55 protein-coding genes (1 of these 55 running past the window's edge) are annotated in these 55,907 nt (G+C 60.8%); 23 read left to right on the forward strand and 32 right to left on the reverse strand.

The genetic code is table 11. From position 1 onward, the window contains the following. The 7 genes from GM79_RS24155 to GM79_RS05070 all read left to right on the forward strand — a co-directional run. The coding region (locus GM79_RS24155) for an FtsK/SpoIIIE family DNA translocase (RefSeq protein ID WP_081867563.1) at positions 1 to 2,760 on the forward strand (2,760 nt) is incomplete at its 5' end. A 200-nt stretch (positions 2,761 to 2,960) separates the two neighbouring features. After that, positions 2,961 to 3,605, forward strand: a complete 645-nt coding sequence (locus GM79_RS05045; protein WP_035560248.1) for a LolA family protein — start codon at positions 2,961 to 2,963, stop codon at positions 3,603 to 3,605. Between the two features lie 147 nt (positions 3,606 to 3,752). Beyond that, a complete protein-coding gene (locus GM79_RS05050) occupies positions 3,753 to 5,051 on the forward strand; it encodes a DUF2851 family protein (RefSeq protein WP_035560251.1) in 1,299 nt (432 codons plus the stop codon). A gap of 29 nt (positions 5,052 to 5,080) precedes the next feature. Further along, the gene (locus GM79_RS05055) at positions 5,081 to 6,391 is read left to right on the forward strand and encodes a hypothetical protein (protein WP_035560254.1); all 1,311 of its coding nucleotides are present in this window, start codon (positions 5,081 to 5,083) and stop codon (positions 6,389 to 6,391) included. Between the two features lie 96 nt (positions 6,392 to 6,487). Continuing rightward, a complete protein-coding gene (locus GM79_RS05060; protein ID WP_035560257.1) occupies positions 6,488 to 7,120 on the forward strand; it encodes a NeuD/PglB/VioB family sugar acetyltransferase in 633 nt (210 codons plus the stop codon). 104 nt (positions 7,121 to 7,224) lie between these two features. After that, the gene (locus GM79_RS05065) at positions 7,225 to 8,181 is read left to right on the forward strand and encodes a rhodanese-related sulfurtransferase (RefSeq protein WP_035560260.1); all 957 of its coding nucleotides are present in this window, start codon (positions 7,225 to 7,227) and stop codon (positions 8,179 to 8,181) included. A gap of 102 nt (positions 8,182 to 8,283) precedes the next feature. Then, complete coding sequence (locus GM79_RS05070) at positions 8,284 to 9,156, forward strand: nucleoside phosphorylase (protein WP_035560263.1); 873 nt, start codon at positions 8,284 to 8,286, stop codon at positions 9,154 to 9,156. A gap of 146 nt (positions 9,157 to 9,302) precedes the next feature. Here GM79_RS05070 and GM79_RS05075 read toward each other — a convergent pair whose 3' ends face one another. The 3 genes from GM79_RS05075 to GM79_RS05085 form a co-directional block, all read right to left on the reverse strand. Further along, positions 9,303 to 9,521 carry a hypothetical protein gene (locus tag GM79_RS05075; RefSeq protein WP_035560266.1) on the reverse strand — a complete coding sequence of 73 codons (219 nt, stop codon included), beginning with the start codon at positions 9,519 to 9,521 and terminating at the stop codon, positions 9,303 to 9,305. Between the two features lie 38 nt (positions 9,522 to 9,559). Further along, a complete protein-coding gene (locus GM79_RS05080; protein ID WP_035560269.1) occupies positions 9,560 to 9,865 on the reverse strand; it encodes a hypothetical protein in 306 nt (101 codons plus the stop codon). Between the two features lie 104 nt (positions 9,866 to 9,969). Then, positions 9,970 to 10,983: an acyl-CoA reductase gene (locus GM79_RS05085; RefSeq protein ID WP_035560272.1), complete on the reverse strand. Its 1,014-nt coding sequence runs from the start codon at positions 10,981 to 10,983 to the stop codon at positions 9,970 to 9,972. Between the two features lie 194 nt (positions 10,984 to 11,177). Here GM79_RS05085 and GM79_RS05090 point away from each other — a divergent pair, with 194 nt between their 5' ends. Next, complete coding sequence (locus GM79_RS05090) at positions 11,178 to 11,528, forward strand: 4Fe-4S dicluster domain-containing protein (protein WP_035560273.1); 351 nt, start codon at positions 11,178 to 11,180, stop codon at positions 11,526 to 11,528. Positions 11,529 to 11,892: 364 nt separating this feature from the next. Next, positions 11,893 to 14,559: a valine--tRNA ligase gene (locus tag GM79_RS05095; RefSeq protein ID WP_035560276.1), complete on the forward strand. Its 2,667-nt coding sequence runs from the start codon at positions 11,893 to 11,895 to the stop codon at positions 14,557 to 14,559. Between the two features lie 82 nt (positions 14,560 to 14,641). On the opposite strand, the gene GM79_RS05100 is transcribed toward GM79_RS05095, so the two are convergent. The 13 genes from GM79_RS05100 to GM79_RS05160 form a co-directional block, all read right to left on the reverse strand. Beyond that, positions 14,642 to 14,839, reverse strand: a complete 198-nt coding sequence (locus tag GM79_RS05100) for a hypothetical protein (protein WP_035560278.1) — start codon at positions 14,837 to 14,839, stop codon at positions 14,642 to 14,644. A gap of 129 nt (positions 14,840 to 14,968) precedes the next feature. Continuing rightward, a complete protein-coding gene (locus GM79_RS05105; protein ID WP_035560281.1) occupies positions 14,969 to 16,336 on the reverse strand; it encodes a dihydrolipoamide acetyltransferase family protein in 1,368 nt (455 codons plus the stop codon). A 103-nt stretch (positions 16,337 to 16,439) separates the two neighbouring features. Further along, on the reverse strand, positions 16,440 to 16,853 hold the full coding sequence (locus GM79_RS05110; RefSeq protein ID WP_152559847.1) for a hypothetical protein: 414 nt from the start codon (positions 16,851 to 16,853) through the stop codon (positions 16,440 to 16,442). 158 nt (positions 16,854 to 17,011) lie between these two features. Further along, positions 17,012 to 17,368, reverse strand: coding sequence for a hypothetical protein (locus tag GM79_RS05115; protein WP_035560287.1), 357 nt, complete (start codon positions 17,366 to 17,368; stop codon positions 17,012 to 17,014). A gap of 75 nt (positions 17,369 to 17,443) precedes the next feature. Beyond that, positions 17,444 to 18,790, reverse strand: a complete 1,347-nt coding sequence (gene accC, locus GM79_RS05120) for an acetyl-CoA carboxylase biotin carboxylase subunit (RefSeq protein WP_035560291.1) — start codon at positions 18,788 to 18,790, stop codon at positions 17,444 to 17,446. A gap of 127 nt (positions 18,791 to 18,917) precedes the next feature. Continuing rightward, a complete protein-coding gene (gene accB / locus GM79_RS05125; protein ID WP_035560456.1) occupies positions 18,918 to 19,382 on the reverse strand; it encodes an acetyl-CoA carboxylase biotin carboxyl carrier protein in 465 nt (154 codons plus the stop codon). 116 nt (positions 19,383 to 19,498) lie between these two features. Continuing rightward, entirely contained in the window at positions 19,499 to 20,062 is a 564-nt protein-coding gene (gene efp / locus GM79_RS05130; RefSeq protein ID WP_035560295.1) for an elongation factor P, read from the reverse strand. Positions 20,063 to 20,188: 126 nt separating this feature from the next. Then, positions 20,189 to 21,193, reverse strand: a complete 1,005-nt coding sequence (locus GM79_RS05135; protein WP_035560298.1) for a beta-ketoacyl-ACP synthase III — start codon at positions 21,191 to 21,193, stop codon at positions 20,189 to 20,191. Between the two features lie 150 nt (positions 21,194 to 21,343). Further along, positions 21,344 to 22,285 carry a phosphate acyltransferase PlsX gene (gene plsX / locus GM79_RS05140; protein ID WP_035560300.1) on the reverse strand — a complete coding sequence of 314 codons (942 nt, stop codon included), beginning with the start codon at positions 22,283 to 22,285 and terminating at the stop codon, positions 21,344 to 21,346. A gap of 114 nt (positions 22,286 to 22,399) precedes the next feature. Further along, positions 22,400 to 22,630 (reverse strand): 50S ribosomal protein L32, encoded by a 231-nt coding sequence (gene rpmF, locus GM79_RS05145; protein ID WP_035560302.1) that lies wholly within the window; start codon positions 22,628 to 22,630, stop codon positions 22,400 to 22,402. Between the two features lie 68 nt (positions 22,631 to 22,698). After that, a complete protein-coding gene (locus GM79_RS05150) occupies positions 22,699 to 23,232 on the reverse strand; it encodes a YceD family protein (RefSeq protein WP_035560459.1) in 534 nt (177 codons plus the stop codon). 191 nt (positions 23,233 to 23,423) lie between these two features. Continuing rightward, the gene (gene pdxA / locus GM79_RS05155; RefSeq protein ID WP_035560305.1) at positions 23,424 to 24,455 is read right to left on the reverse strand and encodes a 4-hydroxythreonine-4-phosphate dehydrogenase PdxA; all 1,032 of its coding nucleotides are present in this window, start codon (positions 24,453 to 24,455) and stop codon (positions 23,424 to 23,426) included. A gap of 82 nt (positions 24,456 to 24,537) precedes the next feature. After that, positions 24,538 to 25,995 (reverse strand): leucyl aminopeptidase family protein, encoded by a 1,458-nt coding sequence (locus GM79_RS05160; protein ID WP_035560308.1) that lies wholly within the window; start codon positions 25,993 to 25,995, stop codon positions 24,538 to 24,540. Between the two features lie 198 nt (positions 25,996 to 26,193). On the opposite strand from GM79_RS05160, the gene rsmA reads away from it, so the two are divergent. From rsmA to GM79_RS05185, 5 genes are all read left to right on the forward strand, one after another. Then, positions 26,194 to 27,021, forward strand: a complete 828-nt coding sequence (gene rsmA / locus GM79_RS05165) for a 16S rRNA (adenine(1518)-N(6)/adenine(1519)-N(6))-dimethyltransferase RsmA (protein WP_051718538.1) — start codon at positions 26,194 to 26,196, stop codon at positions 27,019 to 27,021. A 33-nt stretch (positions 27,022 to 27,054) separates the two neighbouring features. Further along, a complete protein-coding gene (locus tag GM79_RS05170; protein ID WP_051718549.1) occupies positions 27,055 to 28,062 on the forward strand; it encodes an NAD(P)-dependent oxidoreductase in 1,008 nt (335 codons plus the stop codon). Positions 28,063 to 28,162: 100 nt separating this feature from the next. Beyond that, on the forward strand, positions 28,163 to 28,639 hold the full coding sequence (gene greA / locus GM79_RS05175) for a transcription elongation factor GreA (RefSeq protein ID WP_035560311.1): 477 nt from the start codon (positions 28,163 to 28,165) through the stop codon (positions 28,637 to 28,639). A gap of 172 nt (positions 28,640 to 28,811) precedes the next feature. Beyond that, positions 28,812 to 29,645, forward strand: a complete 834-nt coding sequence (locus GM79_RS26310; RefSeq protein ID WP_072008542.1) for a nuclease A inhibitor family protein — start codon at positions 28,812 to 28,814, stop codon at positions 29,643 to 29,645. Between the two features lie 98 nt (positions 29,646 to 29,743). After that, positions 29,744 to 30,574 carry an alpha/beta hydrolase family protein gene (locus GM79_RS05185; RefSeq protein WP_035560314.1) on the forward strand — a complete coding sequence of 277 codons (831 nt, stop codon included), beginning with the start codon at positions 29,744 to 29,746 and terminating at the stop codon, positions 30,572 to 30,574. Between the two features lie 17 nt (positions 30,575 to 30,591). On the opposite strand, the gene GM79_RS05190 is transcribed toward GM79_RS05185, so the two are convergent. The 8 genes from GM79_RS05190 to aspA form a co-directional block, all read right to left on the reverse strand. Continuing rightward, the gene (locus GM79_RS05190; protein ID WP_035560318.1) at positions 30,592 to 30,987 is read right to left on the reverse strand and encodes a hypothetical protein; all 396 of its coding nucleotides are present in this window, start codon (positions 30,985 to 30,987) and stop codon (positions 30,592 to 30,594) included. Continuing rightward, entirely contained in the window at positions 30,971 to 31,735 is a 765-nt protein-coding gene (locus GM79_RS05195; RefSeq protein ID WP_035560320.1) for a class I SAM-dependent methyltransferase, read from the reverse strand. Before GM79_RS05195 ends, GM79_RS05190 begins: the two co-directional genes overlap by 17 nt. Beyond that, positions 31,723 to 32,463 (reverse strand): DUF2071 domain-containing protein, encoded by a 741-nt coding sequence (locus tag GM79_RS05200; RefSeq protein ID WP_035560324.1) that lies wholly within the window; start codon positions 32,461 to 32,463, stop codon positions 31,723 to 31,725. The genes GM79_RS05195 and GM79_RS05200 overlap by 13 nt, the downstream gene beginning before the upstream one ends. Positions 32,464 to 32,471: 8 nt before the next feature. Next, the gene (locus GM79_RS05205) at positions 32,472 to 32,858 is read right to left on the reverse strand and encodes a DoxX-like family protein (RefSeq protein ID WP_035560327.1); all 387 of its coding nucleotides are present in this window, start codon (positions 32,856 to 32,858) and stop codon (positions 32,472 to 32,474) included. Positions 32,859 to 32,950: 92 nt separating this feature from the next. Continuing rightward, the gene (locus tag GM79_RS05210) at positions 32,951 to 34,420 is read right to left on the reverse strand and encodes a DNA/RNA non-specific endonuclease (RefSeq protein ID WP_235183922.1); all 1,470 of its coding nucleotides are present in this window, start codon (positions 34,418 to 34,420) and stop codon (positions 32,951 to 32,953) included. Between the two features lie 187 nt (positions 34,421 to 34,607). Then, the gene (locus tag GM79_RS05215) at positions 34,608 to 36,206 is read right to left on the reverse strand and encodes a protein adenylyltransferase SelO (protein WP_035560330.1); all 1,599 of its coding nucleotides are present in this window, start codon (positions 36,204 to 36,206) and stop codon (positions 34,608 to 34,610) included. Between the two features lie 158 nt (positions 36,207 to 36,364). Further along, positions 36,365 to 37,234, reverse strand: coding sequence for an alpha/beta hydrolase (locus tag GM79_RS05220; RefSeq protein WP_035560332.1), 870 nt, complete (start codon positions 37,232 to 37,234; stop codon positions 36,365 to 36,367). 32 nt (positions 37,235 to 37,266) lie between these two features. After that, the gene (gene aspA, locus GM79_RS05225; RefSeq protein ID WP_035560335.1) at positions 37,267 to 38,673 is read right to left on the reverse strand and encodes an aspartate ammonia-lyase; all 1,407 of its coding nucleotides are present in this window, start codon (positions 38,671 to 38,673) and stop codon (positions 37,267 to 37,269) included. Positions 38,674 to 38,980: 307 nt separating this feature from the next. On the opposite strand from aspA, the gene GM79_RS05230 reads away from it, so the two are divergent. Both GM79_RS05230 and GM79_RS05235 read left to right on the forward strand, forming a co-directional pair. Continuing rightward, positions 38,981 to 40,738 carry a DUF885 domain-containing protein gene (locus GM79_RS05230; RefSeq protein WP_035560338.1) on the forward strand — a complete coding sequence of 586 codons (1,758 nt, stop codon included), beginning with the start codon at positions 38,981 to 38,983 and terminating at the stop codon, positions 40,736 to 40,738. Positions 40,739 to 40,971: 233 nt separating this feature from the next. Beyond that, positions 40,972 to 41,739 (forward strand): YdcF family protein, encoded by a 768-nt coding sequence (locus GM79_RS05235; RefSeq protein ID WP_035560341.1) that lies wholly within the window; start codon positions 40,972 to 40,974, stop codon positions 41,737 to 41,739. A gap of 11 nt (positions 41,740 to 41,750) precedes the next feature. On the opposite strand, the gene GM79_RS05240 is transcribed toward GM79_RS05235, so the two are convergent. Continuing rightward, positions 41,751 to 43,145, reverse strand: a complete 1,395-nt coding sequence (locus GM79_RS05240; protein WP_081867565.1) for an NAD-dependent succinate-semialdehyde dehydrogenase — start codon at positions 43,143 to 43,145, stop codon at positions 41,751 to 41,753. 240 nt (positions 43,146 to 43,385) lie between these two features. Between GM79_RS05240 and GM79_RS05245 the strand changes: the two genes are divergently transcribed. The 4 genes from GM79_RS05245 to GM79_RS05260 all read left to right on the forward strand — a co-directional run bounded on the left by GM79_RS05245 (position 43,386) and on the right by GM79_RS05260 (position 46,235). Then, entirely contained in the window at positions 43,386 to 43,946 is a 561-nt protein-coding gene (locus GM79_RS05245) for an RNA polymerase sigma factor (protein ID WP_072008543.1), read from the forward strand. Between the two features lie 7 nt (positions 43,947 to 43,953). After that, the gene (locus GM79_RS05250) at positions 43,954 to 44,856 is read left to right on the forward strand and encodes an anti-sigma factor domain-containing protein (protein ID WP_035560342.1); all 903 of its coding nucleotides are present in this window, start codon (positions 43,954 to 43,956) and stop codon (positions 44,854 to 44,856) included. Between the two features lie 232 nt (positions 44,857 to 45,088). Further along, positions 45,089 to 45,610: a rhodanese-like domain-containing protein gene (locus tag GM79_RS05255; protein WP_035560345.1), complete on the forward strand. Its 522-nt coding sequence runs from the start codon at positions 45,089 to 45,091 to the stop codon at positions 45,608 to 45,610. Then, on the forward strand, positions 45,603 to 46,235 hold the full coding sequence (locus tag GM79_RS05260; RefSeq protein WP_035560348.1) for a TIGR04282 family arsenosugar biosynthesis glycosyltransferase: 633 nt from the start codon (positions 45,603 to 45,605) through the stop codon (positions 46,233 to 46,235). Before GM79_RS05255 ends, GM79_RS05260 begins: the two co-directional genes overlap by 8 nt. 70 nt (positions 46,236 to 46,305) lie before the next feature. Here the strand turns inward: GM79_RS05260 and GM79_RS05265 are convergent, their stop codons facing one another. From GM79_RS05265 to GM79_RS05275, 3 genes are all read right to left on the reverse strand, one after another. Then, on the reverse strand, positions 46,306 to 47,688 hold the full coding sequence (locus tag GM79_RS05265; protein WP_152559848.1) for a hypothetical protein: 1,383 nt from the start codon (positions 47,686 to 47,688) through the stop codon (positions 46,306 to 46,308). Between the two features lie 24 nt (positions 47,689 to 47,712). Further along, on the reverse strand, positions 47,713 to 49,167 hold the full coding sequence (locus tag GM79_RS05270; protein ID WP_035560355.1) for a cellulose synthase family protein: 1,455 nt from the start codon (positions 49,165 to 49,167) through the stop codon (positions 47,713 to 47,715). A 248-nt stretch (positions 49,168 to 49,415) separates the two neighbouring features. Further along, positions 49,416 to 50,114 carry a glycosyltransferase family 2 protein gene (locus GM79_RS05275; RefSeq protein ID WP_035560357.1) on the reverse strand — a complete coding sequence of 233 codons (699 nt, stop codon included), beginning with the start codon at positions 50,112 to 50,114 and terminating at the stop codon, positions 49,416 to 49,418. A 137-nt stretch (positions 50,115 to 50,251) separates the two neighbouring features. Between GM79_RS05275 and GM79_RS05280 the strand changes: the two genes are divergently transcribed. Together GM79_RS05280 and GM79_RS05285 are read left to right on the forward strand one after the other, a co-directional pair. Further along, on the forward strand, positions 50,252 to 50,707 hold the full coding sequence (locus tag GM79_RS05280; protein WP_200875582.1) for a peroxiredoxin: 456 nt from the start codon (positions 50,252 to 50,254) through the stop codon (positions 50,705 to 50,707). A 77-nt stretch (positions 50,708 to 50,784) separates the two neighbouring features. After that, positions 50,785 to 51,363, forward strand: coding sequence for a hypothetical protein (locus tag GM79_RS05285; protein ID WP_035560364.1), 579 nt, complete (start codon positions 50,785 to 50,787; stop codon positions 51,361 to 51,363). 256 nt (positions 51,364 to 51,619) lie between these two features. Here GM79_RS05285 and GM79_RS05290 read toward each other — a convergent pair whose 3' ends face one another. From GM79_RS05290 to GM79_RS05305, 4 genes are all read right to left on the reverse strand, one after another. Continuing rightward, the gene (locus GM79_RS05290) at positions 51,620 to 52,138 is read right to left on the reverse strand and encodes a hypothetical protein (RefSeq protein ID WP_152559849.1); all 519 of its coding nucleotides are present in this window, start codon (positions 52,136 to 52,138) and stop codon (positions 51,620 to 51,622) included. Between the two features lie 5 nt (positions 52,139 to 52,143). Further along, entirely contained in the window at positions 52,144 to 53,505 is a 1,362-nt protein-coding gene (locus tag GM79_RS05295) for a 4Fe-4S binding protein (protein ID WP_035560370.1), read from the reverse strand. Positions 53,506 to 53,663: 158 nt separating this feature from the next. After that, on the reverse strand, positions 53,664 to 53,894 hold the full coding sequence (locus GM79_RS05300) for a hypothetical protein (RefSeq protein WP_035560373.1): 231 nt from the start codon (positions 53,892 to 53,894) through the stop codon (positions 53,664 to 53,666). 200 nt (positions 53,895 to 54,094) lie between these two features. Next, positions 54,095 to 55,429: an NAD(P)/FAD-dependent oxidoreductase gene (locus GM79_RS05305; protein WP_035560376.1), complete on the reverse strand. Its 1,335-nt coding sequence runs from the start codon at positions 55,427 to 55,429 to the stop codon at positions 54,095 to 54,097. Positions 55,430 to 55,601: 172 nt separating this feature from the next. Between GM79_RS05305 and GM79_RS22770 the strand changes: the two genes are divergently transcribed. Then, positions 55,602 to 55,907 carry the 5' portion of a hypothetical protein gene (locus GM79_RS22770; protein WP_051718541.1) on the forward strand. 126 nt of this gene lie beyond the right edge of the window, so only the first 306 of its 432 coding nucleotides appear in the window; its start codon is at positions 55,602 to 55,604; the stop codon falls past the right edge of the window.

Consider the following 55,907-nt stretch of genomic DNA (forward strand, 5'->3'; position numbering starts at 1 on the left):
AAAGCCGCGCGGGTGGCCGCCGCCGCCCGGCCGCCCCGCGCGCCCCGTGGCCCGATGCCCGGCCTGAGCAACCTGCTGGTCATTCTGCGCGACCGGCGCTTTCACCTGTTCGTCGGGTTTGGCCTGCTGCTCGCCAGCCTCTACCTCACCATCGCCTTCACGTCATTCCTGTTCACCGGCCACGCCGACCAGAGCATTGTGGCCGGTTTGGGCAGCACGCCGCTCCGGGAAGCCGGCCAGGAATCGGGCAACTGGCTGGGCCTACTGGGCGCCTGGGCGGCCGAACTCTTTATCTACAAGCTGTTTGGCATCGCCGCGTTTGCGCTGATTCCGGTGGTTTTTTTCCTGGGTTATAAGATTGTGTTCCGCACCGCGACGGGTTCGGTGAGCTACGTGCTGGCGCTCGGGCTGTTTGCTATGGCCTGGCTGAGCGTGCTGATGGGCTACGTGGTGGTGACGCTGGCCACGCCCGGTGCCGACCCCGCCCTGGCGCACCGACTCGACTTTTTGTGCGGCGGGGTAGGTTTTGAAGCCGCTTCCTGGCTCGATAGCCTCATTGGCTGGGGCACGGTGCTGCTGCTGGCTTTCGTGCTGATTTCGTTCGTGGTATTCTTCTTTAATGTCACCAGCATCAACCTGGGCCATTTCCGCCGCTTGGGCGTGGAAGACGATGCCGAGGAAGACGCCGAAATCGAAGCCGAGCTGGCGGCTGAACAAGCCGCCGCCGTGGCGCCGGTAGTGGCTGCCCCGCCGGTGAGAGCCAGGCCGGCCGCGCCGGTACCCGTAGCGGCTCCGGTGGCCATCAGCCCGGCTGCCGACGAGAAGGACGGCCGGGCCGCGCTCCAACTGGATGAGGAGGAACCCGCCGCGCCCGCCATGGAGTTTGAGCCAGCCCCGCGCCTGGGTGCCGGCGTGGCGCTTTCGGTTGCGGCTTCGGAGGTTGCCGCCGTGGCCGCAACTGCGGCAGCCGTGGTGCCGCTCGTGGCGGCCGGGCCGGCTTTTTCCATCGAAATGCCCACGGCCGACGTGGCCCCGAGTGTGCCCGCGTCGACCATTCCCACGCCGCTTTCCCTGGCCGATTTGGCCGACAGCGACCTGTCCGCACCTGCTCCAAAGGTTGAGCTGCCGGCCCCTCGCTCGCTGGAAATCACCACGCCCGGCCGCGACGACCTGGACCCCAACGCCGGGGCCGCCATTGCCGCCGTGGCCGACGAGGACGAGGACGCCGACGCCATGCCCAACGTCAACTACGACCCCACGCTGGACCTCTCGCGCTTCCAGTTCCCCACCCTGGAGCTGCTCAACGACTACGGCACGCCCAAGGCCCAGGTCACCAAGGAAGAGCTGGAAGCCAACAAGGACCGCATTGTAGAGACGCTGGGCCACTACGGCATCAGCATCGCCAGCATCAAGGCCACCATCGGGCCCACGGTCACGCTCTACGAAATCGTGCCCGAGGCCGGCGTACGCATCTCCAAAATCAAGGCTCTGGAGGATGACATTGCTTTGAGTCTGGCCGCCCTGGGCATCCGCATCATCGCGCCCATTCCGGGCAAGGGCACCATCGGTATTGAGGTTCCGAATGCTAAGAAGGAGATGGTGAGCATCCGCTCGGTGCTGGGCTCGGAGAAGTTTGCTCGCTCGGAAATGGACCTGCCCATCGCCTTTGGGCGCACCATTACCAACGAGGTGTTCGTGGCCGATTTGGCCAAGATGCCCCACTTGCTCATGGCCGGTGCCACGGGCCAGGGTAAGTCGGTAGGCCTGAATGTGATTCTGGCCTCGCTGCTCTACAAGCGTCACCCCGCACAGCTCAAATTCGTGCTCGTGGACCCTAAAAAGGTGGAATTGAGCATCTTCAACAAGATTGAGCGCCATTACCTGGCCAAGCTGCCCGACACCGACGAGGCCATCATCACCGACACGAAGAAGGTGGTGAACACGCTCAATTCGCTGTGCATGGAGATGGACCGGCGCTACGACCTGCTGAAAGAAGCCGGCTGTCGCAACCTGAAGGAGTACAACCACAAGTTCATCGAGCGCCGCCTCAACCCCAAGAAAGGCCACCGATTCCTACCCTTCATCGTGCTGGTAATCGATGAGTTGGCCGACCTGATGATGACGGCCGGCAAAGAGGTGGAAACGCCCATTGCCCGCCTGGCCCAGCTGGCCCGCGCCATCGGCATTCACCTCATCGTAGCCACCCAGCGCCCTTCGGTGAACGTGATTACGGGTATTATCAAAGCCAACTTCCCCTGCCGGATTTCCTTCAAGGTGACCAGCAAGATTGACTCGCGGACCATTCTGGATACCGGCGGCGCCGACCAGCTCATTGGGCAGGGCGATATGCTGTTCTCGGCCGGCTCGGACCTGATTCGGGTGCAGTGCGCCTTCATCGACACGCCGGAGGTGGACCGCGTGTGCGACTTCATTGGCGAGCAGCAGGGCTATTCCGATGCCTACCTGCTGCCCGAAGTGGCCGGCGCCGACGGCGACGCGGGCAGCGGCAACGAGGAAATGGACCCCTCCGAGCGCGACTCCATGTTTGAGGACGCGGCCCGCTGCATCGTGCTGCACCAGCAGGGCAGCACCAGCCTGCTTCAGCGCAAGCTCAAGCTGGGCTACAACCGCGCCGGGCGGCTCATCGACCAGCTCCAGCACGCGGGCATTGTAGGGCCGTTCGAGGGCAGCAAGGCCCGCGACGTCCTCATTCCCGATGAATATCAGTTGGAACAGCTACTTAACAGCCTGAGCAAATAGCCGTTATCGTTGGCTGCCTTAGCTAATCACAGTAGGTTAGATGCCTCCTATGCTGGGCCTTACTGCTGCTAAAAACCGGAAGGCTAATTATTTTTCTTCTAATTGGCCCTCTGGTAGCACTTTGGCCGGTCGTTTGTTAACCCAAAACCGTATTAGGCCATCAGAGCTCTTTTCGGGGCTCTCCGCTCTTCCCTCTTAAAATGAAAAAATCACTTTCCCTGCTGTTCCTCGCGGCCACGCTGGCATTGCCCGCCGCCGCCCAGCAAGACCCCAAAGCTGGCAAAATACTTGACCAGATGAGCGATAAGTACCAGTCGTTGAAGGCGTTCCAAGCTAATTTTACGCAGACGCTGGAGAACCCTTCGGCTAAGGTGAAGCAGAATATCAGCGGTGATATTTTGGTGAGTGGCCAGAAATTCCGGCTGAAAATCAGCGGCCAGGAAGTCATCAACGATGGCAAAACCACCTGGACCTATCTCAAGAATGAGAACGAAGTAAACATCTCCGATTCGGACCCGGAATCGCAGGAAATGTCTCCTTCCCAGATTTATACCATGTACAAAAAGGGGTACAAGTACACCTACGTGCAGCAGGTGCAGGAAGCTGGCGAAGCCATCGACATCATTGAGCTGTCGCCCGAAAACCGTCAGAATGACGTGTTTAAAGTGCGGTTGAAGGTGCGCAAAAAGGATGCTTCGGTGAAAAGCTGGCAGATGTTCAAAAAGAACGGCAACCAGTACACCTTTGCTATCAAGAAATTCCAGCCCAACCCGCCCGTTGATGCCAGTACGTTTGCCTTCGACAAGGCCAAGTACAAAGGCGTGAAAGTGGTGGACCTGCGGTAATCAATTAGTTATAAGTTTGTAGTTATCGGTTGTTAGGCCGATTGATACTGCGGTCCGCTTCGACAGAGGCGGACCGTTTTTATTTGCGCGGTAGCCAGTTTTACCGCCGACAACGGACAACCAACAACTAACAACTAATTTGCAGCCATGCGCGAGGACTTCTACCACTACGTCTGGCAGCACCAGTACTTCGACAAAACCGACCTGCGCACCGCTGCCGGCGAGGAAATCCAGGTATTGCGCCCCGGCCACCGCAACGCTGATGCCGGGCCCGACTTCCTGAATGCCCGCCTGCGCGTGGGCGAAGTGGAGTGGAACGGCGCCGTGGAAATCCATTTGCGCGCGTCCGACTGGGCCCGGCACCAGCACCAAACCGACCCCAAGTACGACCAGGTAATCCTGCACGTAGTGGGCCAGCACGATGCCGACGTGGCCCGCACCAACGGTAGCCTGATTCCGGCGCTGGCCTTGCAGCCGCGCCTGCTGCCCGAGCTGCTGGCCCGCTACGAGGCTTTGGTAGAGGCGCCGGCCGCCGCCCCGCTGCCCTGCGCCCCGCTCCTGAATCGGGTGCCCGAAATCACGAAGACCATGATGACCGAGCGCGCCCTACTGGAGCGGGTAGAGCGCAAGGCCGACGCGGTGATGGCACTGCACCAGCACCTCGGGCAAGACTGGGAAGCTACGGCCTACCACGCCCTGATGGCGGCCTTTGGCTTTCAAAAGAACAGCGAGCCCCTGGCCCGCCTGGCCAAAGCCGTGCCGCTGGCCGTGCTGCGTCGCCATCGGCACGACCAGCGCCAGCTGGAAGCGTTACTCTTCGGGCAGGCCGGATTTTTGGTTGATAATGAGGAAACCAGCGGCGATGACTACATCCAGGACTTGAAGCGCGAGCATGCGTTTCTGAGCCACAAATACAACTTGGAGGCCACGGCGTTGCGGGTGCACGAGTGGAACTACCTGCGGCTGCGGCCGGCTAATTTTCCGCCGGTGCGACTGGGGCAGCTGGCGGGCTTGTTGCACGCACGGCCGGCGCTGTTCGACGCCCTGCTCACGGCGCAGCATGTGGGCGCACTCACGGAGTTTTTTCGGGCGCCGGTGCCGCCTTACTGGCGCACGCACTACCGGCCCGGCCGGCCAGGCAAGGTCCCGGCGCTCGGCAAAAGCAGTACCGACCTTCTCATCACTAACGTGGTGGTGCCTTTGCGTGTGGCCTATGCACGCCACGTGGGCCAACCAGAGCTGGTGGAAAGCAGCGTGGCCCTGCTCACCGAGTTGCCGGCCGAACATAACCAGTTTACAGACGTGTACGAGGCCCTGGGCTTTACTCACCGCTCAGCGGCCGACTCGCAGGGCTTGCTGGCCCTGCACAAGAATTACTGCGCGCCCCGCCGCTGCCTGCATTGCGTCATCGGCAGCCGCCTGGTGCAGCATCCACGAGCAGTTTAATGAGAATATTACTAGCGATTTTGCTTAATATGGGGCTGTTGGCCGTGCTGTTGCCGTGGCTACGGCGGCAGTGGTGTTGGGCAGACCAGCGGTGGTGGCGACTCGCGTTGGTGGGCGGCCTGGGCCTGCGCCTGGGGCTCGGGGTAGCCCGCAGCTGGACGCCCCAGCTGGATTCTGCCTTCATGAGCAACCTGAGCAAGCAGATAACGGCCCAGCTGTGGGCCGCGCCCGCCAACGCGTTCAACACCCTCACCCAGGCCGTCACCGTCATTCGCATCCAGAACGAAGCCGGGGCCGACTACCAGGCCGTGTATCAGGGCCTGTCCAATACCTGGTTTCTGGTGAAGCTGCTGGCACTGCTGAATTTTGGGTCCTTGGGCATCGGCGCTATCAATGGTTTCTACCTCAGCTTGTTCGCCTTTGTGGGGTGCTGGCAGCTGGTGCGCCGGTTGGCGGAGGTGTTTCCCGGTACGCCGGCGGGCGCGGGCGTGGTGGCTTTCCTGCTGTGGCCTTCGGTTTGGTACTGGTCCACTGGCATCAGCAAAGAAGCCATGTTGCTGGGCAGTGGCGCCTGGCTCACGGCCCAGGTTGTGGGTAAGCTGTACGGAAAAGGCCGTTCTGGCACAATGCCTTTGGGCCAGCAGCTGCGTTGGTTGCTGGGCAGCAGCGCACTAGCGTTTTTGCACTTCAAGATGCGGTATTTCTTTGCCATGCCGCTCCTCGGGGTGCTCGTGGCGGTGGCGCTGCTGGCTGGCTTGAAACAGATAAAGGTGGTACGGGCGCGCTGGGCGCAGGTGGCCGTGCTGGCGGTGCTGCTGGCTGGTGGCGTCTGGCTTGCCCCAATGCTTAGTCGCGGTTTCACGGCCAATAAGTTTACCAGTCAGGTTATTAAGGTGTACACCTTCGAAGCCTACCATTCGGCCGGGAAACCTCACTTTGAGTACCCGGCCCTGCGGCCAACTATCGAGAGCTTCGCCGCGCACGCGCCCCTGGCGGTAGCCAACGCGCTGACCCGGCCCTGGCTGGGCGAATCGCGCTTGCCCATGTACATCGTCGCGGGCCTCGAAAACGCGTTTATGCTGGGGCTAGTGGTTCTGGCCGCTGTTGCCGTGGGGCGGGGGCGGGCCGGCCACCTGCCGTTTGAGCTGGGCCTGGGTTTGGCTATTTTCTGCATGACGCTTGCCTTTTTGATAGGGCTCACCACTCCTAACCTGGGTTCGTTGAACCGTTATCGAAGCGAGCTGATGCCTTTTCTGGTGCTGCTGCTGCTCCAGAATGACTATGCCGCCGCCTTGCTGCGCCGCGTGGGTTTGGGCGCCCCGGTTAAAGACGAATTGTAAGCCTTGCGCTGCCAGTGGCGTAACTTTGCCGTCCGTTCCACCGCCGTTGGGGCCATTATGCCCCGAGCGCGAACGCTCAACTGAATACCGCCTTTTATGGAAAATCCCGTTATTATTCTTGGTGCCCAAACCGTTGGTACGGCCGTGCTCGATGCTTTTTTGTCCAACGAAATAGTCGTGTATTGCCTGCTCGACGATGACAAGGCCCTGCAAGGGACGGAGTTGCTCGACGTGCCCGTGATGGGCAACACCGACGACGGCGAGATGCTGAAACTGCTCGGAAAGAAATGCGAGGTATTTGTGGCCACCGAAGACACCGCCAGCCGCCGCAGCCTCACCCAAATGCTGCGCACCGAATACGAAGCCGTGCCCGTCAATGCCATTCATCAGCGCGCCAGCGTGGCGCCGCACGCTACCTTGGGCCACGGCAACTACGTGGGGCCCAATGCGGTAGTGGCCGCCACTGCCACGCTAGGCGATGGCTGCATGATAGGTGCCAATGCCGTGGTAGAAGCCCGGACGAGCGTCGGTAACTTCGCGCAGCTGGGCAGTGGTGCTTTGCTCGGGGCCGATGTGCAGGTAGGCGAGCTGGCCTTTATCGGCGCGGGCGCGGTGGTGGTGGCCGGCGTGAAAATCGGCGACAAAGCCCGGGTTGGTGCGGGCTCGGTGGTAGTGGCCGACGTGCCCAACGGCCAGACTGTATTTGGCAATCCGGCCGTGAAAGTATGATTTTTAGCTGTTAGCTCAAAGCTGTTAGCTGTTAGCTTTTGTTCAATGGGAACAAGGTCCAGCATCAGCTAATAGCTAACGGCTAGTAGCTAACAGCTGAAAAAATGTATCAGGTTCTGCTTTATTACTGCTACGCGCCCATCGAAAACCCGGAGCAATTCCGGGACGCGCACCACCGCTTGTGCCTGGAGCTGGAGTTGCGCGGGCGCATCATCGTGGCTGCCGAGGGGCTGAACGGCACCGTGTCGGGCACCGTCGAAAACTGCGCCCGCTACATGGCCGCCGTGCAGGCCGACCCGCGTTTTGCCGCCCTGGAATTTAAGGTTGACAACGTGCCGGCGCACACCTTCCAGAAGCTTCACGTGCGGGTGAAGCCCGAAATTGTGCACAGCAGCCTGCGTCACGTGCGCCCGCACGAGAAAACCGGGCAGCACCTGTCGCCCCAGGAGTTCAAGGCTCTGAAAGACCGCGACGATGTGGTGGTGGTGGACGTGCGCTCGGATTACGAGTACAACCTCGGCCGCTTCAAAAACGCGGTTACGCTGGACATGGAGAACTTCCGGGACTTTCCCGAGCGGCTGGAGCGGCTGAAGGAGTTCAAGGACAAGAAAATTCTGACCTACTGCACCGGTGGGGTGAAGTGTGAAAAGGCCAGCGCCTTCCTATTAGAGCAGGGTTTCGAGAACGTCTACCAGCTGCACGGCGGCATCATTAAATACGGCATCGAGGCCGGGGGCGAGGACTTTGATGGCCAGTGCTACGTTTTCGACAACCGCGTGGCCGTGGACGTGAACTCCGTGAACCCCACGGTGATTTCGCGCTGCCAGCACTGCCAGCAGCCCAGCAATCGGCTCGTGAACTGCGCCAATCCGCATTGCAACGCCCACCTGCCGCTCTGCGAAGCCTGCGGCGAACAGTTGGAGGGCGCCTGCTCGACGGCCTGCGCCGCCCACCCCGACAAGCGCGCCTACGACGGTACCGGCGCGTACCCCAAACTCAGCAACCATTACAATCCCGCGCAGGGACTGGCCTCTTACGGGCAATTAAAAATTAAAAGTTGAGAATTAAAAATGGGTTGGCCGACAAAGCTTTATCCATTTTTCATATGTTCCGGCTTTTCGCTGAATTTTTAATTTTTAATTCATGATTTTTAATTCAACCACATGTCGATACCTTCCTCCGAGCTCATTCTGAATCCCGACGGCACCATTTACCACCTCAACCTGCTGCCCGACCATATTTCCGATACCATTCTTACCGTGGGCGACCCCGCGCGGGTGGCGCAGGTAAGCCGGCATTTCGATTCGGTAGAGTTCGAAACCACGCACCGTGAGTTCGTGACGCACGTGGGGTATTTCCGCGGCAAGCGCCTCACGGTGCTGAGTACCGGCATGGGCACCGACAACATCGACATTGTGATGAACGAGCTCGACGCGCTGGTCAACATCGATTTCATGTCGCGCACGGTGCGTCCGGTGGAGGAGCGGCTGAATTTGCGCATCATTCGGCTGGGTACCAGCGGCAGCCTGCAGCCCGACGTGCCCATTGGCGCCATGCTGGCTACCGAGCACGCCGTGGGTCTGGATAGCCTCATGCAGTTCTACCCGCTGGTGGAAACCGGCCTCGAAACCGAAATTGCCATCGGGCTGCAACAAGCGCTCGGGCTCAATTTTGTGCCTTACGTGGTGCGGGGCTCCGATTTGCTGCGCGAACAGCTGGGCGCCGGCCTGGTGATGGGCAACACGCTCACCTGCCCCGGTTTTTACGGGCCGCAGGGCCGCGTTTTGCGCCTCGACTTGCGGCAGCCGGCCTACATTTCTCAGCTGCAAAAATTCCGGCACACCAGCGCCGAGGGAGAATTCCGTCTGGACAACTTCGAAATGGAAACGGCGGGCTACTATTCGCTGGGCCGTTTGTTGGGGCACGAAATGCTTTCGCTGAATGCCATCGTGGCCAACCGGGCTACGGGCGAATTCGCGGAAAATGCCGCCGCCGTGGTCGATGCCATGATTGAGCGCACGCTTTTGCTGCTTTAGGAAGTCGGGCAAAAGGAATTTGGTCATGCCGAATGCAGGCGAGGCACTTCGCTCGCACCGTTCAATAGTGCGAGCGAGATGCCTCGCCTGCCTTCGGCATGACGGCCCGGAAACCACGATTCCTTGGGTGATTTCCTATTGGCAAATCAGATAATGCCGCCGCCGATGAAAAGGCGGAAACAGGCGATGAGAATGGCAATGCCGTTCAGCGTCATACCAGTTTTGCGCTGCCCGAAGGCACCGATAATTAGCCCAATCACGGCGAAAATCAGGATGAACCAGTTGGCCCAGCCCAGAAATGGAAAAAGTGCCAATAGCGCCAGAAGCAGCGCCACAATTCCCCAGAGGGTTGAAATGATGTTCATGTGAATAATCAGCTTGCTGCCGACGGGGCAATGATACGCTAATAAAAATCGAAGCCGAGTACGGCCCGCATGGGCACCGTTGCCCCCGATTTCAGCGTGAGGTGTTCGGCATCGGCGGCCCATACGGTGGTGGCCACCCGCTTGGTAGCGCCGTCGGCCGTTTGAAAATAGATGTCCAGCTTGCCTTGGTAGGCATTGCCCAGCTTCACGGCCCGGTCCGCATCGGCGCGACGGCGTTGCCGGTCAGTTGCTTCGGCCACCACGTCTTCGTGCGAAAACAGTAGGTTTTGAATTGACTCTTTTTCAACTATTTCAACGGTGGCGGCGGTGGGTATAAATGACATGGTGGAACAGGATTAGCCGAACAGTAAGGGAGTTGGAAATATAGAACTTGTTTTGGCCTGTAAACGGGGTTTCAACCTGGTCAGTCTAGTTTTTTTGCAAAAAACTAGGGAAGCTGAGCCAGGAATTCCATCGTGTCCACGCGGTCGGCATATTCATCGATGCCGGGGGACTGCGCCTGGCCAAAGGGCAGGCTGCCCGCGAACCGGCCACCGGCCGATACCACGCATTGCGTTTGGGCCGCGATGTCGGTGAGCTGGTCTACCAAATCAACCTCGCTTTGATATTCAGCGTAGTGCGCCACCGAAATGGGCGACACCAGCGCCGCCTCGGCCCGCAGCAGCAAAAAGCCGTTGTCGAAGTGTGGCACCCGATTCACCAGCAAAATGCTCTTGTTGTAGTCGTAGTTGTTGTTGTATTTGTGGTGGTGGAGCACGCCTTCGTGGTTTTGCAACGCATCGAGCAGCGGCACGAAGCTGTAGCCAGTGGGCACAAATAGCTTGCTCACGTTGCGGCAGCCCAGGCCATAATACTGGAAAATATCGGGGCCGAGCCGGGCCAGTTCCTCACTGGTTTCCTGGCCCGTGAGCACGGCCACGCTGGTGCGGTTGCGCCGGATGAGGTGGGGTTTCCTGCCAAAATAAAACTCAAAATAGCGCGCCGTGTTGTCCGAGCCGGTCGCAATGAAGGCATCGGCCGCGTTCAGCCGGGGCAGAATTTGAATGAAATCGGTGAAGCGCGGCTCCAGTTGCGTGAGTGCTTCGATTAGCCACGTCATCAGCACAGTGTCGTCGGCGCTGAGCTTGGCCAGCAGCCCGTGGCCGCTGAGCAGTACGCATAGCAGGTCGTGAAAACCTACCAAGGGAATGTTGCCGGCCATCACGACGCCGATTTGGTGCATGGTGCTGGGCTCGGGCGGGTATCGGCTGGCCCAGCGGCGCAGGGGCGCTTCGGCCAGCAGGTGGGCAATGCCGGCCACGGCGGCCCGCACATTGGGTTCGTCGAACCAGGCGTTTTGGTTGCGGGCCCGGGCGGCCAGCGTGGTCATTTCGTCGGGGGTGAGGGCGGTGAGGCGATGGCCCAGGGCCACAAAAGCGGCTAAACGTTCGGCGTGATTCATAACAAAAGGAAGTGACTCCGGCCAAATACCTGGCTCGGAGCAGACAAAAGCCCCGCAAAATTGGGCTAAACCATGCAAACCCAGCCGTTGTTAGTTAATTTTGTATGCCCCAAAGAACGGCGGCCGGCCGCCCTTTTACGTAAAGGCCCGCAGTTCCTCTTTGGTTTACTTCACTCCCTGACCCCCGACGCCCCATGGCCATCATGATAACCGACGAGTGCATCAACTGTGGTGCCTGCGAGCCGGAATGCCCAAATAATGCAATTTACGAGGGCGGTGCCCAGTGGCGCTGGGCCGACGGCACCAGCCTGAAAGAGGTAACCGCTGCCGATGGCACCGTGGTGAGCGGTACCGCCACCCAAACGCCGGTATCGGATGAATACTATTACATCGTATCCGATAAATGCACGGAATGCGTGGGCTTTCACGAGGAGCCACAGTGCGCTGCCGTCTGCCCCGTCGATTGCTGCGTGGACGACCCCGACCTGCGCGAAACCCGCGAGCGCCTCCTCGAAAAGAAGGAGTGGCTGCACCTCGCGGCGTAGGTTTCGTTGCTAAAGTTTGTAAAAGGCCGCTTCTCAGGGAGTGGCCTTTTTTTTTGCGGCCGGTTGGGTTGGTTGTGTGCGGCCTAACGGCTAGGTCGTGGTTGCTCAGATTCCCCGGTTCTAGAGCAACTATAGTAAAAAAGGTGTCAAGCTGAGCGCAGCCGAAGCATCTCGCTCGCTTCGTTCGCACCGTTCAACAAAGCGAGCGAGATGCTTCGGCTGCGCTCAGCTTGACAGACCGAGTTTAATGCCATCACTTCTGCTCTCCACCTTCCTGAACAAAAAAGCGAACGGTTATCAGCTAAAAGCTAATGGCTGAATACTTGGTGCCTATTTTTGCCTTTTCTGATTCTAGCATCATTTTATGTCCCTCGCCACTACGTACTCGCCCACCGACGTTGAAGCCAAATGGTACCAGCGCTGGCAGGAGCAGGGCTTCTTCAAGGCCACCCCCAACCCCAAGAAAGTCCCTTACACCGTTGTTATCCCGCCGCCCAACGTGACCGGCGTGCTGCACATGGGGCACATGCTGAACAATACCATTCAGGACGTGCTGGTGCGCCGCGCCCGCATGCAGGGCAAGGAAGCCTGCTGGGTGCCCGGCACCGACCACGCCAGCATCGCCACCGAAGCCAAGGTAGTGGCCCAGCTTAAGGAGCAGGGCATCGCCAAAAGTGACCTCACCCGCGAGCAGTTCCTTTCCCACGCCTTCGAGTGGAAGGAGAAGTACGGCGGCATCATCCTGGAGCAGCTTAAAAAGCTGGGCGCCTCCTGCGACTGGGACCGCACCCGCTTCACCATGGAGCCCGACCTGACCGATGCCGTACTGCGCGTGTTTGTGGACCTCTACAACAAAGGCCTGATTTACCGTGGCGTGCGCATGGTGAACTGGGACCCCGAAGGCCGCACTGCCATTTCTGATGAAGAGGTGATTGCCAAGGACGTGCAGGCCAAGATGTACTATCTACGATATTATTTAGCTGATAGCTCTTCCCCGGACGAGGCTAATGGCCAACAGCTAGCAGCTAATAGCTACATCACAGTAGCTACCTCGCGCCCCGAAACCATCATGGCCGACGTGGCCGTGGCCGTGAATCCCAACGACCCACGCTTCAGCCACCTGAAGGGCGCAACGTTGCGCATCCCGCTGCTGGGCCGCGAAATCCCGGTGATTTTTGACGAGTACGTATCGATGGATTTCGGTACGGGCGCGCTGAAAGTGACGCCCGCGCACGACCTGAACGACTACGAGCTGGGCGTGAAGCACAACCTGCCCGTTATCGATATTCTGGCCGACAACGGCACGCTCAACGAAAAGGCCGTGCTCTACGTGGGCCAGGACCGGTTTGCCGCCCGCAAGCAAATCGCCAAGGATTTGCAGGAAGCTGGCCTGCTCGAAAAAATCGAGGAGTACGCCAGCATCGTGCAGACGTCGGAACGCACCAAGGCCGTGATTGAGCCCAAGCTCAGTCTGCAGTGGTTCATGAAGATGGAGCACCTGGCCAAGCCCGCGCTGGACGTGGTAGAGAACGACACCGTGCGCCTGCACCCGCCCAAGTTCAAGAACATGTACCGGGTCTGGATGGAAAACGTGCGCGACTGGTGCATCTCGCGCCAGCTGTGGTGGGGCCAGCAGATTCCGGCCTACTACCTGCCCGTCGGCACCTTCGTAGTAGCCCTTACGGCCGAAGCCGCCCTGGTCCAGGCCCGCGCCCAGAGCGGCAACGCCGACCTGCAGCTCAGCGACCTGCGCCAGGACGAGGATGTGCTCGATACCTGGTTCTCGTCGTGGCTGTGGCCCATTTCGGTATTCGACGGCTTCAAAGACCCCGACAACGCCGACATCAACTATTTCTACCCCACCAACGACCTGGTGACGGGCCCGGACATCCTGTTCTTCTGGGTGGCCCGCATGATTATGGCCGGCATCGAATTCCGCCAGGAAGTGCCGTTCAAAAACGTGTACCTCACCGGCATCGTGCGCGACGCCCAGGGCCGCAAGATGAGCAAGCAGCTCGGCAACTCGCCCGACCCGCTCGACCTCATCGCCCAGTACGGTGCCGATGGCGTGCGCACCGGTATGCTGTTTTCGGCCCCGGCCGGCAACGACCTGCTCTACGACGTGAAGCTGGTGGAACAAGGCCGCAACTTCTCCAACAAGCTCTGGAACGCCTTCCGGCTCGTGAAGGGGTGGGGGGTTGATGCCACGCTGCCTTTCGTGAACGAGAAGGCCGTTACGTGGTTTGATGCTAAGCTGCAGGGCGCCATCATCGAGCTCGAAGACCATTTCGAGAAATTCCGGATGAGTGACGCCCTGATGACGGTATATAAGCTGGTCTGGGACGATTTCTGCGCCCTGTACCTGGAGATGGTGAAGCCCACCTACCAGCACCCCATCGACGCCGAAACCCTGCGCCACACCACGGCCTATCTGGAAACGCTGCTCAAACTGCTGCATCCCTTCATGCCCTTCATCACCGAGGAGCTGTGGCACGAGCTGGCCGAGCGTGGCCCCCGCGAGTACGTGTGCGTGGCCCCGTGGCCCAAGGCCAGCGCCCCCGCCGCGCCCGCCCGCATCCTGGCCGACATGGAAAAGGCCCTGGCCATCGTGGCCGGCATCCGCAGCGTGCGCAATCAGAAAAATATCGGTCCCAACAAGCCGCTGGCGCTGGTGGCCAAAACCGACGATGCGGCCCTGCTCGCCGAATTCGACGGTATCATCCGCAAGCTGGGTGGTATTTCAGAAATGAGCTTCGCCGATGCCGGCCCCGCCGCCTCAGTGAGCTTCGTGCTGGGCGGCAGCGAGTTCTTCATTCCCCTCGAAGGTCACATCGACTTGGCCGCCGAGCGCACGCGCCTCGAAAAGGAGCTGGAATACGCCCAAGGCTTCCGCGAATCGGTACAGCGCAAGCTGGGCAATGAGAAATTCGCTCAAAATGCCAAGGCCGAAGTACTGGAAAAAGAACGCCAGAAGCTGGCCGATGCCGAAGTGAAAATTGTAGCCCTAGAACAAGCCCTGGCGGCACTTTGAAAAACACCCCCAAACAACAAAAAGCCACTTCCTGCTACAGGAAGTGGCTTTTTGTTGTTTGCCTAAGCCGGTAGCGAGTTCTTTATTTCGCTCCCTCGCTGGCTGCTTTCTTCTGCAGCAAGGCCAACTGGTTTTGCAGCTGAAAAGTGACCTTTTCACAATCAGAAAAGCGTTGCTCAGAAGTTTGCAATGCCTTCTGAGTAGCCGAAAGCTGCTGGTACAGATAACCAATCAGCCCAAGTGCGAGCACCAGCGCGCCAATTACAAAAACGTTTTTCATATCGTCAATAAAGTGTTTTAAGCAATTAAGCTGTAGCGCGAGGTTTCGCGAAGTAAAAAAACAAGTCTCGCAAAGTTGCCATTCAGACGACTTTGCGAGACTTGTTTTTTTACTTCGCGAAACCTCGCGCTAAATAGCCGTATTCGGGTCGAATTGTTCGAGGTAGTCGGCCACCTTCCGCACGAACATGCCGCCCAGCGAGCCGTCTACCACGCGGTGGTCGTAGCTGTGGCTCAGGAACATGAACTGCCGCACACCAATAAGGTCGCCCTGCGGCGTCTCAATCACGGCGGGCTTCTTCTTGATTGCGCCCACGGCCATGATGGCCACCTGCGGCTGCATGATGATGGGCGTGCCCATCACATTGCCGAACGAGCCCACGTTGCTCAGCGTATAGGTGCCGCCTTCCAGGTCGGCGGGGGTGAGCTTGTTGGCGCGGGCCCGGTTGGCCAGGTCGTTCATCTTCTTGCTCAGCCCGTTGAGGTTGAGCTGGTCGGCGTTGTGGATGACCGGCACAATAAGGTTGCCGCTGGGCAGGGCCACGGCCACGCCGATGTTGATGTCGCGCTTCTTGATGATGTAGTCGCCGTCAATCGAAACGTTAATCAGCGGGTAGTCCTGAATGGCGCGCGCCACCGCCTGAATGAAGAGGGGCGTGAAGGTGAGGTTTTCGCCTTCACGCTTCTTGTAGGCGTCCTTATGCTTGTTGCGCCAGTTCACCAGATTGGTCACGTCGGCTTCCACAAAGCTGGTGACGTGCGGCGAAATGCGCTTCGAGTCCACCATGCGCTGCGCAATCATCTTGCGCATTCGGTCCATCTCAATCAGCTCCTGGCCACCGCTCACGCTGGGCACCGGCTTCACGCTGGCTGCTTGCGGGGCCGCCGCCTGGGGTGCTGGCGCGGGCGCGGCTACAGGGGCTGCGACTATGGCTGGCGCGGCTGCGGCAGGGGCCGCGCTGGCCGTAAACGACGGCTTGCCGCTGGCTACGTAGTCCAGAATGTCCTTCTTGGTCACGCGGTTTTCTTTGCCAGTACCGGGCAAGTATTCCAGGTCGCTCATGCTCACGCCCTCTTCGCGGGCAATGCTGAGCACGAGCGGCGAGAGGAAGCGGCCGGGCTGGTGCTCGGCGCCTGCTACCGTAGCAGCAGCTTCGGCGGGTACAAAAGGAACGGCGCTGCCGTTGCTCGAAGCGGCAGGAGCCGCCTGCGGGGCTGCGGGAGCAGCGCTCGGCGCGGCGGCACCTGCGGCGGCAGCATCGGTTTCCATGATGGCAATGGGCGCGCCCACGGCCACGACCTGGCCTTCCTGCACCAGAATTTCCGTCAGCACGCCCGCGTAGATGGCCGGTACTTCGGTGTCAACTTTGTCAGTGGCTACTTCCAGCACTGATTCGTCCTGCTCAATGGTGTCGCCAATTTGCTTGAGCCATTTCAGGACGGTGCCTTCCATGATGCTTTCGCCCATTTTGGGCATCGTCATTTCCACTCGTGCCATATAGGAGGGGTATTGGGGGAGTTAAGGTGGGATGGGAATTTGGTGGCACAAAGGTAGCCAGAAAGCTGAACGCCCCCGGCGCAAAGCGACGAGGGCGTTTCAATCAATATTTTCCGTTCAGTACATCCTTCGCCGTGCGGTGGAAGTGCTTGCGTTTCAGCTTGCGCCGAATGGCCGGCGGAATGGACCCGCCCGCCTGGTAGTGCCGAATAATGGCGGCCTCGTTTTCGGCACTGTAGGCATTGGCCTTCAGCGCGCCTGCCACCATGAAAGCGGTATTAACTATAATATCGTCGCGGGTTTGCTCGGCAGTGCGCGGGCGGCCCGTTTGTTGGGCATACGACTGCTGGCCGTACAATGACGGGTTGGTGTTATTAGCCTCAGTTTGCTGCATGCTCTCGCCGCTGCCGCGTTTCTGATGAAACAGCTTGCGCACGGCAAAAACTGTGTCGCGCCCCTGGCTGAAAGCCGGCAGTGTGCCACTCAATAGCAAGCAAAATAAAAGTAAAGTCTTCATGGGTCAGCCGATGGGTAGCGTGGGCATTGTAGTAAGTCCCAGAGCCTGACTTTAGCCAAGTGGTTGCATGCAGCAGGCCTTTTAGCAGCAAAGTACTGCCTTCCTAACGCTGCCACCATAGCCAGAATAGTATCTCAAGGGCTTATAGCCGCCCGGCGCTATTCCACGGTGATAACCGGCAACCCTTCTTCCATCAAATCGCCGCCCGTGGTCGCGGCCTCCTGCCGGAACTTCGAGAAGCAGATGGTACGGTTCGACGCAAAGCGGTTGGTTGGGTCGCTGATGACGACTACGTTCTCAAAAGTGCCAAATTCCTTGCCTTCGTACATCAGGCTCTGCTTGATGCCCAAATCAGGCTTGTTCACCACATTCACATAAATGGACCGGCCCACGGCTTTTGGCCCCGGCTTGGCATAGAGCACCAGCGTTTCAATGCTGCCGTCGCAGCTATCGGCGCAGCTGCTGAGCAGTAGAACGGTACCGAAGGAAAGAGCAAATTGAAATGATTTTTTCATAACCAGGATAAAGGATTGTAAACAGCAGCGCCTAACCAAAAGGCTAGGCGCTGCTGTCGAATCAATAAATAAGCCTTAAATCGTCGAGAAGTCAAACGACTGCTCCAGAAACGCCGTCGTGAAATTACCCTCGTTGAACTGGGCATTGTCCATCAGCGCCAAGTGGAAGGGGATGGTCGTTTTCACACCTTCTACCACAAACTCGCTCAGGGCGCGCTTCATTTTCACGATGCATTCCTCCCGGGTCTGGGCCACGGTGATGAGCTTGGCAATCATCGAGTCGTAGTTGGGCGGAATGGTGTAGCCCGCGTACACGTGCGTGTCCACGCGCACGCCGTGGCCGCCGGGAATGTGCAGGGTCGTGATTTTGCCGGGGGCCGGGCGGAAGTTATTGCGCGGGTCCTCGGCGTTGATGCGGCACTCCATGGCGTGCATCTTCGGGAAGTAGTTTTTGCCCGAAATAGGGATTCCCGCCGCTACTTTAATCTGTTCCTTGATGAGGTCGTAGTTGATGATTTCCTCCGTCACCGGGTGCTCCACCTGAATGCGGGTGTTCATCTCCATGAAGTAAAAATCCCGGTTTTTGTCCACCAGAAACTCAATGGTGCCCACGCCTTCGTAGCTAATGGCCGAAGCGCCCGCAATGGCTGCCTTGCCCATTTTCTCGCGCAGCGCGTCGGTCATGAAAGGGGAGGGGGCCTCTTCCACCAGCTTCTGGTGGCGGCGCTGTATGCTGCAGTCGCGCTCCGAAAGGTGGGCTACGTGGCCGAACTGGTCGCCCACAATCTGTACCTCAATGTGGCGGGGTTCCACCACAAATTTCTCCAGGTACATGCCGTCGTTGCCAAAAGCCGCCTTCGACTCCGTCCGGGCATCGTCCCAGGCCTTCTGAAACTCGTCGTCGGAATGGATGATGCGCATGCCGCGCCCACCGCCACCCGCCGTCGCCTTAATGATAACGGGGTATTTGATTTTGTTGGCAATTTTCTTGCCCTGCTCCACCGAATCCAGCAAGCCCACCGAGCCGGGAATGCACGGCACGCCGGCCTTAATCATCGTGGCTTTGGCCGTGGCCTTATCGCCCATCTGGTTTATCATCTCGGGCGAGGCCCCGATGAACTTGATGCCGTTTTCGGCGCAGATGCGGGAGAATTCCGCGTTTTCCGACAGGAAGCCGTAGCCGGGGTGAATGGCGTCGGCGTTGGTAATTTCAGCGGCCGAAATCAGGCTCGGCATGCTCAGGTAGGACTGGGCCGAGGCTGGCGGGCCGATGCACACCGCTTCATCGGCAAACTTTACGTGCAGGCTTTCCTTGTCGGCAGTCGAGTACACGGCCACCGTTTTGATGCCCATTTCCTTGCAGGTGCGGATGATGCGCAGGGCAATTTCGCCCCGGTTGGCGATGAGTATTTTCTTGAACATTGGGTGGGAACGTCAGGGATTAAAAACTGTCATCCTGAGCGGAGCAAAGGACCTTATCAGTTCAGACGGCAAACCGCTCGTCGGTGATAAGGTCCTTTGCTCTGCTCAGGATGACGCATTGAAGCAACTACTCAATCAAAAACAACGGCTGGTCGTACTCTACGGGCGTGGCGTTTTCCACCATTGCTTTCACAATGCGGCCGCTCTCTTCGGCTTCAATCTCGTTGAAAAGCTTCATGGCTTCGATGATGCAGATAACCTGGCCTTTCTCCACCATGTCGCCCACCTGCACAAAAGCCGGCGAATCGGGGCCGCTGCTGCGGTAAAAGGTGCCAATCATGGGAGCTTTCAGGGCGCGGTTGCTGACGCTTGCTTCGGCTGCGGGAGCAGCGGCCGCAGGAGCAGCTACTGGTGCGTGAGCCGCGGCAGCCGCAGGAGCGGGTGCGGCCATGGGCGCCGCCGCGCTTATCACGTGCTTGGTGGTGGGGTCGCGCTGCACCGAAATCTTAAACTCTTCGGTTTCGATATTGACCTTGTTAAGGCCCGATTTGGCGATAAAATCGAGCAACTCCTGTAATTCTTTGGCTTTCATGGCAGCGTCCTTTTTGGGCGTGTTTGACATATGATTAGCTGCTAGCGTTTGGGCGCTAGCTTTTTTTGGAATATCAGCCAATAGCTAAAAGGTATTGGCTAACAGCTTACTAAAGGCTATTTGACGCGCTCAACGTAGCTGTAGTCGCTGGTCTTGATGCGAATCTTGGTGTCGGTATCGATGAACAGGGGCACCTGAATGCGGGCACCGGTTTCCACCGTGGCCGGCTTCAACGTGTTGGTGGCAGTGTCACCACGCAGGCCGGGTTCGGTGTAGGTCACCATCAGGTCAACGGTGGTGGGCAGCTCGGCCGTGAGGGGCATTTCGGTTTCGGCGTGCATGAGGATGGTTACCTCCTGGCCTTCCTTCATCAGGTCGGCAAAGGGCAGCATTGCCTCCGGAATCACTACCTGCTCGAAGGTGGAGTTGTCCATGAAATTGTAGCCGTAGTCGTCCTTGTACAGGAACTGGTGGGGCCGCTGCTCCACGCGGGCCGTTTCCACCTTCACACCCGCGTTGAAGGTGTTGTCGATGGTGCGGCCGGTTTTGATGTTGCGCATCTTGGTGCGCACAAACGCGGGCCCTTTGCCGGGCTTCACGTGCTGAAACTCGGTGATGACGTGCAGCTCGTTGTTGTAATTGAGAACGAGGCCGTTGCGGAAGTCGGCGGTACTTGCCATGGTTGTTGAGCTATTAGCTGATAGCCGGTAGCTATTAGCTTTTTTGGTGGGATTTAGTATTTAGCTGATAGCCGTTAGCTATTAGCTGATTTTCGGAGTTGGAACAGGGCTACCAGCTAAGAGGAACTAGCTAACAGCTTTAGAATCGTAGGCCCATTTCAGGTAGATGGCACCCCACGTGAAGCCGCCTCCGAAGGCCGCCAGCACGAGGTTGTCGCCGCGATTTAGCTGGCTTTCGTAGTCGGCCAGGCACAGCGGAATGGTGGCGTTGGTGGTGTTGCCGTAGCGGTGAATGTTGAGCATCACCTTCTCGGGGCCCACGCCCATGCGGTTGGCGGTGGCGTCGATGATGCGCTTGTTGGCCTGGTGCGGCACCAGCCACGCCACGTCGTCGTTGCTGAGGTGGTTGCGCTCCATGACCTGGGCGGCCACGTCGGCCATGCTCTTCACGGCGAATTTAAATACCGTAGCACCTTCCTGGTAAATGTAGTGCTCCTTATTGTCCACGGTGGCGTGGGAGGGCGGACGGCGGCTGCCCCCAGCCTTTTGGTGCAGGTAGGCTTCGCCGCTCCCATCGGTGCGCAGCACGTGGTCGAGCATGCCGTAGCCCTCGGTGTTGGGTTCCAGCAGTACGGCCGCCGCGCCGTCGCCGAAGAGGATGCAATTGGAGCGGTCGGTATAGTCCACGATGGACGACATTTTGTCGGCACCCACTACTATTACCTTCTTGTAGGTCCCGGCCTGAATAAACTGCGCGCCCGTCGCCAGCGAAAACAGGAAGCTGGAACACGCCGCATTCACATCGTAGCTGAACGCCTTGGTGATGCCCACGCCGTTGGAAATGATGTTGGCCGTGGCCGGAAACAGCACGTCGGGCGTGGTAGTAGCACAAATAACCAGGTCGATGTCCTCCGGGTTGGTCCCGGTCTTGTCCAGAAGCTGCTGCACGGCCTTGATACCCATAACGGAAGCGCCCTGGTCTTCTCCCTTCAAAATGCGCCGCTCCTTGATGCCGGTCCGGGACAGAATCCACTCGTCGGTGGTGTCGACCAGTTTTTCAAGCTCGGCATTGGTAAGCACATAGTCGGGCACGTAGGCACCCACGCCGGTGATGGCAGCAGTAATCTTCATATGGGCAAAAGTAGGCGGGGCAAGCGAGAAATGGGCAAAGCAGAATAAAAAAGCGCAACCAACGCGCCCGTAATGCCCAAGGAGAGAAAAAGGAGATGAGGAAAAAAAATCCGGCCGAAGCCGGACGTTTTTATCAGTTCGAGGCAGGCGCTACGACTTAAAAGTAGCTTTAATTTGGTCGACAATCCCGGATTCGGCCATGTTATAGCCTTGCACCAACATGTTGCAAATGGCCAGTGGCGTACTCCGGCCGTGGCCGATAATGGCGTTATCGTTGATGCCTAGAATAGGGGAGCCCCCCACGGCTTCGTAGTTGAACTTATCAAAAAACGGGTCGTGAATGTCCTTCTCGTCCATCATCTCGTAAATGGATTCCGCCATTTTCAACAGGATATTGCCTGTGAAGCCATCGCAGACCACCACATCGGCTTTCTCGTTGAACATATCGCGCCCTTCCAGATTGCCCACAAAATGAATGCGCGGGTTGGCCTTGAGCAGCTGGTGCGCGGCCTGGGTGTTGGGAGTGCCTTTGGCTTCTTCTTCGCCCAAGTTCACCAGGCCCACTTTAGGTCGCTCGATTCCCAGCACGTACTGCGCATAGAGCGAACCCAGCTCGCCGAACTGTTCCAGCATTTCGGGCTTGCATTCGGCGTTGGCGCCCACATCGAGCAGCACTCCGAATTTATCGTGCTTTTTGGGAACGAAGTTGGCAATGGCGGGGCGGATGACGCCGGGCACGGCCTTCACCGTAAACATGGCGCCCACGAGCATGGCTCCGGTGTTGCCAGCCGAGCAAAAGGCGTCTACCTCACTTGCAAGCAGCATTTTATAGCCAATGGCAATGCTGGAATCCTGCTTGTGCTGGAAGGCTTTGGCCGGGTGCTCGGCCATATCGATGACCTGCGAAGCCGGCACGAATTCGAGGGCGGCAGCGGCAGGACCGGCGGCATCAAGCAGGGGTCGCACGGCATCTTCCTGGCCAATGAGGACGATGGTGGCTCGGCCGGCGAGTAGTTCGGCGGCCATCACGGCACCCGCCACGGCGGCTTGGGGGGCGAAATCGCCGCCCATTGCGTCGAGGGCTATTTTCATGTAAAAGGTGTTTGGGGAGGTCAGGAGAAGGGTGGTAACCAAAAGTCCGGCCTCGCAGGCTTACAAAAGCGCGAAGCCGGACCGTAAGGTACCGCGAATTAACAACCTGACGCGTTATTCGTCGTCGCCGGTAGTGTCGGCAGCGGGCGCAGAGCTCACCTTCGAGTAGTTTTTGATGGCCAGCTGGCCATTGTGGTACAGGTCGCCATCAACCACGTAGGCCTTGTGGCGCAGGTGCAGCTCGCCCGTGTTGGGGCACAAGGTCACCGCCTTAGGAGTCAGCTTGTAGTGGGTGCGGCGCTTGTCGCGAACGGAGGTGGAGGTGCGGCGCTTAGGATGAGCCATGGTATTGTTAAGTTATGAGTGTTGAGTTGTAAATGTTGAGTGGGGGAGCGACTCGGGGCGCTGACGGATTAATTCAAGTTGCGCAGCGCGGCCCAACGTGGGTCGGCCGGCTCGTCGTCATCGGGCGCATCGTCAGCAGGACGGGTGCTGAAGATGAGCTTGGTGGGAGCATCGGGGTTGTCGTCGGCTTCGTTCTGGAAACGCGGGTGCAGCTTCTTCATGGGCAGCGCCAGACCAATGTAGTCGTAGAGGTGCTGCGCCAGGGGCAGGGATTGGGTTTCGGGCGTGATTTGCAGCACGTTGTCATCCAGTTCCTTGCTTTCGTCGCCGAAGCGCACCAGCAGCCGCTCCTCAATATCCATTGGCTGGTCGAACTCGTCCAAACTGCGGTCGCAAGTCAGGCGCACGGTACCGCTGATGTGGAAGTTCAGGGTCATTACCCGCTCGGTTTTGATGAGCTCCACGTCGGCGTGCAAGTCGCCTTGCTCCACCAAAGACTGGTCGAATAAAGCAAAAAAGTCGGGACCCAACTCATACTCAAAATGGTGCGTTTTCAGCGCCAGCTTGGCTAGGTTGATGTCGTATTTACTTTCTTTTTTCACGGTGGGCTGGATAGCAGGGGGCAAAAGTAGTGAAAATTCGGCTTTTTGCCAAAAAAAAGGTCCAACTTTCTCGGCAGTTTCCGCCAGAAAAGGCAGAGTGTTGCGCTGAGCATCAGTCATTCTTTGGCCAGTTGCGCGCACCTCCATACGTTGCGCACCCGGCAATGATGCCCACAACTACCGGCCAGCCTCTACCGCGCCGAGCGTGGCTGGGCGTCTTCCCAGCGCTGCTTCCACACCTCACAAGCCAGGTAAACTGCTGCCCTAAAAGAAGATTCGTTGGCTTTGAACTGCCCCGCCAGGCCATAGGCCGTGCCGTGGTCGGGGGAAGTGCGCACCACTGGCAAGCCGGCCGTAAAGTTCACGCCCTGCTCAAAGGCCATCAGCTTAAAGGGAATCAGGCCTTGGTCGTGGTAGAGCGCCAGGGTGGCGTCGAACTGCCGGAATTGCTGGGTGCCGAAGTAGCCATCGGCCGGGAAAGGACCCACAACAAGATGGCCGTCGTGCGCAAACTGTTGGATTACGGGCGACACGATGTCGCCTTCTTCCTTGCCCAGCAGGCCGTTTTCACCCGCGTGGGGGTTGAGGCCCAGCACCGCAATGCGCGGCTTCAGAATGCCGAAATCCCGTTTCAAGGATTTCAGGAGCAGCGTGATTTTGGTGCGCAGCAGCTCGGGGGTGAGGCGGGCGGGCACGTCCTTGAGCGGCATATGACCGGTGACGGTGGCAATGCGCAAGCCGCTTTCGTCTACTAGAAACATGAGGCTTTCGGGCGCTTCGAAGTAGCTGGTCAGGAATTCGGTGTGGCCGGGAAAGCGGAAGTCGTCGGCCTGGGTATTGTCTTTGCTGATGGGCGCGGTGACGAGGGCGTCGAGCTTGCCGGCTTTGAGGTCGCGGCTGGCGGCCAGCAGGCTTTCGCGCGCGGCTTGGCCCGTGGCGGCCGAGGGCTGGCCGGGAGCCAGCACAAAGTCCTCATCCCAGCACGTCACGGCATTGAGGCGGCCAGGCGCAATGTCGGCCGCGTCGCGCAGCTGCCGGAAGGTGAGGGGCTCGGCGTCCGGCTCGGTCGGAAAATCATCGAACAGGGCCGTGGCCGTACCGTAAATAACCGGGGTGCAAATTTTTAGAAGCCGCTCGTCGAGCAGCGTCTTGTAGATGACTTCGGGGCCGATGCCGGCGAGGTCGCCCACGGAAAATCCGAGGCGGGGAAGGTTTTGGGGCATATGAATTGTGAGGTAAGCTTCAGCTTGCCATTAATTCGAAAGACGGGAAGGAAAATAATAACAGGGAACGGCAAGCTTAAGCTTACCGCACGAAACCCGTCAGGAACTCATACAGCAAGCGCACGCCCATGCCGGTGCCGCCTTTGCCACGGTAGTTCTCCGGAGCAGTGAGGAAGGCGGGGCCGGCAATGTCCAAGTGAATCCAGGGGTAGCCTTCGGCGAAGCGCTCCAGGAACTTGGCGGCCGAAATCTGGCCGGCTTCGCCCTTGCCCAGGTTGCTGAGGTCGGCAATGTCGGACTTGATGTGGTCGGCGTACTCGTCCCAGAGCGGAAACTCCACGAGGCGTTCGTGCACGCGGTAGCCGGCGGCCGTCAGCTCGGCCAGCGTGGCCGGGGCGGCCGTGCCCATCACGGCCGACGCCTCGGTGCCCAGAGCGCGCACGGCGGCCCCGGTGAGGGTGGCCAGGTCGATGACCAGCTCGGGGTCGTATTTTTTGGCGAAGCTCAGGGCGTCGGCAAGGAGCAGGCGGCCTTCGGCGTCGGTGTTTTTTACTTCTACCGTGAGGCCGCTGTGCATGGTGATAACGTCGCCGGGCGCGTAGGCGAGGCCGCCGGGGCGGTTGTCGGTGGCAGGCACCAGGCCGATTACGTGCAGCGGTACCTTGTTTTTGGCCAGGGCATAGAGCGTGCCGGCCACGGCCGCGCCGCCGGCCATGTCGCACTTCATCATGTCCATGCTATTGGGCGTGGGCTTGAGGCTGAGGCCGCCGGTGTCGAATACCACGCCTTTGCCCACCAGCACGTAAGGCTTGGCGTTTTGAGCGCCTTCGGGCTTCCATTCCAGGATGCTGAAGGTGGGCGGCTCGGGTGAGCCCAGGTTCACGGCCAGTAGGCCGCCCATGCGCAGGGCTTCAATTTTGGGCAGGTCGAGGATGTCGGTGGTGAAGCCGGCTTCGTCGCCCGCGGCGGCAATGTTTTCGGCCAACTGCAGGGCGTTGAGCTTGTTGAGCGGGGCATTGACCAGGTTGCGGGCCAGGATTACGCCCTGCAGCAGGCCATCAAGCGCGGTGAGTGCGGCAGGTGTGGCCGCGTCGCCGACGATGGAGATTTTGGTGAGGGCGGCGGGCTTCCGGGATTTCTCATCGGTTTTGTAGCCTTCAAATTGGTAGGCGGTCAGGGCCAGGCCTTCGGCGAGGAGCAGGGCGGCGTCCGGGGTTTCGCTCAGGTTGTGAATGAAGACTTCAGCCGTCTTTTCTTTTTTCAGCTGGCCGTGCAGGGCGTGGCCGTTGCGGCGCAGGGCCTCGGCTACCTGCTCGGGCGTGGGCTTTTTGGCCAGTACCACGAAGTAGTGCTGGTGGCTGAAATGGTTGAGGTGAACGAGCTTCTGGTCATCGGCGAGTGCGGCGGATACGTACGCCTGGGCGTCGGCCGAGAGGTCGCCGGCAGCGCCGGTGGGCAGGGCAGTGGTGCCATTGGCCAGAATGAAAACCTGAGTAGACTGGGCCGGCGCGGCGGCTACGTGGGCAAGGGCTGGGGACATGAGCAAAATTGAAGGCCGTAGATTTGAGTCCGCAAGGTACTGTTTCGGTAGCAAGGTTTTTTCGGCGGAATTAAAAACCGTCATGCTGAGCTTGCCGAAGCATCTCTACCGCTTCGTTGTGGTATGAATTACTTGCGCAATAGAGATGCTTCGGCAAGCTCAGCATGACGTTCTGTTATTTCTTAACGATTCCCTATCGTGAACACCGTTCGCCCCAAGAAACACCTGGGTCAGCACTTTTTGGCCGACCCCAACATTGCCCGCAACATCGTGGGCGCGCTGCAACTGCCGGACGGCGTGCAGCAGGTGCTCGAAATCGGCCCCGGCATGGGCGTGCTCACCCAGTACCTGCTGCAAAACCCGGCCTACCAGACTAGCGTGGTGGAGATTGACACCGAGTCGGTGACCTACCTAAAGGTGCATTACCCGGCGCTGGCCGACCGCATCTACGCCACCGACTTCTTGAAGCAGAGCCTGAGCACGATGTTTCCGGACCAGCCGCTGGCCATCATCGGCAACTTTCCCTACAACATCAGCAGCCAGATTTTCTTCGCCGTGCTCAACAACCGCCAGCAGGTGCGCGAGGTAGTGGGCATGATTCAGAAGGAAGTGGCCCAGCGCTTGGCCGAGCCACCCGGCTCCAAAACCTACGGCATTCTAAGCGTGCTACTCCAGGCCTATTATAAGATTGACTACCTCTTCACGGTGCCGCCGCACGTGTTTGTGCCGCCGCCCAAAGTAGAGTCGGCCGTGGTGCGGCTCGTTCGCAACGACACGGAGCGGCTGGACTGCGACGAGAAGCTGTTTTTCCGGGTGGTGAAGCAGGCGTTTCAGACGCGCCGCAAGACACTGCGCAACGCGCTCAAGCCCTTCGGTCTGCCCCCGGAAGCCACCGCAGACGCCATTTTTGACAAGCGGGCCGAGCAATTGGGCGTAGCCGAATTTGTGGGCCTGACCCAGCGCATCGGGCAGCACAACGCCGGTGCCACCCTGCCCGATTTGGACCTGAACGAGCTTGCGGAATAAAGCTTGGTAACCGTTCCCATTAAGCCAGTAGAAATGCCTGACAAGCTCAGCCACTCATCTGCCACCGAACCCCACCGGAGCGTGTGTCTGGTAGTGGACGAAATGCACCCGTCGCTGCCCGAAATGCTGCGGGCCGTTGGGGTTGAAATCCACTACCAGCCCACGCTAACCGCCGCCGAAGTGCCCGCCGCCCTGGCCGCATTCCCTTACGATGGCCTGATGGTGCGCAGCAAGTTGCGCGTGACGGCCGGCCTGCTGGCCCACGGCCCGCACCTGCGCTACGTGGCCCGGGCCGGCGCGGGCGTTGACAACATCGACGAAGCGGCGATGGCGGCGGCCGGAGTCACGCTGCTGAATGCGCCGGAGGGCAACCGCGACGCGGTAGGCGAATTTGCGCTGGGCCTGCTGCTGGCGCTGTTCCGAAACATTGCGCGGGCCGACCACGAGGTGCGCCAGGGCCAGTGGCACCGCGAGGCTAACCGGGGCGAGGAAATAGGTGGCAAAACCATTGGGCTACTGGGCTACGGGCACATGGGGCGGGCGTTTGCGCGCCGGCTCAGCGGCTTCGGCTGCACCGTGCTAGCCCACGACACGGACCCGAGTTGCGCGGCCGACGACCACGCCACCCTGGTGAGCCTGGCCGAGCTTCAGGCCCGGGCCGAGGTGCTGAGCGTGCACATTCCGTACTCCGCAGCTAACCATCAGTACGTGAACGAGGGCCTGCTCCAGGGGTTTCGGGCGCCGCTATGGGTGCTGAATACGGCCCGTGGGGAGGTGCTGGACCACGCCGCATTGGTAACGGGCCTGCAAGCCGGCACGGTGTGCGGGGCGGCGCTCGACGTGCTCGAAAACGAACGACTGGGCGCGCTCACGTTGGAGCAGCAGCAGCGGTTCGACTTCCTCGCCCAGGCGCCCAACGTGGTGCTCACGCCCCATGTGGGCGGCTGGACGCACCAGAGCTACGCCCGCATTAACGAGGTGCTGGCCCAAAAGATTGCGGCCTTCCTGCGCACCAGCAAACCGGAGTTGGCCGGGAGCTAGCCGGTTTTGCGTATCTTTGCAGGGAACCTAAGAAGGGAGAACGGTTGGCAGTGCCAGCCGTTCTCCTTGCTTTTTAGCCAAACCGTCAGCATCTACTCCCATGGCCACCACCATCAATTATTACACCCCCGAGGGCCTGCAAAAACTGAAAGATGACCTCCAGGACCTCAAGGTTCGGGGCCGCGCCAAAGCTGCCGAAGACCTGCGCGAAGCCCGCGACAAGGGCGACCTTAGCGAGAACGCCGAGTACGACGCCGCCAAGGATGCTCAGGGCCTGCTGGAACTCAAAATCTCCAAGCTCGAAGAGGTGCTGGGCAACGCCCGCCTCATCGACGAAACCAATATGGACTTCAGCAAGGTGCTCATCATGAGCAAGGTGAAGCTGAAGAATCTGAAGAATAACATGGTGCTCGACTACACCCTGGTGGCCGAAGAAGAAGCCAACTTGGCTGCTGGCAAAATTTCGGTGAAGTCGCCCATCGGCAAAGGACTGCTGGGCAAATCGGCCGGCGACATGGCCGAAATCACCGTGCCCGCCGGCAAGCTGCAGTTTGAGATTCTGGAGATTTCCCGGTAGTTTTTTTTAAAGCTGTTAGCTGATGGCTCCTCGCTTTTTCAACAAAGGCCACTGCATTGCGCAGTGGCCTTTGTTGTTGTCGGCGGTATCTTGCCAGCGGTAAACAAGAGCGTTAGCTATTGGCAAAAAAGCTAACAGCTAACGGCCATCAGCTAACAGCTTAAAAAAAAATATGCCTTCGATTTTCTCCCGCATCGTTTCCGGCGAGCTGCCGGCCTTTAAAGTAGCCGAAGACGGCCGCCACCTGGCTTTTCTCGACATCACGCCGCTGGTGGAAGGCCACGTACTGGTGATTCCCAAGAAGGAAATCGACTACATCTTCGACCTGCCCACCGACGAGCTGGCGGCGCTGCACGCGTTTTCGCAGCGCGTGGCCAAAGCCGTGAAGGCCGCCGTACCGTGCAAGCGCGTGGGTGTGGCCGTGATTGGGCTGGAAGTGCCGCACGCCCACATTCACCTCATTCCGATGACCAAGGTGTCGGACATGAACTTTGCCAACCCCAAAATCAAAGTGGCCGAAGCCCGGATGCAGGAGCTGGCCGCCGCCATTGCCGCCCAAGTGGAAGGCGGCAGCGGCCTGAGCGAGGCCAAAGCTGGCGCTGATGGAGCCGCAAGCGCCGCCGTGCCAGCTCCGCTGGAAGCGGCGGTGAAAGGCTTGCATTTCATGAGCGAGTCGGAAGCCCCGCTGGGGGCGGTGGCCTACCCGGCGCCGGGCGGCGAATTGTCCGATGCCGCGCTGCTGAAGCTGTTGGGCGAGCCCGCCGATGCCAAAGTAGAGACGGTGGAGCTGACCAAGTTCCTGCGCAACCACACCGCCGACGATGGCGTGCTGGGCGACGTAGAACTGGCCAACCGCTACAAGGCCCTGCAAATGTTTATGAAGCAGGAAATGGATGGCGTGCAGGTTTACCGCGTGGGCAGCGAGCCAAAAGTCCACGCCTATGCCCTGGGACGGATGATGAACGGCACGCTGGCCGGCTTCAAAACCGTGCTCACGGAAACGTGATAACCAGCTGTACGAACCGTCTATTTTAGCTCGGGCTGCAACGATGGAGGTGAAAGGCTGTCTGTGGCGACAGACTTTCACCCCTTTTTTTCTTTGCTATGCGTGGCCTTCTACTCCTTGCATTCCTGCTTCAAACGGCCGCCGCCTGGGCCCTCAAGCCCACCCGCGAGTGGGTAGCCACGCCCGATTCGCTGGGCCTCGTCTACCACGCCACCGCCCTCACCACGCCCGATAAGGCCCAACTGGCCGGCTGGATAGTGGAGCCCGCCGCCAACGTGCCCGACCAGCACACCACGATGGTGCTGGCCTACGGCGACTCTAACAATATGTCGTATTTCCTCTGGCAGGCGCGGGCGCTGAGCCAGGGCGGGTACCGCGTGTACCTGTTCGACTACCGCGGCTTCGGGCACAGCAGCGACTTCGCCATCGACCAGCAACGGCTGTACTACGCCGAGTTCAGCACCGACCTGCGCACCGTGCTGGCCGATGCCCGACAACGCTATCCGCGCAGCCGCACTGGCATCCTTGGCTATTCGATGGGCACCATCATGAGCTCGGCAGTGGCCGCCAACAGCAAGTGCGATTTCCTGATAACCGAGGGCTATGTGGCCAGTCCGCAACGGCTGGTGGCTGGTGTCTTTGAGCGCAGCCAAAAGGTGGTAACCCTGCCCGCCGAAGCGGCCGAATACGCGCCCATTGCCCGCCGCGTGTACTGCCCCTGGCTGCTGGTGGGCGGTACCGCCGATAAAAACACTCCGCTGGCCGATTCGGTGGTGGTGGCGAAACAGGCCCGGTGGCGGCAGCGGCGGCAAGTGCTGGCCTTCGAGGGCGGGCACGGGGAAGGGTTTTACAGGCTGAGCGATGCCGAATACGGCGACAAGTACGTGGCCGAGATAACGCGCTTTCTGGCCGGCAAGCGCCGGGGATAAAATGCAGGAACCGCCTGCTACAACAGCCCAATCGCCAGAAAAACGTAGCTCAGATAGCTCCAGAAGCCGATGAAAACGACGTGTACGATGGTTTCAAAGCGTTTGCCCCGCCAAAGCTCGGACGAGTAGCCGAAGAGTTGAATGAGCAGCCGGGCCAGCCAGAACATCCCGCAGCCCAGCGCCACGCGCCGGCCCAGCAACGTGCCCACCAGCTCAGTAGCCGAGGTGAGGCAAAGCACCCCCATCAGCAGTACGACGAGGGCGATGAAGAACGTGTGCACGTACATCATCTGTCGGTTTATCAGGCTGACGGGCGCGAACTCCACGCGCCAGTTGAAGTAGCGGGCGAAAGCCCCGTGCAGCAGCGCCAGCACCACCAGAAAGAAGCCGATGAGGTTAAGCTGCATGACCATGCTGGCGCAGAAAAAAGGTGGTGATGAAGGGCGTGGTTTTCACCTCCCGCTCTACTTGCAGCCCGGCGGCCTGAAAAGTAGCCAGCCAGGTGCGGCGGGAATGAAAATGCAGAAAGCCAATGGTATAGGCCAGGAAATTGGCCGGGTCGCGCAGATGCTCCGTCACCACGAGGGTGCCGGTGGGGGCCAGCACCCGCGCCAGCTCCCGGAAAAAAGCGTCCCGTTCGGCCGCGTCCCGGATTTCGTGGGCGGCCAGAAACGCGACCGCCAGGCCCACGGAGTCATCGGCCAGGGGCAGGGCGGCGCGGGTGTCCACGGCCTGGGTGCCGGGGTAGGGCGGGTAGGCCCGCCGGGCCCGCTGAATGGATACTTCGGTGTGCCGGGCGGCATCGTAAAAATCAAGCGGCAGCAGGCTGGCGGCCGGGTACTTGCTGGCCAAAAGCGCACTGCTCTCATCAAATCCCGCGCTGAGGCTGAGCACCGTGGCCGGCACGGGCGCCCGCGCCGGCAGCCAGCCAAACCGGTAGAGCCCGGACCCATCGTAAACGTAAGCCGTGACGAGTAGCGACACCAGCATGGGCAGTAGCACCAGGGCCAGCCCCACTCCGCACCAGGGCCGCAGCACTACCGGGCCGGCCAGCCACCCCAGGGCCAGCGCCAACGCCAGGCCCCCGGCCACCAAGTAGAAGTGCCAGTTGAACCGCACCACGTTGCACACGCCTTGCAGCGGTTTTCTTAGCGGCGCCATTGCTCGGTGCGTCCTTTCTTCCAGTAATAGGGTACATCACGCAGCGAAAAGGCATTGGCCAGCACCAGCTGGCTGAATCCCAGGCCCTGCAAAAAGCCGACGTGGTAGCTGGCCACGGCCACGGGCTGCGGTTCCCAGTGCTCGCGCACGCCTTCCACGATGAGTATGCGGCCGGCGGCGGCATCGGCGGAGAAGGTGAAGGGGAGCGGGCCGGCAAAGCGGCGGGCCGCGGCCCAGGTGGCGAAGGGCGACTGCGCCGGCAGCGGCACCACCGGCGCGGGCGGGGCGAGCGTGACGTGAAAATCGGCCTGCGTTGACTCGATGTGGAGTTGGCCGGCCCGCTGCTCCTGGCGAATGTCGACGGTGTGGTAGCGGTAGTGCGTCATGAGGTTGCCGAGGGTGGTCATGCGCTGATGGTCGGTTTCGGAGCGCAGAATGTAGAGGCCGCGCAGGCGCTTGCCGGTGGGCGAGGGGTAGCGCACGAAGGCCCGGTAGCCAATCAGGAAGAAGTCCTGACCCAGCCACGCGGGGAAGCCCCTGGGGCGCAGGTGGCGGGTTTGGACCAACGCCACGGCCAGAAATCCCCATTCTTCGTCGAAGGTATCGGGTACCAGCGGGGCGGGCAGCATGGCCTGCAGCTCGCCCCTGGGCACGGCGAAGGTGAGCACCAGCGAGTACTCAAAAAAGGCTTCGACGGCAAACGGATGGGTTTTGAGCCAGGACAGCATGAGGCAGACTAATGAGGCGATGCGAGGCGAGCAGACGCAAAGCTATGCGCGTAAATAAGTAGGCAAAACAGCCCGGCAAATACGGCATTAAACCGGCCCCAGAGCAGCAAATCGGGCGCGAGCAGTGCTTCCAGGGTGTTCATGCTCAGTATCAGGGCAATCTGGGCCCCGGCGCACCAGCGCGGACGGATGCCGCTAAGCACCCATGCCGCCATGCCGATTTCGCCCAGCCCGATGAGCCGGGTGAGTAGCGTGGCGTGCTCAGGCCCGAGGATGCGGGCCACAATGGCGGCGTGGCGCGGCACCAACATCAGCACCTTGCAGAGCAGGCCGTTGGCCAGCCAGACGAGGGCGAAAGAGTAATTGAGTAACAGAGTGACTGAGTGGCGGGACAAGGGAGTGACGGAGTGGTTGAGTAGCTGAGTGAGGGAGTGGGGAGTGACTGAGTAGTTGAGTAGCTGAGTTGGGGAGTGAGGGAGTGGGGCGGTTACTGGGCACGGCCGGAATCTACCAGCTTTTGCAGGCGGGCCTGGGTGTCGCGGGGCAGGGCGCTAAGCAAATCCAGACCCGTTGCGGCTTCTATTTTATCCACAGAAGTCAGGTAGGAGCGCCAGTCGGTGGTGATGGCGTTGTCGTTGGGCGTGTCGATGGCCAGCACGCGCACGGCGGGGTCGGTGCTGAGGCGCTGGAGGTCGTTCTGGCCTTCGGGCAGGATAACCAGCACTTTCCAGATGCGGGCCGGCACCGTAACCTGGCCCTGGTCCAGGGTTTGCACGAAGCCGTTGGCGCCAGTGCCGCCGCGGCCGTAGCTGCCCATGATGACGTAGATTTCCTGCCCGCGCTGCACCTGGGCGCGGCCGTATTCTTCGAGCTGGGCCCAAACCTGCTGGTTGTTGCGTGGGGCCTGGGGCACCATGTTGGTCATGAGAAAGGTGGCCGAATTGGCATCAAGGTCGGCGGTGCGGTCGCCGCTGGGGCAGTTGTGGCCTTTGTCGAACCCGGAGCGGCTGTAGCTGCCGGACGACACCTGGTAGAACTGCCGGGGCAGGGCCGGGTCGGGGCGGAAGTTGTTCTGGCGGGGCGCTTTGCCAATGTCGGCCCGACCCAGATGCCAGCTCACCCAAGTGGGAATGCCGCGCCCGGCGTGGTAGCCGATGGTGAATTCGGGGCGCACGAGCAGGTAGTTGGAGGCGTTGGCGGGGTCGGAAGTGGCGCCGCTGGGGTTACCCAACGCCAGGTTCTCGGCCGACGTGCTGGAGGCCTGGGTTCCGGCAGGAGCGGGGGCCGGGCCGGGGCTGGGCGGTGGGGTCGGGCGCGGGGCCGTGGTGCCGGGTTTCGGAGTGTCGCGGTTCTCAAAGTAGCCGCCGGTGACGCCCGTACCAGCGGCTACGGCGGGGCCGGTAGTGGTTTCAATCCGGATGTCGTCGATGTTCAGCCGGGCATTCTGGCCGCTGGTTTTGCGGATTTCGAGCCGGATGGGCTGGTTGGCGATGCCCTCAAACACGTGCGGCACCAGCCGGGGACCGCGCGTTTCGATGCGCTGACCGGTTTGTGCGTAGCTGCGGCCGCCGTCGCGGCTCAGCCACAGCTCCCAGGTGCTGGGGTCGTCCTGGCCATAAGCCGCCGCACTGATAGTGATGCGCTGCACGCCGGCCGGCACGTCGAACTTCATGGCAATGCGGCCCAAGTTGTGCAGGCGGGCGGCGCGCTCGCCGTTCTTGTGGTCCTGGGGGCTGCTGCCAATTAGAGCCTCGGCAAACTTCCAGGGGCCGGTGGCCAGGGGTTCTTCGGCCTCGGAATAAGCGCCTTTGCTGCCGGTTTCGAACGTTTCGGGAAAGGGGGAAGCCGCTTGTGCAAGCTGCTGCTGGGAGGGCGCCTGGGTGGTGGCGTTTTCGGCAGTTTGCTGCGAGCAGGCCAACAAGCCAAATGCGACGAGGAGCAGGGAGGGACGATACATGTGGCGAAGATATGCAGCCAGCCAGCGCTCTGGTATGCGCCGCCATGCACCGTCTGTTATGCTGAGCGCAGCCGAAGCATCCTCTCATCTCCCAGCAATTTGTTCGCCGCAGACAAGATGCTTCGCTCAGCTCAGCATGACAGACGGTTAGCAGACGGTTGTTCTACTTTGGCCCAGTAGGTGCCGCCTACGAGCTGCACGACAGCGTAGCGCAGCCGGGCATGTCCCAGGCCCAATCGGGTCGTTTGGCGGCCAGTTCTTCGTGCTCGGGCTGCTCGTCGAAAGGCTGCTTCAATACCTCATGCAGCGTGCGCAGATAGGCGAGGTCGCCTTTTTCGGCGGCCTCAATGGCCTTTTGGGCAATGTAGTTGCGCAGCACGTATTTGGGATTAGCGGCCAGCATGCGGGTTTTGATGGACTCGGGGCTGCGCGTCTCTTGGCGCAGGCGCGGTAGGTAGCGGTGCAGCCAGTCAAGCAGCGGCGTGTGGGCCGGGTTGGGCAGCGGGGTGTAAGCAGCAGCGGCCAGCAGCTCCTGAAACCGGTCGTTCTCCTGCTCGGGCGCTGCCAATAGCGCCGGGGCGGTGTGCGAAAGCTGACGGAAGAAAATGGTCATATCCACTTCCGCTGTGGCCAGCGCCTCTAGCAGGCTTTCGGTCAACTGGCTGTCGGCCTCCGCGCTGGCGGGGGTGAGGCCTAGCTTCTTCAGCAGAATTTCCTGACGGGTGCCCTCGAACGTGGACTTGTACAACTCCAGCCCGGGGCGCAACTCCTCGATATCCGGAATCAGCAGTGCGAGGGCCTCGGCCAGGCGGGCGAGGTTCCAGAGGGCCACCTGCGGCTGCTGGCCGAAGGCGTAGCGCCGGTGGCCAAAGTCGGTGGTGTTGGGCGTCCAGGCGGGGTCGTAGGGTTCCAGCCAGCCGTAAGGGCCATAGTCAATGGTAAGGCCCAGGATGGACATGTTGTCGGTGTTCATCACGCCGTGCACAAAGCCCACGCTCATCCAGTGGGCCACCATGCGGGCGGTGCGGCGGCAAATTTCCTTGTACCACTGCACGTAGACCGCGGCGGAAGGAGCGCCCAGCTCCGGGTAGAAGTGGGTGATGACGTAGTCGGCCAGCGTGCGCAGGTTGTCCAGCTCGCCGGCCGCGGCCATCATCTGGAAATTGCCGAATCGAATGAACGTGGGCGCCACGCGGCACACAATGGCGCCGGGTTCGGCACGGGGGTTGCCGTTGTAGAACATGTCGCGCACCACCACGTCGCCGGTACCGGTCAGGCTCAGGGCCCGGGTCGTGGGCACGCCCAGGTAGTGCATGGCCTCGCTGCACAAAAACTCCCGAATGGATGAGCGGAGCACGGCCCGGCCATCGGCGCGGCGGGAGTAGGGCGTGGGGCCGGCCCCCTTCAGCTGCAGCTCCCAGCTGCTGCCATCGGTGGCCGGGAGCTCGCCCAGCGAAATGGCCCGTCCGTCGCCCAGCTGCCCGGCCCAGTTGCCGAACTGGTGGCCCGCATAGCGCGCCGCAAATGGCTTCATGGTGCTAGTGACGAGGTTGCCAGCCAGCGCGTCCACGCTGGGGCCGCGCTCGGCGGGCCGGGCCAGGCCCAGGAACTCGCCCAACTCCGTAGACCAGGCCAGCAGGTGCGGGTCGGCCACGGGCGTGGGGTCGATGCGGGAATAGGTGTAGCCGGGAACCTGGCGGGGGCTGGCATCGGGCGCGATTTCACCTCGCAGCTCGTCGACGAGGGTGTTGGTGAATTCGGCTTCGTGAAGGTGTTGGGAAGGCATGGGAGCGGTAATTGCGAACAGGAACGGCGGCCAACAGGCGCGGCTATCCGTAAGCAAACGCTACTGGGCACCGCATGTTCCGATGGAGCTGCCAAAAGCTCATGTCCAGATTTGGAGAAGCCGGCTGTCGTTCATTTGGCCGGCATTCAACGCCTGTTTTACTGCACTGCGGCGCCGTTGGCTTTCAGTACCTGATGCAGAAACAGCACGTGGTAGGGCAGCGCGTTCTGCCAGTAATCCCAGGTGTGGGCGCCGGGGCGCTCGGTGTAGTCGTGCGGGGTGTGGTTGTAGAGCAAGCGGCGGTGCACCTCGCGGTTGATGTCGATAAGGCCGTCGTCCACACCGCAGTCAATAATGAGGGGCAGGGCGTTGCGTTGCATCAGGTCCACCAGGTTCACCACCGAGTTGGCGGTGAAACGCTCGGGGTTGGTGGTTTCGGAACCGAGGACGGGAGCCCAGAGCTGGGCACGCTGCGCGGCGGCATCGGGCGTGAGGTTGCGGTTTTTGGACTGCAAATCCAATGCACCGCTCATGCTGCCGGCGGCGCTGTACAGGTCGGGGTGGCGAGCCGAAAGGTAGAGCGCGCCGTGCCCACCCATCGACAGGCCCGTAATGACGCGACCCTTGCGGTCACGAATGGTACGATACGTCTGGTCGATTTTGGGGATTATCTCCTTAGTCAAATAAGTTTCGAACTGGCTGCCGGGGTTCACGGGGCTGTCGAGGTAGAAGGCGAAGGTTTCGCCTTCGGGCAGCACAATAATCAGGTTGTATTGGTCGGCCAGGCGGTGCACCAGCTGTTTGTCGGGCGTGTTTTTCAGCCAGTCGGCAAAATGACCGTAGGCGCCGTGCAGGAGGTAAAGCACCGGGTAGCTGGCCTTTTTATTTTTGGCGTACGAAGCGGGCAAAACCACGGCGGCGCGGTAGGTTTTGTTCATGGCCGCGCTGGGGATGGCCAGGGTGTCGACTCGGGCGGCCGAAGCCGTGAGGGCGGTGGTGAGCAGGAAAAGGGCGAGGAGGAAGCGCATGAGTAAGATTATTGAGGTTGACGCCAGTGGAACTATTGAATAAACACCGGCCGAATCAAGTTCTCAAAGGTGAAAATCTCGTCCCACTTTTCCTGTGTTAGAAGCCCGCGCTCTTTCACGGCAATATCGTGCACGGTTTTGCCGGTGGCCAGGGCTTCTTTGGCGATGCCGGCTGCCGCCTCGTAGCCGATAACGGGGTTGAGCTGGGTGACGATACCGATGCTGTTGCGCACCATTTGCTCGGCGTGGGCTACGTTGGCGGTAATGCCTACTACGCATTTGTCGCGCAGGGTGCGGCAGGCGTTGGTCATGTAGGAAATGGACGTGAACAGCGCGAAGCTGATGACCGGCTCCATCACGTTGAGCTGCAGCTGGCCGGCTTCGGCGGCCATGGTCACCGTGAGGTCGGCTCCGATGACGTAAAAGGCCGTCTGGTTCACTACTTCCGGAATCACGGGGTTCACCTTGCCGGGCATGATGCTGGAGCCGGGCTGCAGGGCGGGCAGGTTGATTTCGTTGATGCCGGTGCGCGGGCCGGAGGAAAGCAGGCGCAGGTCGTTGCAGATTTTGGAGAGCTTCACGGCTGTGCGCTTGAGCACGCCAGAGAGCTGCACGTAGGCGCCGGTGTCGTAAGTGGCCTCAAAAAGGTCGCCGGCTAGCACCAGGTTCAGGCCCGTGATGATGCGCAGGTGCTCGGTCACGGCTTCAGGGTAGCCGGCGGGAGAGTTCACGCGCGAGCCGATGGCGGTGGCGCCCATGTTGATTTCGTCGATGAGGCGCCGCGAGTCGTCGATGCGCAGCAATTCCTCGCGCAGGTTGGTGGCGAAGGCCTTAAACTCGTCGCCCATGCTCATGGGCACGGCGTCCTGGAGCTGGGTGCGGCCCATTTTGAGCACATTGCGGAATTCCTCGCCTTTGGCCGCGAAGGCTTCGGCCAGCGCGCCCAGGGTTTCGCGGTAGCCCACCAGCTTGTTGTTGAGGGCAATGCGGAAAGCGGTAGGGTAGGCGTCGTTGGTGCTTTGCGAGCAGTTGACGTGGTTGTTGGGGTGGCAGAAATCGTACTCGCCCTTCTGGTGGCCCATTATTTCGAGCGCCACGTTGGCAATGACTTCGTTGGCATTCATGTTCACCGACGTGCCCGCGCCACCCTGAATCATGTCGGTCAGGAACTGGTCGTTGAATTCGCCGGCGGCCACCCGGTCGCAGGCGGCCACAATGGCATCGGCAATGGCAACAGGTAGAACACCAAGGTCTTTATTGGCTAGGGCAGCGCCTTTTTTCACGTAGGCCAGCGCCTGCACAAACAGCGGCTCGGTGTTGATGGGGATGCCGGTGATGGAAAAGTTTTCCAGAGCACGCAGCGTCTGGATGCCGTAGTAGGCCGAGTCCGGCAGCTGGCGCTCGCCTAAAAAGTCGTGTTCGGTGCGGAATGAATTCATGAAACAGGGGCGGGTGGGAGTTGATGTGTTGTGGCCCGCAGGACCCCATCCCCTAGCCCCTTCCCCTCCGGGGGAAGGGGAACTGATTTCTAGCTTTAGCTCTAACTCTAGCTCTTAGAATTAGAAAACTACTGCTAGTTCCCCTTCCCCCGGAGGGGAAGGGGCTAGGGGATGGGGTCCTGCGGCCAGCCGGTGGCGGCAGACAAACCTACTGCCGGACGCCGCAAAGTATCGGGTTTGGGCTGTTCCTTTACAGCGCTTGCCCGCCGAGCATGGCCCCATATCAACCGCTATTTCGCCTCTCTCTATGAAATTCACCTACCTGCCTTTGCTGGCGTTGGCCGTGGCCAGTTGCTCGCCGGCCACCAAGTCCGGCGCCGACGCCTCCGCGGGCGCCGACGTCCGGTTTGACGCTTTCAAAGGCAGCTTCATTGAAGCCCTGTGGAAGCAAAACCCGGAGTACGCCTCCAGCCAGGGCTATCACAAATACGACTCGCTGCTGGTGATTCCCAACGCCGCCCAGCGCCAGAGCGATGCCGCTTTCTCCCAGAAGTATCTGGCGCAGATGAGCAGCTTTATCCTAGACAGCCTTTCCCCCAACAACCAGATTGACCTGCGCCTGCTGCGCAACGAGCTGCGTGCCAGTCGTTGGTACGCCGACACGCTGCAAAACTGGCAGTGGAACCCGGCCAGCTACAACCTGGGCGCCTCGGTGGGCGACCTGCTCAACGGCCGTTACTACCCGCTGGACCGCCGCCTGCGCAACATCTCCGACAAAATCAGCCACGCGGCCGACTACTACGCCGCCGCCAAAGCCAACCTCAGCACGCCCACCCGCGAGCACACAGAGCTGGCCATCAAGCAAAACGCTGGCGGGCTGGCCGTGTTCGGTGCCGCCCTGGCCGATTCGGTGCGCAAGTCCGGGTTGAGCGAGGCGGAGAAAAAGACGTTTACCGACCGCGTGGCCGCCACCCGCGCCGCCGTGCAGGGCTATATGGACCACCTGAAAAATGAGGTGCTGACAGCCGGAAAATTCCGCTCGTTCCGCATCGGCAAAGCGCTCTACGACCAGAAATTTGCCTACGACATTCAGTCGCACTTCACGGCCACCGAAATCTACGAGCAGGCCCTGAAGCACAAGGCCGAGCTGCTGCACGACATGGGACGCCGAGCTGCCCGCCTCTATCCCAAGTACTTCCCTGGGCAGGCAGCACCCAAAGATACCCTGGCCCTGATTACGGCCGTTATCAACCAGCTCACCCTGAAGCACGCGCCGCGCGAAGGCTTCGTGGATGCCGTGAAGCGCCAGATTCCTACGCTGGTAGCTTTCGTTAATGACAAAAAGCTGCTCACCCAAGACCCCAGCAAACCGCTGGTGGTGCGCGAAACCCCGCTCTACATGCGCGGCAGCGGCGCGGGTGCCAGCGTGTCGTCGCCCGGCCCCTACGACACCGGCGCCAACACCTACTACAACGTGGAGCCCATCCCGGCGGAGTGGACGCCGGCCCAGGCCGAAAGCTACCTGCGCGAATACAACGACTACACGCTACAAATTCTCAACATCCACGAAGCCATTCCGGGCCACTACACGCAACTGGTGTACGCCAACCGCTCGCCCTCATTGGTGAAAAGCATTTTTGGCAATGGTGCCATGATTGAGGGCTGGGCCGTGTACGCCGAGCGCATGATGCTGGAAAACGGCTACGGCAACAACTCCGACGAAATGTGGCTGCTCTGGGACAAGTGGAACATGCGCGTGACCCTCAACACCGTCATCGACCACATGATACAGGTAGACAACGTCAAGGAAAACGACGTCGTGAACTTGCTGCGCCGCGACGGCTTCCAGGAAGAAGCCGAAGCCCGCGGCAAGTGGTTGCGGGCCACCCTCAGCCAGGTGCAGCTTAGCAGCTACTTCACCGGCTACACCGAAATCTACGCCCTGCGCGAAGAGATGAAAAAGAGCCAAGCCAAGGATTTCGACCTGAAAACATTCCACGAAAAATTTCTCAGCTACGGCAGCGCACCGGTAAAATACATCCGGGAATTGATGCTGGCGAAGTAAGAGCGGAATTGGCTGCTAGCCGCTGGCCGCAGTTTAGCGCGCAGCGCGTAACTGCAGGCCGGCTGATGGGCCGAGTCTCCAGACTCGCGTAGCTAGTTGGCCGCGTCCTACGCGAGTCTGGAGACTCGGCTCATTAGCCGGCCCGCAGTTACGCTTCACTCCGTTGCGCTAAACTGCGGCCAGCGCCCACCAGCGCCCACCAGCGCCCGCTTTAAATATCAAAGAATTCCCCCTTGTTTTTCCTGCTCTCCAAAATTCTCGACTTCGTACTGCTGCCCACGGTGTGGCTGCTGGTGCTACTGGTAGCCGCCCTGGTGGCCCGGCAGCCGCGCCGGAAGCAGCAGTGGCTGGTGGCTGCGCTGGTTGCTTTCCTCCTCAGCACCAACACCGCGCTGGTAAATGAAGCGCTGCTGGCCTGGGAACGACCGCCCGTGGCCCTGGCCGAGCTGCCGAAGCAGTCCGATGCGGCCGTACTGCTCACGGGCATCACCGGGGGCAATAAGTCGCCGCACGACCGGGTGTACCTGGGCCCGGGCGCCGACCGTTTCACGCATGCTCTTTGGCTGTACCGCGCCGGTCGGGTGCGGCGCATCATCATCTCGGGCGGCTCGGGTGCACTTGCCCACCAGGGCCCCACCGAAGCCGCCGAGTTGGCCACCCTGCTCCGGTTGGCTGGCGTGCCGGCCTGCGACCTGCTGCTGGAAGAAAAAAGCCGTAATACCCGCGAAAATGCCCTTTTTACCAAACAGCTCCTAGCTAAATACCCCGACATTAAGTCGCTGGTCCTGATTACCTCCGCGTTTCATCAGCGGCGGGCAATGGGCTGTTTCGAGAAAGTGGGGTTACGCCCCGTAGCTTTCCCCGCCGGTTTTCGCAGCTCCGACCGCCGGCTCACGCCTGCTGCCTGGCTGCTGCCCAGTCCCGGCGCCATGCAGGAGTTTAGCGTGCTGGTGCACGAGGTCGCCGGCTGGCTGACGTACCGGCTCCTGGGCTACCTGTAGCGGTTGGCCGGCTACTCCGTTTTAGCGGCCGGAGCGGTTTCATTGCCAATCCAGATGGACTTCTGGTTCACGAATTCGCGGATGCCCAGGTAGGAAAGCTCCCGGCCGTAGCCGGACTTTTTCACGCCGCCGAAGGGCAATTCCGGCATCGATTTTACTAGGCCGTTCACGAACACGGCCCCGCTCTCAATCTGCCGGGCCATGGCTTCGCCTTTTTTGGGGTCGGATGTCCACACGCCCGCGCCCAGGCCAAAGCGCGAGTCGTTGGCCAGGCGCACGGCGTCGTCTGCGTCTTTGGCTTCGAGCACCAGCGCCACCGGCCCGAAAAATTCCTCATCATAGGCACGCTGGCCGGGCTTCACATTCGACAAAATTACGGGCCGGAAGAGGGCGGTACCGGGCTTGGCCTGACCGCCAAACAGCTCCACCTTGGCGCCGGCGGCCACCGAGTCGTCCACTTGCTGGGTCAGCTCGTCGGCCAGGTCGGGGCGGGCCATGGGGCCGTATTGGGTGGCTTCGTCCAGCGGGTCGCCGGGGCGCATGGCCAGCAGATGGGTTTTTAACTGGCTGATAAACTCTTTGATGACGGGCTTTTCCACAATGAAGCGCTTGGCGGCAATGCAGCTCTGGCCGCTGTTTATCATACGGCTATGGGCGGCGGTTTTGGCGGCGAGGGCCACATCCGCATCGGCCAGCACGATAAAGGCATCGGAACCGCCCAGCTCCAGCACCGTCTTTTTAATTTGGGCGCCGGCAATGGCCGCCACCGAGGCGCCCGCGCCCTCGCTGCCCGTGAGCGTCACGGCCCGCACCCGGTCGTCGGTTAGCAGCTTTTCTACCAGGTCAGACCCAATGAGCAGGGTGCGAAAGCAAGCCGCGGGCAGCCCTGCGTCGTGGAAAATATTCTCCAGCGCCAGCGCGCATTGCGGCACATTGGAGGCGTGCTTAAGCAGGCCCACGTTACCGGCCATTAGGGCCGGGGCGGCGAAGCGCACCACCTGCCACAGCGGGAAGTTCCAGGGCATCACGGCCAGTACCACGCCCAGCGGCTGGTAGCTGATGAAGCTGCGGCTGGCATCAGTTTTCACCATTTCGTCGGCCAGGAAGCCCTCGGCGTGGGTGGCATAGTACTCGCAGCAGGCGGCGCATTTCAGTACCTCGGCGCGGCCGTCGGTCACGGGCTTGCCCATTTCCAGCGCCATGAGGCGGGCCAGCTCGTCCTGGCGCTCGCGCAACAGGCCAGCCGCTTTCTGCATGATGCCGGCCCGGTGCGCAAACGTGGTAGCCGGCCACGTGGCGGCTTCGCGGTGCGCCTGGCCCAGAATACGCTCGGTTTTGGCCCAGCTGAAGTCTTTGAAGCGACGAAGCACGCGGCCGGTGTGGGGGTTGTATGATTCGATGGGCATAGCAGGGATGAAGGGAAAATGGGGCTGGGGAAGTTGGGTTTTGGGAGGACAGTGAATCGCGGGACTTTGTCAAGGATTAACGCGGCGCGATTACCTCCGCTGCGCCAAGCTTCAACTTGTGGCAAGGTAGTGTGGTTACGCAATGCCTTGCAGCATGGTGGCAATTAGGTGCCACCGCGTATTTTCGTGCGCTTGCAATGGCTCCGCTTTCGGTTCCATCCTCCACTTTCTGTCACTCCCGTGCCCGATACCTCCCTTATTTCCCTACCACCCGCCGCCGAGGCGGAACTCGTCCGGCGGCTCCAGGCCCGCGACGAGGCGGCGATGACACTGTTCTACGACCGGTACTCGGCGGCGCTTTACGGCGTCATCTTTCGCATTGTGAAGGCCGAAGACGAAGCCGAGGACGTGCTGCAGGAGGCCCTCGTGAAAATCTGGCACGCCTTTGCCAGCTACGACCCCGGCAAGGGCCGCCTCTTTACCTGGGTGCTTAATATTTGCCGAAATCTCAGCATCGATAAAATCCGTTCGCGACAGCACCGCGTAGGTTCTCGAACTCAGGGACTGGACGAAAGTCTGACGGCGCAGCGCCAAGCCGCGCCCACGACCTTCCGCCCGGAGCACATTGGTTTGCAAGAGATTACCCAAAAGCTGATTCCTGAGCAACGCCTGATTATCGACTTGCTCTATTTCGAGGGCTTCACCCAAAGTGAGGTGGCCGAGGAGCTCAACATTCCGCTGGGAACGGTGAAAACCCGGGCCCGCACCGCCATCAAAGTCCTGAGCAAACTCATTCGCTAAATCAACCGTGGAAAATATCCAAGACTATATAGAATCGGGCATCCTGGAGCAATACGCTCTCGGGGAGCTGACGCCCGCTCAGCAGTCGGAGGTTGCCGGGCTCGCTGCCCGCCACCCCGAAATTCAAGACGAATTGACACAGGTTCAACAAGCCCTCGGTTTCTACGCCGAAGCCCACGCCATCACGCCACCCGCCGGGATGCGCGAGCGGGTGTTGGCCAATGTGATGGCTCAAATTGCCACCCCCGCCAGCGCCCTGCGCGCCGATGTAGACGCCGTGGCGCAGGCTCCGGCCGCTACCCGCACGCCTCTTGCTTCGGCCGCCCCTGCTGCCGAGGCCGTGGTACGCCCGCTCTCGTCGGCCCCCGTGGCCGAGCCCGCTGGGCGCTCTGTTTGGGCGATGGCCGCCTCCGTGGCCCTCATTATGAGCCTGGCGGCCAATGCCCTGTTTTATTCCCGCTGGCAAGATGCCAACAGCGACCTGGTGGCTTTGCAAGGCGACCAGGCCCGTTTTGCTACCACCACCCAGGTGATGGACCGCCAGCTCGGCAACCTGCGCCAGGAAAACCAGGTGCTGCGTAACGACGAGTTCCGGTCCGTGGCCCTTGCGGGCACCAAAACCGCCCCCTCGGCCAAAGCCCGTGTGCTCTACAACGCTTCCACCAAAAAGGTGTACCTGGATGTGAAAAGCCTGCCTGCGCTGCCCGCCGGCCAGCAATACCAGCTCTGGGCCCTCGACAACGGCAAGCCCGTGGATGCCGGCGTGCTCACCGTGGCCACCGCTACCGGCGCGGGCCTGCAAGCCATGAAGGACATTGCCAGCGCTCAGGCTTTCGCCATGACGGTAGAACCAATGGGCGGCAGCATCAGCCCAACCCTGAGCACGATGACCGTAATCGGAAACATCTAGCTGGCGCGTAATCGGAATGGCGCGTTGGCGTCGTGCGCCAATCATCAGCACGTTGCAATTGATTACCGCTTGCTAGCTGAACCGGCTGGCGGGCGGTAATTTTGCTTTGTTGGCAGGTGGTTAGCTGGCTGACCTTGCTAGGTTTGGACTCAACCGCTGCGCACGGCACTTTTAACAGGCACTGCTTGGTTGATTAATTTATTTGCAAAAGCAGTACTTTTTACCTTCCCCTATGGCTTTAAAACGTGCTGCTTTCGTCTGTCTTAGTTTGGTTGCTTTAACGGCCTGCGGCCAGACCGAGCCCGGCAAAACCAGTGCGGCCTACGCCCGCATGCTGCAAGCCCTGTACCGCAACACTGTGCCCACCGTGGGGCCCGCGGCGCTGGCCAAGGAACTGAGTGAGCCGGTGAAACCGCAGCTGTTGGACGTGCGCAGCCCCGCCGAATTCCGGGTCAGCCATTTGCGAGGGGCCCGGTTCGTGAACTACGACTCGCTGGCCAACGAGCAATTTGCGGGCCTCGACCGCAGCCGGCCGGTGGTGGTGTACTGCTCGGTGGGCTACCGCAGCGAGCGGCTGGGGGAGCGGTTGCAGGCCCTTGGCTTCCGCAATGTCCGCAATTTATACGGCGGACTGTTCGAATGGGTCAATCAAAACCATCCTGTTTACAACGCCCAAGGTGCCACGCTTGACGTGCACCCGTACTCGGCCCTCTGGAGCCCGTGGCTGAAAAACGGCCGAAAAGTGTATGAATAACTCCCTGACTGCCGATGAAAAGGCGCACCTGCTGATTTTTGCCCGCGTGCCCGCGCTGGGATTGGTAAAAACCCGGTTGGCCGCCGGAGTGGGCGAGGCCGCCGCGCTGGCCATTTACCAGGAGCTGCTGGGCATTACACGCACGGCCGTACTGGAATCGGGCGTGGCCACCACCGTTTGGCTGGCCGGTACTGCCGGCTCCGAGCCCACCGAAACGGAAGCCCGGGAGTGGGCCGGCATTCCGGTGCGGTGCCAGGCCGCTGGCGACCTGGGCCAGCGCATGACGGCCGCTTTTGCCGCCGCTTTTGCCGCCGGGGCCGGGCGCGTGGCCATCATCGGTACCGATTGTCCGGGCCTGCGCGAGTCGCACCTGACCCAGGCATTTGCCTTGCTAGATGCGCATGAAGTGGTGCTTGGCCCGGCCACCGATGGCGGCTACTACCTGCTGGGTATGCGCCAGCCGCAGCCCGAGCTGTTTCTGAACAAGCAGTGGAGCACCGCGTCGGTGCTGGCCGATACCGTAGCCGACGCCGGGCGGCTGGGCTGCCAGGTGGCCCTGCTGCCCGCGCTGCACGACGTGGATACCGCCGCCGATTTGGCCACCTGGCGCGCCGCGCAAGCCTGATTATAAGTGGTATTGCTGGGAAGCAGCCAGTCACAAGCTTGCGGCTTGCACATTAAGGCCGGCTGATTAACTATTTGGTAGGCAGTGCTTCGCCTGTCGGTTTGGGTTGCCGGTCCTTAGCAGCAACGTATAATTCTATCCCTAATAAGCTTAGCGTAACGGCGTATTCCAGCGCGACCAGCCAGAGGTTTTCGGTGTAGGTGCTGGAGCGGTAGGCGGCATAGGAGAGCACTGCCATACCACCCCAAACCAGCGGGTAGCGGAACCGCGAAAAAACGCTCAGACCCACCAAAAGCGTGAGGTACCACGGATGCACGGTGGTGGCCAGCAGGAAGTATCCCGTGAGCACGAGCAGCAGCGTCTGCGGCAGCGAGGCCAGCCGCGGGAGCCGCTCCCGCCATGCCAGCCCCAGCCCAACCAGCCCACTGCCCAGCGCCAGCGCCGGGCCAATAATGGCGATTTCGTTGTAGGAAGTGAGCCGGATTCCGAGGAAGCGCACCAGGTAGTACACGCTGGCGTTGAACTCGAAGCTACGAAAATACAGGTTGAGGCTGCGGCTGAAGTTGGCGACTAAATCCGCGGAAAGAAACGGGACGAAGAGCAGGACAACGGCCCCAATACTCAGCCCGGCGTACCCCACGAAGCGCCGCCCGCCCAGGCGCCGCACCAACAGCGGCAGCGCCAGCAGCGGTAGTAGCTTAGTGGCCACGCCCAGCGCCAGCGCCAGCGCCGACATCCGCCAGCGGCCGCGACTGAGCAGCCAGAATGCCAAAAGCACGAAGCTGAAAACCAGCCCCTCAAAGTGAAGATTCCCGGTCAGCTCCACAATTACCAATGGGTGCAGCAGATAGCCCAGGGCGCGTTCCGGTGCGAACCCCAGAGCCGGCAGCAAGGCCAGCAGCAGCCACGCCGCGGCAATTTCCGCTGCCAGAATAACACCGCGCAGGCCCAGGGCAAACCCCCGGTCCGAAGTTGGAAACGCCCATGCCGCCGCGCCAAAAACATACTGGCACACGGGCGGGTACACCGAATAGTATTGTGGCGAGTTGAGCTGGCGGTAGAGTTGCTGCAGCTCCGGCAGCAGCCGGGCGCGGGCGGCCTCGTCCGGGATTGCCGTGCGGGCCCCGTCGGCAATAATTTCGGCGGGACGAAACAGGAAAGGATTGACGCCGTGGGCCACCAAAAGCCCGTCCCAGTGAAACCGGTAGGCATCGTCGGACAGGGCGGGCACGGCGGGCAGCCAGAGCAGCCGGAAGCCTAGCGCCGCCGCCACGCCCCAGCGCCACGGTAGCCGGCTGCGCAGCAGCCAGGCATACGCCAGCAGGGCCACCGCAAACAGCCCGACCAATTGCCCGAAATCCGTCCGGGGCGTGGCATAAGCCAGGCCCCAATATGCCCCGCCCGAAACCGCCACGGCGGCTAATTGTGATACTGAAGGGAGCTTACTGGCCACGAGGATGAATTGCTGAGGCTCGTACTACCGGGCGTGGCGCACCGAATAATAGCACACCGCCGCGAAGCCCAGCGTGAGCAGGGTATGGAAAGGCAGCAGGCCGGCATCGCCGAAGTAGAGGCCGGCCCCGAGCCCAAAGGCGAAATACCCGGCCAGCAACCCTTCCAGCAGTACCAGCGCGCCCACGCCCCCGGTGCGATAGCGCCGCTTGGCGCGGCCCCCGCTACCGGCCTTGGGCGTGCGCACGAAAGGCGTGCGCTGGCCCATCCAGCCCAGCACGACGGCGCGCGCGTTGTGCAGCGCCAGGCCCATGGAAACCGAGAGAAACAGCAGAAAAAAGCCCGGATATAACGACGCTTTTCCAGTAGGCCGCGCCAGCCGCCACGCCGTGTAGTAATAATAGATGAGCGGCACAAAGCCCAGCAGAAACACCGAAGCCAGCTGAAAAACGAATTTAAACTCGTGGTAATCCCTGCGTACAAACACCAGTGGCACGCTCAGCAAGGCCATCAGCAGTATCACCACGTACACGCTGCTGTTGAGCAAATGGAAGGAGCCGTGCAGCTTGGTGGCCAGTGGCTGCGCCGAGCGCCACAGCGGGCCCAGGTGCTTGCGGGCGGTTTCGGCCGCGCCCTTGGTCCAGCGAAACTGCTGCGATTTGAGCGCGTCCATCACGGCGGGCAGCTCGGCGGGGGCCACAATCTCGGGGCGGTACACAAAGCGCCAGCCGCGCAGCTGGGCGCGGTAGCTCAGGTCGAGGTCTTCGGTGAGGGTATCGATGTGCCAGCCGCCGGCATCGTCGATGCAGGTGCGGCGCCACACGCCGCCGGTGCCGTTGAAATTGATGAAATAGCCGGCAAACGTGCGCCCCACTTGCTCGATGAGAAAGTGCGCATCCAGCCCAAACGCCTGCAGGCGCGTGAGCAGCGACTCGTCCTGGTTGAGGTGGCCCCAGCGCGTCTGGACCACGCCCACGGCCGCATCCTGCAAGAAGTAGGGCACGGTGCGGCGCAAAAAGCCCGGTTCCGGCACGAAGTCAGCGTCGAAAATGGCGATGAATTCTCCATCGGTTTCGGTCAGGCCGTGGCGTAGGGCACCCGCTTTGTAGCCCTCCCGGTCGGGCCGCCGCACGTGGCTGATGCGCAGGCCGCCGGCGGTGTGGTGTGCCACGCGGGCCGCGGCCAGGCTCACGGTAGCATCGTTAGAATCGTCGAGTACCTGGATATGCAGTAAATCAGCCGGGTAGTCGAGGGCCGCCGTGGCGTCGATAATGCGCTCCACCACGTTCTGTTCGTTGTAGAGCGGCAGCTGCACCGTCACGCGGGGCCATTCGGCGGGGGCCGGCGGGGGCAGAGCCGGCGGCGCGGCGTAGGCCCGCAGCGCCAACCGCGTAAGGTGCCACTGGCCCATACTAAAGCCAACAATAAACAGCAGGCACATCCCGTACACCACCACGAGCAAAAGGGGCAGCAGCGGCATCAGGAGGGAAAACGAAAAGTCAAGAACACAGAAAAACGTGGCTGAAAAAACCGAGTAAATAGTCAGAGATAACAGACTTGCTCCTGAATACGAAAAAATATAAAACCGACGGTCAGGCTTATCTGGCGTCTGCTTCGACTACGCTCAGAATGACTCATCTGTATTTAAGAATAAGCCTTGAGTTTAGTCGGCAGACGCGCCAAACAATTATTCATTACAAATCAATTGCTAATTGACCCCAAGCGCACTTACCAGTACCGGAAAATGGTCCACAAAATCTTATAGCCCGCGCCGATGGTGCCGCGCACCGTGCCCGATACCTTGCTGGTGCCAATACGCTTGCGGTAGCGCACGGGCACTTCCACGGTGCGCAGGCCCTGGCGGGCGGCTTTCACCTGCATTTCTACCGTCCAGCCGTAGGTTTTGTCTTCCATGTGCAGGCCGAGCAGGGCAGGGGCGAGAATGGCCCGAAAGGGACCTAAATCGGTGAAGGTGCCGCCGTAGCGCAGGCGCAGCAGGCGCGAAGCCAGCCAGTTGCCGAAGCGCTGCTGCGGCAGCAACGCCCCGCGCTCGCGCACGCCCAGCGCCCGCGAGCCAATCACCATATCGGCGGTGCCGGCCAGCAGGGGCGCCAGCAGTTCGGGCATTTGTTCGGGGTAATCGGAGTGGTCGCCGTCGAGAAATACGACGATGTCAGGCCACTCGGATTGGGGCTTGCCGAAGACGTAGGCCATGCCCGCCAGGCAGGCGTAGCCGTAGCCGGGGCGGGCTTCGTGCCGCACGGTGGCACCGGCCGCCGCCGCCGCGCGGCTGGTGTCGTCGGTCGAATTATTATCAACCACCACCACTTCCTGCACCAGGCCAGCCGGAATTTCGGCCAGCACCAGCCCAATGGCATTGGCTTCGTTGTGAGCGGGAATGATGACGCTGATGCGGGGCTGGGGCATGAAAAAGGAACGTGCGACCGAACCGCCACAACGCAGAAAACCGGACAGGACACGCCAACCGCACCACAAAGATGCTGCCGCCGCCGTAAAGCAGCGCGGAACCGCATCTTTGCGGCTGTCATTCATTTCGCTAAATCATGCTCAAGCTCGGCCAACCCGCCCCCGATTTCACCCTGAAAACCACCACCGGCGAAAGCTTTCAGCTCTCCTCGCTGCGTGGCCGGCACGTGGTGCTGTATTTCTACCCCAAAGACGACACGCCCGGCTGCACGGCCCAGGCCTGCAGCTTTCGCGACCAGTATGAGGATTTTAAGGACCTCGGCGCGGAGGTCGTCGGCATCAGCTCCGACAGCGAGAAGTCACACCAGAAATTTACCGCCAAGCACCGCCTGCCCTTCCAGCTGCTGGCCGATGAGAAAGGCGACGTGCGTAAGCTCTACGAAGTGCCCCGCGCCCTGCTGGGTCTGTTGCCGGGTCGCGTTACATATGTAATTGATAGCGAAGGCATCATCCGCTACATCTTCAACTCCCTGAGCGGCGCCACCGACCACGTGAGCAAAACCAAGGAGGTGCTGCAGGGCCTGGCCGCGTAGCAGCTTCTCCGGCAGGAACCGAAGCCTCTGCCGGGCGGGGCGGCCTGCTTTCGGTTTCAGGGACTAAATTCAACCCCATGAAAAAATACGGACTATTGGCGGCGCTGGTGCTCGGTTTGCCCGCCTGCGGCCTGCTGGGCAACGAGTGCGGCCGGGACAATCCGCCTACCTACTTCGACGTGCAGGGCCTTGACGTGGCCGTGACCCGGCAGCCGGTGGACAAGCCCTGGGAAGTAGTGTCGCCCGGTGCCTCCGTAGCCAGCCGCGAGCTGCGGCTGTTTCTGCTGTTGCGGGAGCGGCACTATACCGTGGCACCAAGCCGGGGTTTTATGTCGGCGGCCTACGCTTGCGACCCCTTGCCGGCCGGCAGCCGCGGCTCGACCGAGCGGATGGATAGTCTGAGCGTGACGAGCTTGAACGATTATGATGCGCAGCACCCAGCGGGCACGCCCCTCACCGATTTGCTGGCCGTGGGCGGGCTGAACTCGTTTCCGGTGCCCTCGCGGCAAAACCCGCTCGAACCGTTTCGGTATGCGGAACTCAGCCTCGTGCAGCCGCCCGCCGCTACGGGGCCGCAGCAGTTTCGGGTATATTACCGCCAGACGAACGGCGAAATTTATACTGCCGAAACCGCCGCAGTTACCGTTGTGCGGTAGATAAGGGCTGGCAACTTTGGGAGGGGCGTGAAGGACAAAATAGTGGCCTTACTTCTGAAGTAGAATCTGATAAGTTACTATCTTCTGTTACGCATCTCGGGCGTAACCCTAACCCCCTCTCCCCAGGAGAGGGGGAACTAGAATTAGTTTTAAAAAGCATGATTATTTGTATTCTAGACTAGAAACCAGTTCCCCCTCTCCTGGGGAGAGGGGGTTAGGGGGTGAGGTTTACGCCTGAGATGCGTAACAACAGTTTCTATCCGCCCCAGCTGAGCCAATACCTGCCCATTTGGCCTCGATTTGCCATATCAGACATGCGCAGAGATGAAAAAAGGCCGAAATCGCCATTCATCCATTGCGTTACAAAAGATTGTAATGCTAACAGGTGTTGAAAATCAGGACACTGAAAGCCATACTCCCAGGAAGCGTAGTATTGAAGCATCTCGGTTAGTTCCGCATCCATTTGGCCATCGCGGAGCAAACTATCCAGGTGAGTGCAGACGGCAAGCTCAGCCAAGGGGTCAATATCCCATATACCACTCAGGAAAGATGGCTCAGCTAAACAATACCATTGAATAAACAGCGCCCTTTTTACGGCTTCCTGGCTGCTGTCGTCAATAAGTAGCCGGGAGTAAGCTTTGTGAATAGACAAATACTCGTCATATACTCCCAAAGTAGCGAGCTGAGTAGTCTGGTATTCAATAGGTCCGCTCACGCTCTCAACGACGCGCATGTTTTTTTCTTCCCGAGCAGTAAGTGTAATAAGCGAGTTCATGCTTTTTAGCTCAAAATCCGCAGCGAATCCGCGTGGATGAGCTGCGAGGCTTGGTGCCGGCCTGCTGTGGGGCCGTTTTCCAGGTTGAGTACGCCGCGGGGGCAGGCGGTGCTGCACATGCCGCAGCCCACGCAGGAGGCGCGGACGATGGGCGCGCCGCGCTGGGCGTACTGCTGCACGTCGATGCCCATCTCGCACACGTTGGAGCAGTTGCCGCACGAGATGCACTGGGCGCCGTTGGTGCTGATGCGGAAGCGCGAAAAGTGCTTTTGCAGCAAGCCCAGGTACGCCGCCATGGGGCAGCCGAACCGGCACCACACCCGCGCGCCCATGATGGGGTAGAAACCCACCCCAATCACACCCGAAAATACGGCCCCGATGGCGAAGCCGTACCACTTAGCGCCCACGTTGCCCACTTCCCCGAGCAGCGTGCTGCCGAGGGCGAAATTGACCCACAGCAGCACCGTTACGGCGATAATAATGCCCAGAATGGAATAGATGAGGCGGACTTCCCAGCGCCAGGCGGCCCGGCTTTTGTCGGCGAGATGGCGGTAGGGGTCGCCGGCGGTTTCGGCCAGCCCGCCGCAGCCGCACACCCACGAGCAGTACCAGCGCTTGCCGAAGAAATAGGTGAGCACCGGCGTGGCCAAAAAGGTCATCACCGCCCCCCAAAACACCATAAATACGCCCAGACCGCCGTTTTGCGTCAGCGAGGTCACGGTGCCGGGAAACAGGTACTCGTACTTCAGCGGCCAGAAGTAGGTGAAGTAGAATTCGGGCTGCTGGAAGAACTGCAGCAGGCCCGGAATCAGAAAGGCAAAGGCAAGCTGGAAGAACATCACCGACGCGGTGCGAATGAGTTGGTAGCGCGAGTGCCGGTATTTCCACAGCGCGCGGGCGCCCATCAGCAGAATGGCCAGCGTGTAGAACGTGCCGTAGAGAAACCATTGGTCGGCGGGCCGGGCGCGCAGCCACTGGCTGAAACCGTCGAGCGCATGCACTAAGTTGTTGAGGGGGCCAAAGTTGCCCTGGCCATCATCGCCGCTATACCAATACAGCACCACGTAGAAACCCGTGAGCACCAAGCCCGTAACCCAGGCCACCGCGCCGCGGCTAGAGCTGGCGCGTAGCCACAAGTTATGCTGCTGCACGCCGGCGGGTTGTTGGCCAAATTTCACCCAGCTCCAGGCCAAAGTGCCGGCGCTCACCAGGCCCAGGGCCAGGTAGAACCAGGTTTGCCGGCGGGCGGGGTCGGCATCGGTCAGGGCCAGCATCAGGGCCAGCAGGCCCCCGGCCACCACCGTCAGGGTTAGCTTTTCGACCGGCGAGGCGGTAGGCAGGGGCGGCGTGGCAAGCGTTGGAGTCATTGGGTGAGTTGAGTAGTAGGCCAATAGCTATTTTGAAGAATCAGAGTGTTGAGTCTGAGCTATGATGCAATCAATTAAGGCCCGCTACTAAAGCAGGGCGGCTTTTGTAAGCGGGAGCTTGCCTTGTCGGGCAACTCGCTGGAAAACCAAAGCGCAAATCAATGGTGGTGATGGTCGTGCGGCTCATCGGGCTTGCCGAATAGATTGATGAGCGTGCCAATGACGTAAAATGCCGTCCAGCACACATACAGCCAGTTGAACCCGGCGGGTGTGTGGCCCACAAAAAAGTATAGAATCAGATGGGCGCCAGCACTCATCAGCAGGCCGGTGAGGGCGATGAACTGAAAGCTGTTGAGCGCCGAAGGCCGGTATAGTTTGGAGTAGTCCACGGGAGGAGGATGGAATTAAAAATGAAGAATTAAAAATTAAAAATGGGGAAGAAAGCAGCATGAATTGAGGTTCAAAAAGCTGCTGAATAAAGTCCGAGGGCTTTCCAAAGGAGGCTATTAAGGAAATCAGTCGAAGTACGAGTAGATAGACTTCCTGTGCAGGTCCAGAGTCAGTTAGCTCAACTTTTAATTCTTCATTTTTAATTTTTAAATGAAAAAAGGCCTTTTTTACGCTTCAGCACCACGGCCTGCTGCGGAAACGCCTGGTTGAAGGCCTGCACAATGGCCGGCTCGTGCTGCGGAAAAAACTCGGGGTCGAAATTAGCCTTACCCAGCTCGGCCACCACGGTTGCCATGGTTGCGGCTTCTAATATCCAGTGCTCGCACACGGCCTGCCGCAGGCGCAAGCCCAGGGCGTTGAACCCTACCACGGCGTGCGGCGCCGCGCTACGGAAGTACACGCGCAACGCCACCCGCGCCGATGGATGTTCCCAATAAAAGCTTTCCAAACCGGGTGCCGGGCCGGCCGGCGCCTGGCCATAAGTCTGGTATTCAAGGTTGAAGAACTTGGCCGAGTTGAACCACACGCCGCGCCGGTAGGCCGTGGGCTGTCCGCAAATGGTGTGGGCCACGGTTTCGCCCTGCATGCGGCCGGTGTACCAGAGCTGCTCGATGGGCACTTCGCCCGCGCCCGGCCGGCGGTGCTGGGCGCAGTCGCCGGCGGCAAACACGTTGGGCACGCTGGTACGCAGGTATTCGTCAACCAAAATGCCCCGGTCGGTTTCCACGCCGCAGGTTTGGGCCAGGGCCAGATTGGGCGCCACGCCGGTGGCCAGGCCCACCCATTGGCAGGCAATTTCCTCGCCGGCGGTGGTCACCACGGCCCGCACGCGGCCCTGGGCATCGCCCAGAATCTCGCGCAATTCGGTGCCGTAGCGCACGGCCACGTGGTTTTCTTTGAATTGCCGGTCCACCAGGTTGGCTTCTTCGGGCGGGAGCACGCCGCCCCAGTAGCGGGCATCGCGCACCAGCACCAGGGGCTCGATGCCCCGGCTGTGCAGCATTTCGGCCAGCTCCACGCCAATGAGGCCGCCGCCCACCACCACGCCCCGGCTGATGCCGTGGGTGTCGCGGGTCATGGCCGCCAGGTCGGGCAGGTTGTAGAGGCCCTGCACGCCCGCCAGGTGCTGGCCGGGCCAGTCGAAGAGCTTGCTCACCGAGCCGGTGGCCAGCAGCAGCTGGTCGTAGGTGAGGGTGGTGCCGTTGGCCAGTACTACTAGTTTCTCCTCCGTATTTAGGGCGGTGGCATCGGCGTGCACCAGCGCCAGGCGGTTTTCGGTCCAGAACCAGTCTTCGTAGGGCTTGATGTCCTGCGGGCGCAGGTGGCCCATGTACACGTACATCAGCGCCGTGCGGGAGTAGTGGTGCGCGCTTTCCGACGAAACCAGGGTGATTTGGGCGGTGGGGCTCAGGCGCCGAACGGCCAGGGCACACGTAACGCCGGTAATGCCGTTGCCGATGATAACCAAGTGCATTGCGAAGGGGTTGAGGTAAGAAGCCGGACCGGTGGTAAAAGTAACCGGACCCGTACCACAATCCTACGCCCGGTAATTGCCCAAGGTCCGCCCGCCGGGCTTCCAGCAACGTAAGCCGGGGCGTTGCGTACGCCTAATACGGTAATTTCCCACTCACTTCAGCGCCCCTTTCATGCTTCCTGACAACATCTCCGGCAACGGCACCGACCCCAACGAAGGCGAACACGCCGACATCACCGAAAACAAGAATTTCCCCAAAAACGAAGAGCTCGAAAAGCAGAAAGAGTACAAGCAGGACCAGAGCAACGACAAATCCAGCAACGACCCGTCGGCCGCCCGCAACACCGGCGCCAATGGTTACACCCAACGCAGCAACCAGAAAGACCAGCTCGAAAACCTGCACATCGGTGGCTCCGAAACCGAGCCCCAGGGGGGCAACGACCACCATGGGGCCGGCGAGTTGGCCCAGGGCCCCGGC

It is taken from the genome of Hymenobacter sp. IS2118 (assembly GCF_000715495.1).
GTDB lineage: Bacteria > Bacteroidota > Bacteroidia > Cytophagales > Hymenobacteraceae > Hymenobacter.

What these genes read in the sequence shown, in the direction of transcription:
- GM79_RS05045 (WP_035560248.1), top strand. Translation starts at nt 2,961, where the DNA reads ATGAAAAAATCACTTTCCCTGCTGTTCCTCGCGGCCACGCTGGCATTG.
- GM79_RS05240 (WP_081867565.1), bottom strand. Translation starts at nt 43,145, where the DNA reads ATGCCCATCGAATCATACAACCCCCACACCGGCCGCGTGCTTCGTCGC.
- GM79_RS05200 (WP_035560324.1), bottom strand. Translation starts at nt 32,463, where the DNA reads ATGCTGTCCTGGCTCAAAACCCATCCGTTTGCCGTCGAAGCCTTTTTT.
- rpmF (WP_035560302.1), bottom strand. Translation starts at nt 22,630, where the DNA reads ATGGCTCATCCTAAGCGCCGCACCTCCACCTCCGTTCGCGACAAGCGC.
- GM79_RS05230 (WP_035560338.1), top strand. Translation starts at nt 38,981, where the DNA reads ATGAAATTCACCTACCTGCCTTTGCTGGCGTTGGCCGTGGCCAGTTGC.
- GM79_RS05090 (WP_035560273.1), top strand. Translation starts at nt 11,178, where the DNA reads ATGGCCATCATGATAACCGACGAGTGCATCAACTGTGGTGCCTGCGAG.
- GM79_RS05160 (WP_035560308.1), bottom strand. Translation starts at nt 25,995, where the DNA reads ATGTCCCCAGCCCTTGCCCACGTAGCCGCCGCGCCGGCCCAGTCTACT.
- GM79_RS05305 (WP_035560376.1), bottom strand. Translation starts at nt 55,429, where the DNA reads ATGCACTTGGTTATCATCGGCAACGGCATTACCGGCGTTACGTGTGCC.
- GM79_RS05075 (WP_035560266.1), bottom strand. Translation starts at nt 9,521, where the DNA reads ATGAACATCATTTCAACCCTCTGGGGAATTGTGGCGCTGCTTCTGGCG.
- GM79_RS05295 (WP_035560370.1), bottom strand. Translation starts at nt 53,505, where the DNA reads ATGACTCCAACGCTTGCCACGCCGCCCCTGCCTACCGCCTCGCCGGTC.
- GM79_RS05080 (WP_035560269.1), bottom strand. Translation starts at nt 9,865, where the DNA reads ATGTCATTTATACCCACCGCCGCCACCGTTGAAATAGTTGAAAAAGAG.
- accC (WP_035560291.1), bottom strand. Translation starts at nt 18,790, where the DNA reads ATGTTCAAGAAAATACTCATCGCCAACCGGGGCGAAATTGCCCTGCGC.
- GM79_RS05185 (WP_035560314.1), top strand. Translation starts at nt 29,744, where the DNA reads ATGCGTGGCCTTCTACTCCTTGCATTCCTGCTTCAAACGGCCGCCGCC.
- GM79_RS05105 (WP_035560281.1), bottom strand. Translation starts at nt 16,336, where the DNA reads ATGGCACGAGTGGAAATGACGATGCCCAAAATGGGCGAAAGCATCATG.
- GM79_RS05255 (WP_035560345.1), top strand. Translation starts at nt 45,089, where the DNA reads ATGGCTTTAAAACGTGCTGCTTTCGTCTGTCTTAGTTTGGTTGCTTTA.
- GM79_RS05115 (WP_035560287.1), bottom strand. Translation starts at nt 17,368, where the DNA reads ATGAAAAAATCATTTCAATTTGCTCTTTCCTTCGGTACCGTTCTACTG.
- GM79_RS05290 (WP_152559849.1), bottom strand. Translation starts at nt 52,138, where the DNA reads ATGAACTCGCTTATTACACTTACTGCTCGGGAAGAAAAAAACATGCGC.
- GM79_RS05260 (WP_035560348.1), top strand. Translation starts at nt 45,603, where the DNA reads ATGAATAACTCCCTGACTGCCGATGAAAAGGCGCACCTGCTGATTTTT.
- GM79_RS05285 (WP_035560364.1), top strand. Translation starts at nt 50,785, where the DNA reads ATGAAAAAATACGGACTATTGGCGGCGCTGGTGCTCGGTTTGCCCGCC.
- GM79_RS05055 (WP_035560254.1), top strand. Translation starts at nt 5,081, where the DNA reads ATGGGGCTGTTGGCCGTGCTGTTGCCGTGGCTACGGCGGCAGTGGTGT.
- accB (WP_035560456.1), bottom strand. Translation starts at nt 19,382, where the DNA reads ATGAAAGCCAAAGAATTACAGGAGTTGCTCGATTTTATCGCCAAATCG.
- GM79_RS05085 (WP_035560272.1), bottom strand. Translation starts at nt 10,983, where the DNA reads ATGAATCACGCCGAACGTTTAGCCGCTTTTGTGGCCCTGGGCCATCGC.
- GM79_RS05215 (WP_035560330.1), bottom strand. Translation starts at nt 36,206, where the DNA reads ATGCCTTCCCAACACCTTCACGAAGCCGAATTCACCAACACCCTCGTC.
- GM79_RS05280 (WP_200875582.1), top strand. Translation starts at nt 50,252, where the DNA reads ATGCTCAAGCTCGGCCAACCCGCCCCCGATTTCACCCTGAAAACCACC.
- GM79_RS05050 (WP_035560251.1), top strand. Translation starts at nt 3,753, where the DNA reads ATGCGCGAGGACTTCTACCACTACGTCTGGCAGCACCAGTACTTCGAC.
- GM79_RS05110 (WP_152559847.1), bottom strand. Translation starts at nt 16,853, where the DNA reads ATGAAGACTTTACTTTTATTTTGCTTGCTATTGAGTGGCACACTGCCG.
- GM79_RS05095 (WP_035560276.1), top strand. Translation starts at nt 11,893, where the DNA reads ATGTCCCTCGCCACTACGTACTCGCCCACCGACGTTGAAGCCAAATGG.
- GM79_RS05060 (WP_035560257.1), top strand. Translation starts at nt 6,488, where the DNA reads ATGGAAAATCCCGTTATTATTCTTGGTGCCCAAACCGTTGGTACGGCC.
- GM79_RS05135 (WP_035560298.1), bottom strand. Translation starts at nt 21,193, where the DNA reads ATGAAGATTACTGCTGCCATCACCGGCGTGGGTGCCTACGTGCCCGAC.
- pdxA (WP_035560305.1), bottom strand. Translation starts at nt 24,455, where the DNA reads ATGCCCCAAAACCTTCCCCGCCTCGGATTTTCCGTGGGCGACCTCGCC.
- efp (WP_035560295.1), bottom strand. Translation starts at nt 20,062, where the DNA reads ATGGCAAGTACCGCCGACTTCCGCAACGGCCTCGTTCTCAATTACAAC.
- GM79_RS05065 (WP_035560260.1), top strand. Translation starts at nt 7,225, where the DNA reads ATGTATCAGGTTCTGCTTTATTACTGCTACGCGCCCATCGAAAACCCG.
- GM79_RS26310 (WP_072008542.1), top strand. Translation starts at nt 28,812, where the DNA reads ATGCCTTCGATTTTCTCCCGCATCGTTTCCGGCGAGCTGCCGGCCTTT.
- GM79_RS05275 (WP_035560357.1), bottom strand. Translation starts at nt 50,114, where the DNA reads ATGCCCCAGCCCCGCATCAGCGTCATCATTCCCGCTCACAACGAAGCC.
- GM79_RS05270 (WP_035560355.1), bottom strand. Translation starts at nt 49,167, where the DNA reads ATGCCGCTGCTGCCCCTTTTGCTCGTGGTGGTGTACGGGATGTGCCTG.
- aspA (WP_035560335.1), bottom strand. Translation starts at nt 38,673, where the DNA reads ATGAATTCATTCCGCACCGAACACGACTTTTTAGGCGAGCGCCAGCTG.
- GM79_RS05210 (WP_235183922.1), bottom strand. Translation starts at nt 34,420, where the DNA reads ATGTATCGTCCCTCCCTGCTCCTCGTCGCATTTGGCTTGTTGGCCTGC.
- GM79_RS05070 (WP_035560263.1), top strand. Translation starts at nt 8,284, where the DNA reads ATGTCGATACCTTCCTCCGAGCTCATTCTGAATCCCGACGGCACCATT.
- plsX (WP_035560300.1), bottom strand. Translation starts at nt 22,285, where the DNA reads ATGAAAATAGCCCTCGACGCAATGGGCGGCGATTTCGCCCCCCAAGCC.
- GM79_RS05190 (WP_035560318.1), bottom strand. Translation starts at nt 30,987, where the DNA reads ATGGTCATGCAGCTTAACCTCATCGGCTTCTTTCTGGTGGTGCTGGCG.
- GM79_RS05195 (WP_035560320.1), bottom strand. Translation starts at nt 31,735, where the DNA reads ATGGCGCCGCTAAGAAAACCGCTGCAAGGCGTGTGCAACGTGGTGCGG.
- GM79_RS05170 (WP_051718549.1), top strand. Translation starts at nt 27,055, where the DNA reads ATGCCTGACAAGCTCAGCCACTCATCTGCCACCGAACCCCACCGGAGC.
- GM79_RS05220 (WP_035560332.1), bottom strand. Translation starts at nt 37,234, where the DNA reads ATGCGCTTCCTCCTCGCCCTTTTCCTGCTCACCACCGCCCTCACGGCT.
- greA (WP_035560311.1), top strand. Translation starts at nt 28,163, where the DNA reads ATGGCCACCACCATCAATTATTACACCCCCGAGGGCCTGCAAAAACTG.
- GM79_RS05100 (WP_035560278.1), bottom strand. Translation starts at nt 14,839, where the DNA reads ATGAAAAACGTTTTTGTAATTGGCGCGCTGGTGCTCGCACTTGGGCTG.